We start from the raw sequence: 55143 nt of genomic DNA, 5'->3' as shown, positions 1-55143 counted from the left end.
GCGCCGGTCCCCTGGCGGGCATGCCCCACCTGCACCTGAATTCGCGGCCGGACGCCTGGCGCCTGTGGTATGCGGAAAACCGCTTCCTGTTCGGTCCGCAAGCCGCCGGCGGCCCGCGCTATGAGCTGTTTTCCATGGTCCTGGCGGCGGCGCAGGCGGGCCTGGGGGTGGGCCTGGTGCCGCGTTTCCTGGCGCAGGAAGCGCTGGACGCCGGCGCGGTCGTCATGCCGACCCCGGCGGTGTTGCCCGTTCCCCAGGGCTACTACTTCAGCTACCCGGACCGTGGCCACCGGGCGGATGCGCCACGCGTATTCCAGGCATGGTTGCAGGGCGTGGCCGGGGACTGAGGCGGACGCTTCGTCCGGAACAGCGGTGCGAAAGCCGCCGCCCGGGACAACCGTTGCCGGCACAAACGGCGCGCACGTTAAGCTGTGTGGCCTCTTTTGATTTTCGTCAGAGGGGTAATACCGATTGTTTCTGAGGAGATTTCTGAAACAATACCCGGCTAGTCTCGGACCGCATTACCCGTGCGGTTCGAGTGTTTCTCCTGACCATGGGAATATCTTCATGAAAAAAACGCTGCTTTTTGCTGCTGTCGCTGCTGCCACCACGCTCACGTCCCTTTCCGCCCAGGCCGGCCGTCTGGACGACATCAAGTCCTCGGGCACGATCAAGGTGGGGTTCCGCGACGCTTCGCTGCCGTTTTCCTATCTGGACGATAACCAGAAGCCGATCGGCTATTCCATGGACATCTGCCACGGCATTGTCGACGCCGTGGGCAAAAGCGTCGGCAAGAAGTTGAACGTGCAACTGGTACCCGTCACCTCGTCCACGCGTATCCCGCTGATCGCCAACGGTACCGTCGATATCGAATGCGGTTCGACCACCAACAACCTGGAGCGCCAGAAGCAGGTCAGCTTCGCCCCCACGACGTTCGTGACGGCCAACCGCTTCGTCGCCAAGAAGTCCTCCAACTTCAAGACGCTGGAAGACCTGAAGGGCAAGACCGTGATTTCCACCGCGGGCACCAGCAACATCAAGTGGCTGACCGAAGCCAATGGCGGCCAGGCCTCCTACCTGGACGGCAAGAAAGTGTCCCCGCTCGGCATGAACATCATTCCCGCGAAGGATCACGCCGAAGCCTTCCTGACCGTCGAAAACGGCCGCGCCGCGGCGTTCTTCATGGATGACGTGCTGCTGGCCGGCCTGGTCGCCACCTCGCGCAATCCCAAGGAGTGGATGATCAGCCAGCAGGCCTATTCGGTCGAGCCGTATGCCGTGATGGAGCCCAAGGACGATCCGGCCTTCAAGAAAGTCGTCGACGATGCGGTCGTTGCGATGATCAAGAATGGCACGGTCGACAAGCTGTACAAGAAGTGGTTCCTGTCGCCCATCCCGCCCAAGAACGTCAACCTGGATCTGCCGATGAGCCCGGCCCTGAAGAAGGTGCTGGCCAATCCGACGGATTCGGGCGATCCGGCGGTGTACAAGCAATAATCATCGTGCACTTTCGATGAGCGGCGTGGGCGGCAAGGTGCCGCCCACCCTGATTTCCCTGCGCCGGCGCATCAGCGCCGGCGTGGTTTTTCCGCAGGATCACACATGCATTACAACTGGAACTGGTCCATCTTCTTCGAGATGTCGCCCGATGGCTCCGGTACCTATCTGGACGCGCTGCTGCGTGGACTGGGCTGGACAGTCTCGACTGCGCTGCTGGCATGGATACTGGCCTTCTCCCTGGGTTCCGTGATCGGCGTGATGCGCACCACGGAAAGCAAGCTCGCACAGCGCATCGGCACATGTTATGTGGAGCTCTTCCGCAACATACCGCTGCTCGTCCAGATGTTCATCTGGTATTTCGTGATACCCGAGCTCGTGCCGACATCGCTGGGCGATGCCATCAAGCAAATGCCGCCCCCCTGGGGCATGTTCTGGCCGGCCGTGCTGTGCCTGGGATTCTTCACGTCCTCGCGGGTAGCCGAACAGGTCCGCTCCGGCATAGGGTCGCTGCCGCGCGGCCAGCGCATGGCGGGGACGGCCATGGGCCTGCGTCCGGCGCAGGTGTACCGTTATGTGCTGTTGCCGATGGCCTATCGCATCATCCTGCCGCCCATGACGTCCGAATTTCTCAATCTGATCAAGAACACGTCGATCGCTTTCACCATCGGGCTGCTGGAACTGACGGGCGCGGCGCGCTCCATGCAGGAATTCAGCTTCCAGGTGTTCGAGGCCTTCGCCGGCGCGACGCTGCTGTATTTCGCGCTGAACATGGTCGTGCAGCTGGGCGCGCGCGCCCTGGAACGCCGCGTCTCGGTGCCGGGCTTCGTCGGCTCCAAGTCCAGCGGCACCGGCGGCCATTGAGGGGAACGCGATGAATAATGGATTCGATTTCGACGTCATCATGCGTTCGCTGCCGTACCTGTTTCGCGACGGGATGGTCTTCACGCTGAAGCTCACCCTCCTCTCGGCGATCGGCGGCCTGGTCCTCGGCACCCTCCTGGCGATGATGCGGTTGTCCAGTAACCGCTTTTTCAATTGGATCGGCACGATATACGTCAACGGCCTGCGCGCCTTGCCGCTGCTGCTGGTGATCTTCTGGTTCTACTTCCTGGTGCCTTACATCGGCGCCTGGCTGACCGGGTCCGACAGGCCGCTGGCGGTGGGGGGCTTTACCTCCGCGCTGATTACCTTCACGCTCTTCGAGGCAGCCTACTACTGCGAGATCATGCGGGCGGGCATCCAGTCCATCCCGCGCGGGCAGATCGCGGCCGGACAGGCGCTGGGGCTGCGGTACTTCCAGGTCATGGGGCACATCATCCTGCCGCAGGCCTTCCGCAATATGATGCCCGTACTTCTGACCCAGACCATCGTGCTGTTCCAGGACACGTCGCTGGTCTATGTGCTGTCCCTGACGGACTTCATGGGCGCCGCCTCCAAGATCGCGCAGCGCGACGGCCGCCTGGTGGAAATGTATTTGTTCGCGGCCGCCGTGTACTTCGTCATCTGCTTCACGCTGTCGCGCGTGGTCAAGCGGATGCAGACACGCATGGCAATTGTGCGCTGACGCGCGGCCACTTCCGGGGTTTATGAATGGCAATGATAGAAATCAAGAATGTCAGCAAGTGGTACGGCGATTTCCAGGTGCTGACGGATTGCACGACCACGGTCGCCAAGGGCGAAGTCGTGGTGGTATGCGGGCCGTCCGGCTCCGGAAAATCCACGCTGATCAAGACGGTCAACGGCCTGGAGCCCTTCCAGAAGGGCGAAATCATCGTGGACGGTACGTCGGTGGGATCGCCGAAGACGGATCTGCCGAAGCTGCGATCGCGCGTGGGCATGGTGTTCCAGCACTTCGAGCTGTTCCCGCATTTGTCCGTGACGCAGAACCTCGCGCTGGCCCAGGTCAAGGTGCTGGGCCGCAGCAAGGACGAAGCCGTGGCGCGCGGTTTGAAGCTGCTGGACCGCGTCGGCCTGAGCGCGCACAAGGACAAATTCCCGGGGCAGTTGTCGGGGGGCCAGCAGCAGCGCGTGGCGATCGCCCGCGCACTGTCGATGGACCCCATTGCGATGCTGTTCGACGAGCCGACGTCCGCGCTGGACCCGGAAATGGTCAACGAAGTGCTGGACGTCATGGTGGACCTGGCGCGCGAGGGCATGACCATGATGGTGGTCACCCATGAAATGGGCTTTGCCCGCAAGGTGGCCAACCGCGTCGTCTTCATGGATGTCGGCGGACTTATCGTCGAGGATTGCGACAAGGAAGAGTTCTTCGGCAACCTGGAGGCCCGCCCGGCGCGCGCCCAGCAGTTCCTGTCGAAGATCCTGTCGCACTGATCCGCCGCGGCTCCCGCATACGGCGCGGCGGCAAGCCGGCGCGCCGTCATTTGGCGACTCCGCAGGCCCCGCCGTCAGCGGAAAACCACCGTCCGGCTGCCGTTCAGCAGGATGCGGTGTTCCACGTGGCCGCGCACCGCGCGCGCCAGCACCAGCGATTCCACATCGCTGCCGACCTGGGTGAGATCCTGCGCGGACATCGTGTGGTCCACGCGTTCGATGTCCTGTTCGATGATCGGGCCCTCGTCCAGGTCGGGCGTGACGTAATGCGCGGTGGCGCCGATGATTTTCACGCCGCGCTGGTGCGCCTGGTGGTAGGGTCGGGCGCCCTTGAAGCTGGGCAGGAAGCTGTGGTGGATATTGATGGCGCGGCCCGCCAGCGCGCGGCACATATCGCCGGACAGGATCTGCATATAGCGGGCCAGGACCACCAGGTCGATATGCAGCTCGTCCACCAGCCGCAGGACCTGGCTTTCCTGTTCGGCCTTGGTCTCCGGCGTTACCGGCAGGTGATGGAAGGGGATGTCGTAGGACGCCGCCAGGCCGGCGTAGTCGGTGTGATTCGACACGATGGCGGCGACTTCGGCATGCAGGTGGCCGCTGCGCACGCGGAACAACAGGTCGTTCAGGCAGTGCCCCTGGCGGCTGACCATGATCAGCAGGCGTGCCTTGCGGCGCGCGTCGTGGATCTGCCAGTCCATCGCGTGCTCGCCGGCAAGAGGGGCGAAGCGCGCGCGCAGCGCGTCGGGCGCCACGGCGGGCGGAACGTCGAAGTGCACGCGCAGGAAAAAGCGTCCGGTTTCGTCGTCGCCGAATTGCTGCGAATCCAGGATGTTGCATCCCAGTTCGAACAGCAGGCCGCTGACGCGATAGACGATGCCTGTGCGGTCGGGGCAGGAAAGCGTCAGGATGTAGTCGTTGTGCTGCATGATCGGTAGATGCCTCGAAAGGGCGGTCCGGTTATTGTGAAAATCGGTGCGCTCAGCCCTGGAGCGCGGCCAGCACGTGTTCGGCGATCGCCAGGCTGGACGTCAGGCCCGGCGATTCGATGCCGAACAGATTGACGAGCCCGCGCACGCCATGCCGGCCGGGTCCGGCGATGACGAAGTCGGCCGCGGGTTCATGCGGCCCGGAGATCTTCGGACGGATGCCCGTGTAGCCCGGCGCCAGCGCTCCGTCGGGCAGGGCCGGCCAATAGCTGCGCACCGCCTCGTAGAATACGTCCGCGCGCCGTGGATCGAGTGTGTAGTCCTCGTCGTTTATCCATTCCGTGTCGGGACCGAACTTCGCCTGGCCGCCCATATCCAGCGTCAGGTGCACTCCAAGCCCCGCGTGCTGCGGTACCGGGTAGATCAGCCGGGAAAACGGTGCGCGCCCCGCCAGCGTGAAATAACTGCCCTTGCACAGGTATTCGGCCGGAATACTGGCCGCCGGCACGCCTTCCACGCGCCGCGCGAGCGTGGGTGCGTGCAGCCCGGCCGCATTGATCAGCGTCGCGCACGACAGCGTCATGGCGTCCTGGCCACCGAAACGCAGGTCGAAGCCGCCTTCCGGGCGTACGGCACCGGACAGTAGCGGCGTATGGAATACGCATTGCGCGCCGGCGTTTTCCGCGTCACCCTGCAGCGCCAGCATCAGCGCGTGGCTGTCGACGATGCCGGTCGACGGCGACAGCAGGGCGGCGGTGCATTGCAGGGCGGGCTCCATGGCGATCGCCTGCGTCCCGGACAGGCGCTCCAGGTCGTCCACGCCATTGGCCCGGGCGCGCCGCGCGATGTCGTCCAGCATGGCGCTTTGCGCGGCGTCGGTGGCGACGATCAGCTTGCCCAACCGGCGGTGCGGAATGCCGCGCTCCGCGCAATAGGCATACAGCATCCGTTTGCCGCGCACGCACAGTTCGGCCTTCAGGCTGCCGGCCGGATAGTAGATGCCGGCGTGGATCACTTCCGAGTTGCGAGAACTGGTCCCGGTGCCTATGCCTTCCGCGGCTTCCGCGACCAGCACTTCGCGCCCCGACAGGGCGAGGGCGCGCGCGATCGCCAGGCCCACCACTCCCGCGCCCACGACGACGCAATCGATATCGGTCGCCATGCCAACCTATTCCCGTTCCGCCGCCGCGGGGTCCGGCGTCAGGTCGAAGCCGCCGGCATGGTAGACCAGCGGCAGGGCGCCGCTGTGGCCGCAGTGTTCGACCTGGCCCACCATGATGATGTGGTCGCCTTCCTCATAGCGGCTGCGGTTGTAGCACTCGAACCAGGCGGCGCAGTGATCGCCCAGCATGCGCGTCCCGCCCGGCGCGTAAGTCTCCCGCATGCCCGCGTAGCGCTCCAGCACGCTGCCGCGCGCGAAGCGCTCCGCCAGGTGCAGCTGGTCCGCTCCCAGTACGTTCACCACATAGCGTTCGCAACCCATGAAGGCGTCCCGCGACCGCGAACTTGCCGACAGGCTCCACAGCACCAGGGGCGGCTCCAGCGAGACGGAGTTGAAGGAGCTGACGGTCAGCCCCAGCGGCTTGCCGTCGGGCCCGGTGGCGGTAACCACCGTGACGCCGGTCGCGAAGCGGCCCAGCGCGGTGCGGAAGTAGGCGGCGTCGAAGTCAGGTGAAGATGCGGACATGCGCGGTACGTCGTGGAGGCTGGGCGGCGGGGCGTGTAGGGGAACGGGACCCGCGGTCCGGGCGGTTGCTGGTGAGGCCGCAACGGCGGCCGCGGTCAGGGGGACAGGCGGACGATGCGCCAGGATGGGCCGTCGCCGGCGCCGCTGGGCTCGTATACCAGCCTGTCGTGCAGTCGCGACGGCCGGCCCTGCCAGAACTCGAAGCGGTCCGGCACCAGGCGGTAGCCGCCCCAGTGCGGTGGGCGCGGCGGCGCGTCGCCGTAGCGCTGCTCGCAGTCGCGCAGCGAAGCTTCCAGCGCCTCCCGGCTGACAGGCTGGCTTTGGTGGGAAGCCCAGGCGCCCAGGCGCGAGCCCAGTGGCCGGCTGAGGAAATAGGCATCCGATTCTTCCGCCGAGGTTTTTTCGATGGAGCCTTCGATGCGGACCTGCCGTTCCAGCGGTTGCCAGAAGAACAGCAGGCTGGCGTGCGAATTGGCGGCGAGTTCGCGCCCTTTGCGGGATTCGTAATTGGTATAGAAAACGAAGCCGCGCGGGTCGGCGCCCTTGACCAGCACGATGCGTGCCGCCGGCCGGCCGCGGTCATCCACCGTCGCCAGCGTCATGGCGTTGGGTTCGGGGACCTGGGCGGCCAGGGCCTCGTCGAACCAGGCGGTGAACTGGTCGAAGGGCGAAGCGGCGGCGTCGGTTTCGAGCAAGACTTTCTTTTCGTAGCTTTGGCGCAGATCGGCGAGAGACATGGCGGGGGCTCGGGAGATGGTCATCCGTCGTCGCGCGCTTGCAGGGGCGAGCGTCGCGGGCGGCCTGGCGTAATGCGGAGTAGCAGGCAGTTTACCGCCCTTGCCCGGCGGCCGGCCGGGATCCCCCTGGCGCGGCAGGGCATCATCCTTCCGGCAGCGTATGGCGCCGCGCCGCCAGCAGGCGCGCGACGCGGGCCAGGCGCCGGTCGTGGATGCCGGCCTCGGTCAGCGCCTGCGCCGTTTGCATGACATAGTCGATGCAGGGGCCATAGCGGCCGCTGGCGCGGCGCACGATGGCCAGGAGTTCTTCCTCGGGCAGGGCGGGGATATAGGCGGGGCTGGCGCGGTCCATGACGAACACCAGCGCGCGCACAGTGCCTTCGTCCGTCGTGCAGGACAGCCAGCGCGGCAGGTAGGCGCCGGTGGACATCTCGCGCGCCCAGAGCAGCGGAAAGAATTTCGGTACCAGCGCCCCATGCAGGCGGTACACCACGCCCCGGCAGGACCCGCCCCGATCCAGGGCGAATACCAGGCCGGGGGATTCCGGGGTGCCGCGGTTGACGCGCGACCACAGGCAGAGCGCGCGGTGATAGCCGTGCAGGGTCGCCAGCCGGCGTTCCAGGTAATCGAATTCCGGCCGCCAGATCAGCGAGCCGTAGCCGTAGATCCACACATCTTCATCGGCACGCCAGTGTGTCAGCGCTTCTTCCATGGAAGCATGCCGCTCTTCCGGCGTCCACAGGCGGAACGGCACGGCGGGTCCTGACGCGGCGACGGCTTCGGGCGTCCCGGGCAGCGGCAGGGCGGGAATGGACTTGGAATCAGCCATTTCTATCGGACCCGGCTGGAGGCGCGCGGTTCAACCAGCCGGCGGCGGCCAGCATGACGGCGTAGGCCCAGAACAGCGGCGCGATCCCGATGACCGCGCCCAATGCGCCGAACGTCAGGGGCAGGGAGACCTGCGATCCATTGATCAGCGCCATGCGCAGGCCCACCGCCTCGGCGGCGCGCCCCGGCGGCGAATGCTGGTGCAGCAGCGCCAGGATGCTGGGCTGGCTGGAGCCCAGCGCGAGTCCCAGCGTGAAAGACAGGCTGATCAGGATCGCAACATCGGTGAAAAACGGATAAATCAGGAAGTCTGCCGCCGCCGTCCCCATGGCGACGCGAATCAGCGTCCAGGAGCGCACGCGGCGCTGGATCAGCGGCAATGCCAGCCGGATGACGAAAGTAGCCGCCGAGAAGGAAGCAAGAATGATCCCGATGGTGGTGGCGGACAAGCCGATGGCCACGCCGAACAGGGGCACGATGAACAGGTGGCTGTCCCATGCGCCGGACAGGATGGTGTTGACCAGCAGAATGCGGCGCAGCGGCGGCACCGCCAGCAGCTCGGTCACGCGGCGGCCGCCGGTACCGGTATCCGCGCCCGCGCGAGGACGTTTGCGTGGCAGATGCCGGCGCAGACGGTAGAGGCCGGTCGCGGCCCCCAGGGGGCCGGCCGCGAGCAGGGCGAAGGCCGCGTCGCTGCCCATATGGTCGATGGCGAGTCCCCCGACCAGGGGACCGCAGAATCCGGAGGCCGCCAACGCTACCGACATCCACGAGAAATTGCGCAGCCGGTCCTTGGCGCGCACCTCGCCCAGTACGTTTTGCGAGGCGACCTGGTGCAACATGAACCCGATCCCGATGCAACATGACGCCAACAGCAGCGAAATGCGCGTCGAAGCGACCGCTGGCACCAGGGTTCCCACGGCCAGCAGCCCCGTGCCGATGAACATAGGGCGCCGTATTCCTACCCTATCCACCCATCTCCCGGCTTTTACCGAGAAAATCATGGGAAGTACTGCGAAAACCGCGATAAGCGCGCCGACTGTCAGGGTCGAGAGGCCGATGTGGAGTGCGCTGAGGGAAACTGTTACACGTCCGCCCGTCAATGCCACGTGATTCAGCATATTGATCAGGCACAGCGATATCGCTCCGGAGGCGGAGGCGGCTATCGGCGCAATGGAGGGGGATGATTCGGACTGGGACACGGTGAATGTGTCCTATTCTGTCCCTATCTCCGTGCAATGTCGAGCTGCCTGAGGTAGCAGAGCGGCGCTGGAGGGCTGCAGTAACATTTAAGCAACAATGTGCAAACGCGACGCGCCGGCGGTGTGGCAAGGCGTAAACATTGTGGAACAGTGGGGCAAGGCAGGCCATTTACCCGCCGCTGTGGGTAACATTCGCCGGAATTCCCTGTCTATCAGGGGGGCGGCTTTTCTAGCCCATGCACCGTGCGCCATGAGATTAGGCATCACCTTCAAACTTTTTCTCGCCATCCTCGCCACCAGCCTGGCGGTGACGTTGGCCATGGGCAGCGCGGTGCGCTGGAACTTCGAACGCCATTTCCTTTCGTATGTAAAGGAACGTGAACTACGGCGAGTCGATCGCATGCGGCAATCCCTGGCCGACCTGTACCGCGAGCGCGGCAGCTGGGAGGCGCTACGGGGCAATCCCTCGCTGTGGACCCATATCCTGACGGTGCCTCCCGGCGACCCGGCCGGCCGCCGGCATCCCCCGCCCCACGGCGTGCTGGAGTGGCTGTCCGAGGTGGATCCCAACCTTGCGCCCCCGCCGCCGCCGGACTTCGTCGAGCCGGACTGGGCGCGGGGCCGCGATTTCCTGGCTCTGCCGTTTACCCTGCTGGACAACCAGATGCGCGTGGTCGCGGGCTATTCGGCGCCGCCGCCCGGGGCGCCCCGGCGCCCCGTGGATGTGGACGGCATGACGGTCGGGTGGCTGGTGACGCCGTTCCCCAACCGGCTGCCCAGCGAGGCCGACCAGCGTTTCCAGCGCGAGCAGTCGGAAGCCACCTGGGTCATCGGCCTGCTGGCGGCGCTCTTGGCGGCCGCGGTCAGTATTTTCCTGGCGCGGATTTTCCTGGCGCCGGTGCGCCGTCTGGCCGGGGCGACGCACCGGCTATCGGCGGGCGACTACACGACCCGGGTGAACGTGACGTCCGCCGACGAACTGGGCCGCCTGGGCCAGGACTTCAACCGGCTGGCCCACACGCTGGAACGCAACGAGGCCCTGCGGCGCGAGATGGTCGCGGATATCTCGCACGAACTGCGCACGCCGCTGGCGGTCCTGCGCGGCGAGATGGAAGCATTGCAGGACGGCGTGCGGCCTTTTTCGCCCGATGCGCTGGCGTCGTTGCAGTCGGAGGTCTCGTTGTTGAGCAAGCTGATCGACGATCTGTACGAGCTTTCGCTGGCCGACGTGGGGGCGCTGTCGTACCGCATGCTGCCCGTGGACATGGCCGCCATTGCCGAACAATCGGTCGAGACTTATCGTGAACGTCTGGGCGCGCGGCGCCTGCGGGTGGAAGCCGACATCGGTCCGCAGGCGTGCGTGATCGAAGGGGATGCGCAGCGGCTGACCCAGCTGATGAGCAATCTGCTGGAGAACACCCTGCGCTATACCGACCCGGATGGCGTGGTGCGGGTGTCGGTCCGGACGGAGAGCGGCACGGTGGCGGTGGAGTGCCAGGATTCCGCGCCCGGCGTGCCCGCGCAGTTCCTGCCGCGCCTGTTCGACCGCCTGTTCCGGGTCGACCCGTCACGCTCGCGCGAGAGCGGCGGCGCCGGCCTGGGCCTGGCGATCTGCCAGCGTATCGTCGAATCGCATCGCGGCACCATCCACGCGATGCCGTCCGAACTGGGCGGCTTGCGTGTCCGTATTGTTTTTCCCGCGGCCCACGGAGCCGCGTCCTGAGAGCCACCATGATCCTGATCGTAGAAGACGAACCCAAGCTGGCCGCGCTGTTGACCGATTACCTGCGCGCCGCCCGCTACGAAACCGAATCGCTGGCCGATGGCCGCGAAGCGCTGACGGCGATCCGCCAGATGAAACCCGAGCTGGTGCTCCTGGACCTGATGCTTCCCGGCCGCGACGGGCTGGAAGTCTGCCGCGAACTGCGCACCTTCAGCGACGTGCCGGTGATCATGGTGACCGCGCGGGTGGAGGAAATCGACCGGCTCATCGGCCTGGAGATGGGCGCCGACGATTACATCTGCAAGCCGTTCAGCCCGCGCGAGGTCGTGGCGCGCGTCAAGGCCATCCTGCGCCGTGCGCGCGGCAACGGCCACGGCGGACACCCACAGTCGCTGCTGGAAATCCGCCCTGAACATCATGTCGCCACGCTGGACGGCAGGCCCCTGGCCCTGACGCCGGTGGAGTTCCGCCTGCTGCAGGCACTGGCCGCCGCCGAAGGCAAGATCCTGTCGCGCGACGCGCTGCTGAATCATCTATACGCCGATCACCGCGTCGTCACCGACCGCACGGTGGACAGCCATATCAAGAATCTGCGCCGCAAGTTCGAAGCGGTCCTGCCCGGCCATGACCTGATCCGCTCCATCTACGGGGTGGGATACAAGCTGGAGATGCACTAGCCTCGCCCCCCGAGGGGCGCAGGCCGGCGGCATGAGAAAATGCCGTCCATCATGACTGCACCTACCGACTCCCTGGCTTGCGATATCGACGCGGAGCGCCGTTTCGGCGGCCTGGCGCGGCTTTATGGCCCCGGCGCACCCGATCGCCTGCGCGCCGCCCGCATTGCCGTGGTCGGCCTGGGCGGCGTCGGCTCGTGGACGGCCGAGGCGTTGGCCCGCAGCGGTGTCGGCGCCCTCGTCCTGGTGGATCTGGACCATATCGCCGAGTCCAACGTCAATCGCCAGATCCACGCCCTGACCGATACGCTGGGGCAGGCCAAGGTGGCGGCGATGGCGGCACGGGTATCGGGCATCAATCCGGAATGCGCCGTCACGCAGATCGACGATTTCGTGACGCCGGACAATGTCGGGGAGCTGCTGGCGGACAACTATGACGCGGTGGTGGACTGCACCGACCAGGCGGCCGCCAAGATCGCCATGATCCTGCACGCTCGGCGGCGCGGCCTGTCCTTGCTGGTGTGCGGCGGCGCCGGCGGCAAGACCGATCCCCTGGCGCTGCGCGCGGGCGATCTATCGCAGGCTTGCAATGACGCCTTGCTGGCCAAGCTGCGCAACAAACTGCGCCGCGAACACGGCTACCCCAAAGCGTCGCCCAAGGCGGGCAAGGCGCCCGCGCGTACACCGAAGATGCACGTGCGGGCCTTGTGGTTCGACCAGCCGGCGATTCTTCCCGCCGCGTGGACGGCCGGCGGGGAGGCCGAAGACGATGTCGGCGCCATGGTGCAGCCCCTGGCCCCCCAAGGGCTGTCCTGCGCCGGTTATGGCTCGTCGGTCACGATTACCGCCACGATGGGGATGGCGGCGGCGGACCAGGCGCTGCGGCAGGTGCTGGCACGGCGCTAACAGCGGCATCGGGCGCCGCGGGGCCCCGACGGCCTTGCGCCTATGCCTTCGCCCCCAGGCGGAATTCCACATCCATCCACCCGCGCAGCGCGTTGGACAGGCGGATGCGGCTTGCGCGCGGCACATCGTCTTCGTAAAGAACGCGTTCCTGTACCCGGCCGGCATCCAGCAGCGCGGCACGCTGCACGCCCGGCAGGCAGCCGCTGGCAATGGGGGGCGTGAACCAGATCCCGCCCATTTGCAGATAGACATTGGTGCGGCTGCCTTCGCACAGTTCGCCGCGCTCGTTGCAGAACAGGGCATCGAAGATGTCCGGATGCCGCGCCAGCCATTCCGTGATGGCGTCGTACCAGGGGCGGTGCGTGGTCTTGTGCCGCAGCAGCGACTCGCGCGAGGATAGGCGCGTCGTCCACAGGCACACCCCCTGTGGCGCGGGCAGGTCGGGCAGGGGGGCGGTACGAAGGGTGAGCGTGCCGTCGGCGTGGTGCAGCAGGCGCAAGCGGTGGGGGCCGGGACCCTCGGCGGCGTGCGCGGCGGCCAGCAGGCTGTCGCGGACATGGCTGGCATCCCAGGCATGTCCAAGGGCCGCGCAGGATGTCCGCAGCCGCTCAAGGTGCCGGTCGAGCAGCACCATATGGCCGTTCTCGTCGACGCGTATCGTTTCGATCAGATCGGGGCGTGGCGTGGGAGACATGGCTTTAACGGGTGTCATGGCTGGACGCGCTCCGGCTCGAGTATGCGGGCCTTCCACAGGCATTCCTGCCATTCCGAGTCCGGATCGGAATCATGCACGATGCCGCCGCCGACACCATAGACTCCCCGGCCTTCCGCGTCCACGACCAGCGTGCGAATCGCTACGTTCAGGGAAAAATCGCCATCCGGAGCCAGCCAGCCTATGCTGCCGCAATACAGCCCGCGCGGCCCGATCTCGGCCCGGCGCAGGTGGGCCAGGGCGGCGATCTTCGGCGCGCCGGTGACCGAGCCGCAGGGGAATAGCGCACGCAGGACATCGCCCAGGCCCGCCCGCGGCGCCCGCGCGGTGACGGTGGAGGTCATGGTCCATACGGTGGGGTAGCGTTCCAGCGTGAACAGGGCTTCCACCCGTACGCTGCCGGGCTGCGCGATGCGGCCCAGGTCGTTGCGCAACAGGTCCACGATCATCAGGTTTTCGGCGCGGTTCTTTTCGCTGGAGAGCAAGGCCTGGCCGAGGGCCTGGTCGCGCACGGGGTCGGGATCGCGCGGCGCCGTTCCCTTCATGGGACGGGCGGTCAGCAGGTCGCCGCGCCGCGCCACGAAAAGTTCGGGGGAGAACGACAGGACGGTCCGGTCGCCGTCCTCGATGTAGGCGGCGTGCGCGACCGGATTGCGCCGCGCGATGCGCGCATAGAGCGCGCGCCTGTCGCCGTGCACGCGCATGTCCAGCGGCATCGTGTAGTTGACCTGATAGAAGGCCCCCTCCGCGATGCCCTGACGGATGGCCTGGATGCGCGTCAGATAGCTCGCGCGGTCCAGGCGCGGGTTGACGCCATCGATGCCGCCGGGCGCATCCGCGCCGGCCTGCCAGGGTGCCTCATGGCGCGCGGCATCGAACACCAGCGCGCGCAGCAGCGGTTGCGCCGGTGCGCGCGGAACGGCCGGGTCCGGCAGCGTGCCCGCGGGCGACGGCAGCAGCCATTCTCCCAGCTCGAAATCCAGCATCAGCGCGATCCACCGGCCTTGTCCCCGCGCGCGTTCGATGGCGTCCAGCGCCGGCTGCAGCTGCTCCGGCGCGCGCGCCTCGATGCGGTCGCGCGCGCCGTCCAGCTGCAATGCCCGTCCCGCGAGACGGTCTTCGAAACGGCAAAACATCGTCGACCTCTACTGGTGCTCCAGGAACTCGGCCAGCACCCGGCCGGTGTGGGAACGGTCGCGCAGGGACATGACGTGCTCCGGCGATCCTTGCGCCACCAGCTGGCCGCCGCCGGTGCCGCCCTCGGGGCCGAGATCCAGCAACCAGTCGGCTTCGGCGATGACGTCCAGGTTGTGCTCGATCACCACCACCGTGTTGCCGGCCTCCACCAGGCGGTGCAGCACGTGGATGAGCTTTTCCACATCCGCCATGGAGAGACCCACGGTGGGTTCATCCAGCACATACAGTGTATGCGGCGCGCGCGACGCGCGGCCCGTGGTAATGACGCCTTCGGTCAGGCGCGCCTTGGACAGTTCCGTGACCAGCTTGATGCGTTGCGCCTCGCCGCCCGACAGTGTCGGCGAAGGCTGGCCCAGCGTCAGGTAGCCCAGCCCGACGTCCTGCATGAGTTGCAGCGGGCGCCGCACCTTGGGGTGCGCCTCGAAATAGGCGAGCGCGTCGTCCACTTCCATGGACAGGACTTCGCCGGCATGCTTGCCGCGCAACTGCACGGAGAGCGTATCGGCATTGAAGCGCGCGCCGTTGCAGGCGTCGCAGGGCACCTTCACATCGGGCAGGAAGTTCATTTCGATGGTGCGCATGCCCTGGCCTTCGCAGATCGGGCAGCGGCCGTCGCCGGTGTTGAAGGAAAAGCGGGCCGGAGTCCACCCGCGCATGCGGGCTTCCCGCGTGTCGGCGAACTGCTTGCGTACTTCGTCCCAGAAGCCGATGTAGGTGCTGGGGCAGGAGCGCGGCGTTTTGCCGATGGGGGTCTGGTCCACTTCCAGCACCCGGTCCAGTACCTCCCACCCGACGATGCCGGTGCAGCCCTTCCAGGCCGGCGCCTTGCCTTGCGATACCGCGTGCAGCAGGTTGTCGAGCAGGACTTCGCGCGCCAGCGTGGACTTGCCCGAACCGGACACGCCGGTCACCACGCTGAGCCGGCCGATCGGCAGCCGCGCATTGACGTTGTGCAGATTATGCAGGTGCGCGTTGCGGATTTCGATGAAGGGCGTGTCCTTCTCGACGGCCCGCCGGCCTTGCAGGGGGTGGCGCAGGGGCTGCGCCAGATAGCGTCCGGTCACCGATTCGGGCGCCGTCATCAGGTCCTGCGCGGTGCCCTGCGCGACCACACGGCCGCCACGCACGCCGGCGCCGGGGCCGATGTCGATGATGTGGGCCGCGCGGCGGATGGTGTCGTCGTCGTGTTCGACCACCACCAGCGTATTGCCGTTGCCTTCCAGCTTGCCCAGCGCATCGAGCAGGATGCGGTTGTCGCGCGGATGCAGGCCGATCGTGGGTTCGTCCAGCACATAGCAGACGCCCTGCATGTTGGAGCCGAGCTGCGCGGCCAGGCGGATGCGCTGCGCTTCGCCGCCGGACAGCGTCGGCGCGGACCGGTCCAGCGCCAGGTAATCCAGCCCGACTTCCTTCATGAAGTTCAGTCGGCTGCGGATTTCCTGCAGGATGTCGCGCGCGATTTCCGCTTCGCGGCCGCGCAGCACCAGGCCCTCGAAAAATGTATGCGCTTCGCTGACCGCCATGCCGGCCAGCTGCGCGATGGAGCGGTCGCGCCAGCGCACCGCCAGGGCAACGCGGTTCAGGCGCTGGCCATGGCAGGTCGGGCAGACCTGGGCCTCGCCGGCGCCGTCGGTCCAGTAGCTTTCCTCGCCGGTCTGCTCTTCGTCGAACTCGGGAATGACCACGCCGGCGCCATAGCAGGTGGGACACCAGCCGTGCTTGGAGTTGTACGAGAACATGCGCGGATCCAGCTCCGGGAAGCTGACGCCGCTGATGGGGCAGGTTCGCTTGGTCGAGAAATGCGCCTGCTCCAGCGGGGTATTGGGGTTGTCGCGCAGGTTGTCCAGCGGCCACAGCACGCTGAGCGCGCCTTGGCCGTACTCCAGTGCCCGCTTGACGGCGTCGCGCAGGGCGGCTTCGTTGGCGGGATCGACCTGTACGTCCGCGACCGGCAGTTCGATGGTGTGTTCGCGGTAGCGATCCAGGCGCGGCCAGGGACTGACCGGCGTGAATTCGCCATCGACGCGCAGGTGCGTGTGGCCCTTGCCACCCGCCCATTTCGCCAGGTCGGTGTAGTAGCCCTTGCGCGCGGTGACCAGCGGCGCCAGGATGCCGATGTGCTGGCCCGCACGGTCGCGCATGATGCGCGCGACGATCTGCTCGGGCGTCTGCGGTTCCACCGGCACGTTGTAGTCGGGCGAATACTGCACCCCCAGCTTCACATAGAGCAGGCGCAGAAAGTGGTGGATTTCCGTCATCGTGGCGACGGTGGACTTCAGGCCGCCGCGGCTGGTGCGCTGGGCGATGGCCACCGTCGGCGGTATGCCGAAAATCGCGTCGACGTCCGGCTTGCCCGCGGGCTGCACGATGGCGCGGGCATAGGCGTTCAGCGATTCCAGATAGCGGCGCTGTCCTTCGTTGAACAGGATGTCGAAGGCCAGCGTCGATTTGCCCGAGCCCGACACACCGGTGATCACCGTGAATTTGTCGCGCGGGATCTCCACGTTGACGTTCTTCAGGTTGTGCTCGCGCGCATTGCGGATCTCGATGGCTTGCGCGGCGCGTCGGCGTACGGCCGTCTGCAGCGGCGTACCGCCGTCGCGGTTGGCGTAGACGGGCGCGGGTTCGGCCACTGCCGTGCCTGCGGAGCCGGGCCGTGCCGCCGGCACGATGGCCGTTTCATAGTCGCGCAGCGCCGCGCCGGTGTGCGAGGCGGGGTTCTTCATCAGGTCGGCCGGTGTGCCGACGCCCACCAGCAGGCCGCCGGCGTCGCCGCCCTCCGGCCCCAGGTCCAGCAGCCAGTCGGCCGCACGGATCACATCCAGGTTGTGCTCGATGACCAGCAGGGTGTGGCCGGCGGCCAGCAACTGGCGGAAGGCGCGCATCAGTCGCGCCACGTCATCGAAATGCAGGCCGGTCGTCGGTTCGTCGAACAGGAACAGGCTGCCTTTCTTGGCGACCTTGGCCGTCGAGATCCCGCTGCGGGCGGCCTCGGCCAGGTGGCCCGCCAGTTTCAGGCGCTGCGCTTCGCCGCCGGACAGGGTCGGCACGGGCTGGCCCAGGCGCACGTATTCCAGGCCCACGTCGGCCAGCGGCGCCAGGCCGGTCTGTACGTCGCGCAAGCCCTTGAAGAAGTCCAGTGCCTCGCTGACCGTCATGTCCAGCACCTGGTCGATCGAGGCGCTCTTGCCCAGGTGCTCGACGCGGACCTGCAGCACCTCGGCACGGAACCGTTTGCCATCGCAGTCCGGGCAGCGCAGGTAAACGTCGGAGAGGAACTGCATTTCGACGTGCTCGAAGCCGGTGCCGCCGCAGGTCGGGCAACGCCCTTCGCCGCTGTTGAAGCTGAACATTCCGGCCGTATAGGCGCGCTCCTTGGACAGCGGCGCCTGCGCGAACAGTTTGCGGATTGCGTCGAAGGCGCCGACGTAGCTGGCCGGGTTGGAGCGTGCCGTCTTGCCGATGGGCGCCTGGTCGACCAGCACCACATCGGCGATCTGCTCCGAGCCCAGCAGGCGCGCATGGGCGCCGGGCGCCTCCGAAGGCCTGCCCTTGAGTTTCAGCAGGGCGGGATACAGGACGTCCTGTACCAGCGTGGACTTGCCCGATCCCGAGACGCCGGTGACGCAGACCAGCCGGCCCAGCGGGATTTCGACGGAAACGTTTTTCAGGTTGTGCGCGTTGACGCCTTCGAGCAGCAGGCGCGGCGTGTTGGCCGCCACCGGCATGGGACGCGGCGCCTCCACGCGCTGGCGGCCGCCCAGGTAGTCGCCGGTCAGCGTACGCGCCTCGCGCAACTGCGCCGGCGTACCGTCGAATACGATATGGCCGCCGCGTTCGCCCGGTCCCGGGCCGATATCGATGACGCGGTCGGCGGCCACCATGACCTGCGGGTCGTGTTCCACCACCACCAGCGTATTGCCGGCATCGCGCAGCCGGTGCATGACCTCCACCACGCGATGCATGTCGCGCGGATGCAGGCCGATCGACGGCTCGTCGAGCACGAACAAGGTGTTCACCAGCGAGGTGCCCAGCGCGGTGGTCAGGTTGATGCGCTGTACCTCGCCGCCCGACAGGGTGCGGCTCTGCCGGTCCAGCGTCAGGTAGCCCAGCCCGACGTCGCAGAGGAACTTCAGGCGCGCGCGCACTTCCGTCAGCAGAAGATCGGTCGCGGCATCCAGCACGCCGGCGAAGGTCAGGCGGTCGAAGAAGATGCGTACCCGTTCGATGGGCAGCAGCATCAGGTCATGGATGGATAGCCCGTCCAGCAGGTTCAGCAAATCGTCCGACCAGTTCGCCTGCACGGGCTTGAAGCGCCGGTAGCGGCCCTCGGTGGGCGGGAGCACGGCATCGGCCTCTGCCTTGCTGCCCACGCGCCACAGGAGGGCGTCGGGTTTCAACCGCGATCCATGGCAAACCGGACACGGCGTGTAGCTGCGGTACTTCGACAGCAGCACGCGCACATGCATCTTGTAGGCCTTGGTTTCGAGCCAGGCGAAGAAGCGCTGCACGCCATACCACTGCGTTTTCCATGCCTGGCCGCCGCCCTTGAAATCCGGGTCGCCGTGCAGGATCCAGTCGCGCTGCGCGGGTGTCAGGCTTTTCCAGGGAACCGACAGGGGCACGCCCGCCTTGGGCGCGTATTTCTGCAGATCGTCCTGGCATTCCTTGTAGCTGGCGGTCTGCCAGGGCTTGATGGCGCCTTCCAGCAGCGTCTTGTTCTCGTCGGGCACCACCAGGCCGAAGTCGATGCCGATCACGCGGCCGAAGCCGCGGCAGGTCTCGCAGGCCCCCAGCGGCGAGTTGAAAGAAAAAGAGCTGGGCAGCGGATCCGTGTATTCGATATCGCAATCGGCGCAGTGCAGGCGATCGCTGTATTTCCAGACCTGCGCGTCGTTGCCGTCGTCGTCCAGCACATGCACGGACAGGTGGCCGGCGCCCATGCGCAGGGCGGTGTCCAGCGCTTCCATCGCGCGGTCGCGTTCCACCGATCCGAAGCGGAAGCGGTCCTGCACCACGTGCAGCACGCGCTGCGGCACGCCGGTATCGCCCGCCTTGGCCTTGCCCGCCTTGGTTTTCGTTTTCTTCGCGCCGTCGCCGACCGTCGCCGGCAATGCGGGCTCGCCCTGCTGGGCGTGGACGCGGGTGTAGCCCTGCTGTTCCAGGAAGCCGCGGACCTCTTCCTCGGTGAAGTTGGCCGGCACCTTGATGGGGAAGGTGACCACCAGGCGGCGGTCGTCCGCGCCGGCCGTGCGTTCCTGCAGCGAGCGGAAGATCGAATCGGCCGTGTCGCGCCGCACCGGCAGGCCGCAGCCGCGGCAATACAGCCGCGCGCCGCGCGCGAACAGCAGTTTCAGGTGGTCGTTCAACTCCGTCATCGTGCCGACCGTGCTGCGCGAGCTGCGCACCGGGTTGGTCTGGTCGATGGCGATCGCGGGCAGGATGCCTTCGATGCGGTCGACCTGCGGCTTGTCCATGCGGTCGAGGAACTGACGGGCGTAAGGGGAGAACGTCTCGACGTAGCGGCGTTGCCCTTCTGCATAGAGCGTATCGAAGGCCAGGGAGCTCTTCCCCGAGCCGGATACACCGGTTACGACGACGAATTCGCCGGTGGCGAACGATACGTCCAGGTTTTTCAGGTTGTTCTGGCGAGCGCCAACGATGCGGATTTCGGATGTCATTTTCGTATCGTAGCCTGGGTGTCAATAGGGGCCCGCCTATGCCTTGCGGCGGGTGGGGATTAGGCGCCCGGCGATAGCCGGACACTTGGCCGGCCGGGCTTCGCTGTGGAATAATCCGTCTATATTGTGGAATATGTGACCACATTGTGGACAATTCATCCCAGGTGGCGGGGACCGCCGCCTTCTCCAAATTCATGGCGGTATTGCAGTCCGTGGCCGACGCCCCGGGCCCCGTCGGCATGGCGGACCTGGTGCGCGCTTGCGGCTACCCGCGCGGTACGGTCTACCGCATCGTGGCGGCGCTGGCACAGCAAGGCCTGATCGCGGAAGCCCAGGGTAGCGGTCCCGGCGGCACTGCGCGCTACGGTCTCGGTCCGCGCCTGCTGCAACTGGCCAGCCGGGCCTGGTCGGAATTGGACCTGCGCGCCGCGCTGGCCGACGATTTGCGGACGCTGCGCGACGAAACAGGCGAAACCGTGCACCTTGCCGTGCCGGCCGGCACGGAAATGATCTATATCGATAAGCTGGAAAGCCAGGGTCCCGTGCGCATGGCCTCGCGCGTGGGCGGCCGCCTGGCGCTGCATTGCACGGCCGCCGGCAAGGCCTACCTGGCCGCGTTGCCGGAAGGCGAGGCAGGCTCGCTGGTGGCGGCGCTGGAACTCGCCGCCCGCATGCCCAATACCCTTACCGATCGCGATGCGCTACACCGGGAACTGGCGGTCATCCGGCAGCGCGGCTATGCCGTCGATGACGAGGAGAACGAGCGCGGCATCGTTTGCTACAGCGTGGCCGTCACCGGCAAGGGGGGCAGGCCTTTGGCCTGCGTCAGCGTCAGTACGCTGCAATTTCGCCAGCAAGGCGCGGCATCGTCGCGCTATATCGCACCGCTTATGCGTTTGCGCGATGCCGCGCACGCCAGATTCAGCGCCTGGCCGGCCATTGCCGGCGGCGCCTTTTTCCGAGAGGACCCATGAACGCGACGACTCCCTCCCAAGATGCCCGCGCCGCCAAGCGCCAGGCCCTGCTGGCCGCCCGCGTGGTGCCCGTGCTGCGCTACGGGGATGCCGGCACCGCTGCCTATGCCGCCGAAGTCGCCATCGCGGCGGGCTGCACCACGCTGGAATTGACGTGGACCATTCCGGGCGTCATCGACCTGGTCAAGGCCCTGCGCGACAAGCACGGCGATCGCCTGCTGATCGGGCTGGGTACGGTCCTGACCGAAACCCAGGCGCGCGACGCCCTGGTCGCCGGTGTCGATTTCCTGGTGTCCCCCGGACTGGTGCCCGAAATGGTGCCGCTGGCGCATGCCGCGTCGGCCTTGTGCCTGCCGGGGGCTTTTACCCCTTCCGAGGTCATCCAGGCGCGTCGCGCCGGGGCCGACCTGGTCAAGATCTTTCCCGCGGAGACCGGCGGCCCCCGCCATCTGGCATCGCTGAAGTCGGTGTTTCCGGACACGGACTTCTGCCCCACCGGCGGCGTGACGGAAGAAAACATGGGCGACTACTTCAAGGCCGGCGCCTCGCTGGTCGGCATCGGCAGCAACCTGTACGACAAGGCGGCATTCGCCGCCCGCGACACCGCCGCCCTGGTTGCCCAGATCCTGCGTATCCGCGAGGCTGCCCATGCCTGATTTCGACATCGTCGGCCTGGGCGAACCCCTGATCGAATTCAACCAGACGCGCCCGGGCCAGCCCGAATTCCTGCAGGGGTTCGGCGGCGACACCTCCAACGCCATCATCGCGGCGGCGCGCCAGGGCGCCCGCTGCGCCTACCTGACCCGGGTCGGCGCGGACACGTTCGGCGAACAGCTTCTGCAACTTTGGCGCGACGAGCAGGTCGATACCAGCGGTGTGATGATCGATCCGCAGGCGCACACCGGCCTGTACTTCGTGCAGCATGGCCCGGAAGGCCATGTGTTCAGCTATATGCGGCACGGCTCGGCCGCCAGCCGCATGCATCCGGAGGACCTGCGGCACGACATGGTGGAACGCGCGGCCTTCCTGCACGTGTCCGGCATCAGCATGGCCATCAGCGCCAATGCCTGCGATACGGTATTCGCCGCCATCGAGCGGGCGCGGGCGTCCGGCGGCCAGGTCTGCCTGGATTCCAACCTGCGCCTGCGCCTGTGGCCGGTCGACCGGGCGCGCGCCATCCTGCGCGAAGCAATGCGCATGGCCGATATCTTCCTGCCCAGCATGGACGACATGCGGCATTTGACCGGGCACACCGATCCGGCTGCCACGCTGGACTGGATCCGCGATGCCGGCGCGAGCGGGATTGTCATCCTGAAGATGGGTCGCGACGGCGCGGTGCTGGATGACGGACGAAACCGCCATCTCGTCGCCGGCGTGGCCGTGGAGGCGGTCGACGCCACCGGGGCCGGGGACTGCTTCGCCGGTACCTTGCTTGCCCGTCGCGCCCGGGGTGACGACTGGGCCGCGGCGGTCCGGTATGCCAATGCCGCCGCCGCGCTGTCCACCCGGGGGTACGGGGCGGTGCAACCGCTGCCGACGCCGGCACAGGTCGAGGCCTTCCTGCCAGGCGGTGCCGGCACCCGCTGACGTTGGGCGGATAGGGACAAAAACGGGTAGAATGCCGGGTTCCCCTAATTCGGCGCCACCGGAATCCCCGCTGGGCGCAAATTGCAACCCGGACTGTAGATTGGAGATTCGTCATGGCTGAACGCAAACGCGTGCGTCGCAACACCCTGGAACGTCGTTGCCTGGGCAAGGCTTTCAAGCGCCTGTTCGTGAACTCGCCCAAGGGCGTGTTCAAGATGCTGGAAAAGATCAAGCGCGCCTGATCCGCATCGCCGGCGGGCCGCCTCGCGGCGCCTTCGGTACCAAAAAAGCCGCCGGTTTATCGACCGGCGGCTTTTTTCGTCGTCTCCAGTGGCGGGCGGCCATCGGGCCGCGTCCGCATGCTTATGCGCCATCCCCATTGGCCGGCGTCAGCCGCGGAATGATGAAGTCCATGAAGGCCCGCGTTTTCGCCGGCAGGATGCGCGAGGGGAATACCGCGTAGACGGGCAGCGGGGCGGCCGACCATTCCGGGAGCACGCGGTGCAGCGTGTGCTCCCGCGAAATCCGCCCGTGCGTCGCCGCATAGACCGGCAGTGGCGCGATGCCCAGTCCCATGCTGGCGAAATCGCTCAGCAGCCCCATGTTGTTCGCCATCAGGCGGCCGTACACCGGGACGCGTTCGACCACGCCGTCGCGGCTCAATATCCAGGTGGAGCTGAACTCGCTGGAGCCGCTGCGCAGGCATTCGAAACGCGCCAGGTCGGCCGGGGTTTCGGGCTCGCCGTACCTGGCGACGTAGTCATCCGAGGCGTACAGATGCCGCTTCAGTGCCATCAGTTCGCGGACTTCCATGCCGTCGGCCGGCGGCGGCTCGCCGAAGCGCAGCATGATATCGAAGGGGGCCGCGTGCGGGTCGGCCGAACGCAGGCTCAAATCGAGCTCGCATTCGATTTCGGGGTATTCGTCGGTGAACGCGTGCAGCGATTCGGGCATCAGCAGCATCGCCAGGCTGTTGGGCAGGCAGACGGTCAGTTTGCCTTCCGGGCGCGACGAGCGCGAAAACAGTTGTTCATGGGCGAAGCGGGCTTCGTCCACCAGCCCCTGGCAGCGTTCGAAATACTGCGTCCCGGCCTCCGTCAGGTCCAGCCGCCGCGTGTTGCGGTTCAGCAGCCGCATGCCGACCGCGCGCTCCAGCTCGCTGATGCGGCGCGATAGGGTGGACGTCGGGATGTTCAGTGCGCGCGCCGCCAGGCTGAAGCTCTTGCGGCGCGCCACTTCTACGAAAAGCGCGATGTCGTTCAGTTGAACCGTGGCAGCGTCCATACGTCTCGGTGCGGGTCGGCGCGGCGCGCCGGGGGATGGGCCGGATTTTACTTCGGCGCGCGTGCCGCAAACCGCGCCGCGGCGGCCCGCGCTGTGTTCCGGTCGCCAGCCGGCGCCGCTTTCAGTCCACGGCGCCCAAATAGGCTTCCATGACTGCGGGATGGCGCTGGATCTCCGCGGGCGTGCCCTCGGCAATTTTTTGTCCGAAGTCCATCACGATGACCCGATCGGCCAGCGACATGACGAAATCCATGTCGTGTTCGACCAGCAAAATGGCCATCCCGCCCGCGCGCAGCTTGGCCAGCAGGGCCGCCAGCTCGCGCTTTTCATGGTGCCGCAGGCCGGCGGCCGGCTCGTCCAGCAGCAGCAGGCAGGGGTCCGCCGCCAGCGCGCGCGCCACTTCCAGAATGCGCTGGCGGCCCAGCGGCAGCGCGCCGGCTTCATCATGCATGTGCGCGCCCAGCCCCACGCGTTCGAGTTGCCTTGCCGCTTCGGCCAGCAGCCTCGCTTCTTCGCGCCGATCGGCGCGCCAGGACGATGCCCAGATGCCGTGCGTCCCGCGCAGGTGCGCCCCCAATGCCACGTTGTCCAGCACGCTCATGCGCGGCAGCAGCCGCACGTGCTGGAAGGTGCGGCTCATGCCCTGCGCGGCGATATGGCGCGCGTCGCGTCCCGCGATGGGCTCGCCCTGGAACAGTATGGATCCGGACGTCGGCGTATCGATGCCCGACAGCAGGTTGAACAGGGTGCTCTTGCCCGCGCCGTTGGGTCCGATCACGGCAAGGATCTGCCCGGCTTCCACCGCGAGCCCGATGCCATCGTTGGCCACCAGCCCGCCGAAGCGCCGTGTCAGGCCGGCAGCCTCCAGTACCACGTCGCCGCGCGGCGGCAGCGGCCGGCGCGGCAGCGGCTCGGCGGACATATTGATGCACCGCGCTTCGCGGGCCACAGGCACCCGTCGGGCGATGGCCGGCCACAGGCCGCCGCGTGCGCGATGCAGCACCAGCACCATGCCGAAGCCGAATACGATGATTTCGAAATTGCCGTTCTGCCCGAGCAGGCGTGGCAGCCAGTCCTCCAGCCACTGCCTGGCCAGTGCGAAGACGCCCGCGCCGGCCAGGGCGCCCCATACGTGCGCTGCGCCGCCGACCACCGTCATGAAGAGATACTCGATGCCCATTGGCAGGCCGAAGGGCGTCGGGTTGACGAAGCGCTGCATATGCGCGTACAGCCACCCGGATGCGCAGGCCTGCAGCGCCGCGATGATGAAAACGGCGGCGCGCGTGCGCGTCGTATCCACGCCCATGGCTTCGGCCATCACGCGGCCGCCGCGCAGCGCCCGGATGGCGCGGCCCTGGCGCGAATCCATCAGGTTGAGGGTGGTCCAGACGGCAAGCATCAGGAACAGCCAGATCATGTAGTACATGCCGCGGTCGCCCAGTGCCAGTCCGGCGATGCGCAAGGGCGGGATGCCGCCGATGCCGCTGAATCCGCCCAGTCCCGGTATGGCGGCGAAGGCGAGATACAGGCTCAGGCCCCAGGCGATCGTGCCCAATGGCAGGAAATGGCCTGACAGGCGCAGCGTGATCGCACCCAGCAGGCAGGCCAGTACGAAGGCCAGCGCGAGCCCCGCGGCCAGCGCCAGCCAGGGCGAGGCGCCCAGCCACGCCAGCCATGCGGGCAGCGATGCCGCGCGCGTGGCCAGCAGCGCGGCGGTATAGGCGCCGACGCCGACGAAAGCGGCCTGTCCGAAGCTGGTCAGCCCGGCAACGCCCGTCAGCAGCACCAAACCCAGCACCACCAGCGCGTGCAGGCCGATGGTCTCGAGCAGGCTGACGTAGAAGGGCGGCAGCAGCCAGGGTGCGACGGCCAGTATCGCCAGGAATGCGGCCACCAGCCGCCGGGGCGTCAGGGCATCGCGCATCGGGCCTTCCCCAGGGCGGTCATTCCGTTTCGTCCTCGATGGCGCCGTGGCGCAGCGAACGCCACAGCAGGAACGGGATGATCAGCGTAAAGACGATGATTTCCTTGTAGGCGCTGGCCCAGAACGCAGAGAAGGACTCGACCAGTCCCACCGCCAGCGCGCCGATGACGGCCAGCGGATAGCTGGTCAGGCCGCCCACGATGGCGGCGACGAACCCCTTCAGGCTGATCAGGAAGCCCGAGTCGTAGTACAGGGTCGTGGCCGGGCCGACCAGGATGCCCGAGCAGGCGCCCAGCGTCGCGGCCAGCAAAAAGACCGCCCGTCCCGCGAACTCCGGCGAGATACCGACCAGGCGCGCGCCCGCGCGATTATCGGCGGCGGCCCGCAAGGCGCGGCCGGGCAGCGTGCGGCCGAAGAAGCGGTACAGGGCCAGCATCCACAGCAGCGATACCGCCACGATCCATAAAGTCTGGCTGGCGACGCTCGCCGGTCCCAGTGCATAGCGCGCGTCGCTGAACGGCGCCGCGCGGGCGCCCTCCGGCCCGAACGCCAGCAGGCCCAGGCCGACCAGGGCCAGGTGTACCGCGATCGAGACGATCAACAGGATCAGCGTCGACGCATCCGCGATGGGCTGGTAGAAAAGCCGATAGAGTTGCGGCCCCATGGGCGCGACGATGGCCAGCGTCAGCACGGCCTGCAGCCAGACCGGCAGCGACGCCAGCGGCAGCAGCCACAGCGAGCCGGCCAACAGGAAGGGATAGGCCGTCCGGCCGGCCAGGCGGACCGGCCGGATCGTCGCGCTGCCCCGCGCGCCGGCCCGCGCATCCGCGATGGCCTCGGCCACGGCGAAGGCGCACAGAAGCCAGACCAGCGCGGGCATGCGGCCGTTCTGCATCGCCGCCATGCACAGCGCGCCGTAGACCACGAACTCGCCCTGCGGGATCAACAGCACGCGCGTGACGGAAAAGACCAGCAGAATGCACAAGGCCAGCAGCGCATAGACCGCGCCGTTGGCCACGCCGTCCTGGCCCAGGATCAGGGCGATCTGCGCGTTCATGGGCGGCTACTTCAGCAATGCCCAGTCGCCGTTCTTGACCGTAATCAGGACGCGGCCGCGTTCGTCGAATCCGCTGTGGTCCTGCTGCGTCATGTTGTACACGCCCTGCGTGCCGACCAGGTCGCGGGTCTGTTCCAGCGCATCGCGCAGGGCGGAGCGGAAGGCCGGCGTGCCCGGTTTGCCGGCCTGCTCGGCCACCGGCACGGCGTGCTGCAGCAACAGCCCGGCATCGTAGACGTTGGCGCCGAAGGTGGCGGGCGTCGTGCCGTAGCGCTGGCGATAGGCATCGATATAGGCGGTGGCGACCTTCTTGGATGGGTTGTCGTCCGGGATCTCCGGCAGGACCAGCATGAGGCCGGCCGCCAGGATGGTGCCTTCCACCTTCTTGCCGCCCAGCTTCAGGAAATCGGGCAGGGCTGCGCCGTGCGTCTGGTAGAACTTGCCGTGATAGCCCAGGTCCACCAGCGTGGTTTCAGGCAGCACGCTGGCGCCGCCCGGCGCGGCCACCAGCACCGCGTCGGGCTTGGCTGCCAGCAGTTTCAGCGCCTGCCCGGTAACAGAACTGTCCGTGCGCACATAGCGTTCGTTGGCGACGATCGCGATATGGTGACGCGCGGCCAGATCGGAGAAAACCTTGTACCAGTTCTCGCCGTAGGGATCGTTCAAACCGATGAACCCGACGGTTCTTATCCCCGAGCCGGCCATGTGCTGCACCAGGGCCTTCGCGATGATGTCGTCGTTCTGCGTGGTCTTGAATACCCACCTCTTCTGGGCGTCCATCGGCAGTACGGCGGCGGCGGAGCCTACCGGCGCCAGCAGCGGCACGCCGGCTTCGGCGACGAATGGCAGGATGGCCAGGGTGTTGGGCGAGCCGGGCGGGCCGATGATCGCATCGACGCGGTCTTCGTTGATCAGCTTGCGGACGGCCGTGACGGATTGCGACGTATCGCTGGCGTCGTCCAGTACGATGTACTCCACCGTCAGGTCGCCGATGCGTGTCGGCAGCAACGGCACGGTGTTCTTCTGCGGGATGCCGACCAGCGCCGTGGGGCCGGTCGACGATGTCACGACACCGATTTTCATTTGCGCGTAGCCTGGCAGGGCAAGGCAGGCGGCCAGCAGCGCCAGGGTGGCGCGCAGGACTTTGGACGGCATGGCGGGCTCCAGCGTGGGGACGGGGGAAGACGATGCCCGCTATTGAACCATGCCGGCAGCGCGGAGTGGGCCCGCGGCATGGCCGGGCGTCCGTGCGGCGGCGGGATCGGCGCGCATGCCGCGCGGCACCGGCGCGGCGCCCGCTATGCCGTGCGGCCGGCGCGGGACGCTTTTCCTGATCGACCGGGTCTAGTGGCGCGGCGCGCCGTTGCCGGGCGCGGGCTCGTCGTCATCGTCGTCCTCGTCCTCGTCATCGTCATCGTCATCGTCATCGTCATCGTCTTCGAGCGCGGCGAGGTCCTCGTCGGACAGCGCAAACGGCAGCACATCGGCCAGCGTATCGGACCAGGCGGATTCTTCGCCGTCCTGGTCCAGTTTGACGAAGCGTTCGCCTTCTGTCAGGGTGATCTGGATGGCCCACAGGTACAGGCAGTCGTAGGCCTGTTCGTCGGTACCCGTAAGGCCGCCGCGGCTGCCCAGCAGCCTGGCATCCGGGCCGCCCATCTGGACGCGCACGGGCTCGTGCTCGCCGCTTTCCAATGCATCCTCTTCGAGCGGTATGCCGAAAGTGACCCATTCGAGGCCGTCGGTCGCCGTACCGACTTCCGCCAGCACGGGTTTGCCCAGATAGGCGCTGAGCGCATCCGCCGTCTTGGCCAGCATATCGAGCTCGGCGGCCTGGAAGCGGGAAATGGAATCGGGAGGGGTGGCTGAAGCTGACATAAGCGTTCCTGCTGCTGCGTGGTCGCGTCTTGCGAAACGCGTGTCCGGAGTTGTAAGAATATCGAAAGACCGGCAAAAGGAGAATCGGCCGGCGTGCCGTCCCTGCTTTTTCTTTCTTTCCGTTGATTGCAATGCGTCGCTGGCGGTACGCGCCGAAGACCCCGTGGGCCGACACGGCCTACAATTCCGTTTCGATCGGACAATTATCAAACACCCTCCATGGCTCAATACGTCTACACCATGAATCGCGTCGGCAAAATCGTGCCGCCCAAACGGCAGATCCTGCGCGATATATCGCTGTCCTTTTTTCCGGGCGCCAAGATCGGCGTGCTGGGCCTGAACGGCTCCGGCAAGTCGACGCTGCTGAAAATCATGGCCGGCGTCGACAAGGATATCGAGGGCGAAGCGATTCCCATGCCGGGCTTGAACATCGGCTATCTGCCGCAAGAGCCGCAGCTGAATCCCGCGCATACCGTGCGGCAGTCCGTCGAAGAAGGGCTGGGTGCCGTCGTCGCCGCGCGCAAGCGGCTGGACGAGGTCTATGCCGCCTACGCGGAACCGGATGCCGATTTCGACAAGCTGGCGGCGGAACAGGCCGAACTGGAAGCCATCATCTCCGCGGCGGCCAGCAGCGGCGCGGACGATATCGAGCACCAGATGGAGATCGCCGCCGACGCCTTGCGCCTGCCGCCGTGGGACGCCTCGGTGGAGCATCTCTCCGGCGGTGAAAAGCGCCGCGTGGCCCTGTGCCGCCTGCTGTTGTCCAAGCCGGACATGCTGCTGCTGGACGAACCCACCAACCACCTGGATGCCGAAAGCGTCGAATGGCTGGAGCAGTTCCTGCAGAAGTTCCCCGGCACCGTGGTCGGCGTCACCCACGACCGCTATTTCCTGGACAACGCGGCGGAATGGATCCTCGAACTGGATCGCGGCCACGGCATCCCCTGGAAAGGCAACTACAGCTCCTGGCTGGAACAGAAAGACGCCCGCCTGAAGCAGGAAGAGGCCAGCGAATCCGCCCGCCAGAAGACCATCAAGAAAGAACTGGAGTGGGTGCGGCAGAATCCCAAGGGCCGCCAGGCCAAGGCCAAGGCCCGCATGGCGCGGTTCGAGGAGCTGTCCTCCTACGAATACCAGAAGCGCAACGAAACGCAGGAAATCTTCATTCCCGTCGGCGAGCGCCTGGGTAATGAAGTGGTGGAATTCAACGGCGTCAGCAAGGCGTATGGCGACCGACTGCTGATCGACAACCTCAGCTTCAAGGTGCCTCCCGGCGCCATCGTCGGCATCATCGGCCCCAACGGCGCGGGCAAGTCCACGCTGTTCCGCATGCTTGCCGGCCGCGAGCAGCCGGATTCGGGTACGGTCACGCTGGGGCAGACGGTCAGGGTCGCCTACGTCGACCAGTCCCGCGATTCGCTCGCCGACGGCAAATCGGTATTCGATGCCGTCGCGGATGGCGCCGATGTGCTGACCGTCGGCAAGTTCGAAATGTCCTCGCGCGCCTATCTGGGCCGCTTCAACTTCAAGGGTGGTGACCAGAACAAGATCGTCGGGCAGCTGTCCGGCGGCGAGCGCGGCCGGCTGCACCTGGCCAAGACGCTGATCGCCGGCGGCAACCTGCTGCTGCTGGATGAACCCTCCAACGACCTGGACGTCGAAACCCTGCGCGCCCTGGAAGATGCCTTGCTCGAATTCCCGGGCAGCGTGATGGTGATCAGCCACGACCGCTGGTTCCTGGACCGCATCGCCACGCACATCCTGGCGTTCGAAGGCGACTCGCAGGTCGTCTTCTTCGATGGCAATTACCAGGAATACGAAGCGGACAAGCGGCGGCGCCTGGGCGAGGAAGGCGCCAAGCCCAAGCGCCTGCGATACAAGCCGTTGAAGTAAGTGCAGGGCCGTGGGCGGGCATCACGCCGCCCGCGTAGCCCCCCATAGAGGGCCAGGGGCATCAAACCCGGCGGGAGACTGCGATGCCGATACACGATGCAGCGGATTGCACGGTCTTGATCGTGGATATGCAGGCGAGGCTGATGCCCGTGATCCACGATGGCGCGGCCGTCCTTGCCGCCGCCACGCGGCTTGCGGCCGGCGCGGTGATGCTGGACGTGCCTGTGGTGGCGACAGAACATCACCGCGCCGCGCTGGGCGCGACACTGGACGACGTCGGCCAGTACGCACGGGCGGTCTTCCGGAAAATGCATTTTTCCGCGGTGGACGAGCCGGGTTTCGGCAGCTGGCTGCCGAACGCCCGCGGGACGATCTTCGTGGCGGGCTGCGAAGCCCATATCTGTGTGCTCCAGACCGCGCTGGGCTTGCGCCGCGGCGGCCATCGCGTGCGCATGGTGGCCGACGCCTGCGGTTCCCGGCAGCCGTCCGACCGCGATTTTGCGCTGCAGCGCGCCCGCGCGCACGGCATCGACGTCATGACCACGGAGATGGCTTTGTTCGAGTGGTTGGGCACGTGCGAGCATCCGCGCTTTCGCGACGTGTTACGTCTGGTCAAATAAGCGGCTCGCCCGCAACATGGCCGGGCGTAACCGGCGGCCAACCGAACGTATTGACACAACTGCTGGGCAAGTCTCACACCCCTTGGGCCCGCCATTTGCAATGCTGGCTATGTCGTCCATGACATTGCGTCATCCATGACGGCATCGCCGAAAGCATCAGACGGCATCATGGCCAGCCGCGGCGCTTTCGCTGTCCGGAGAAAAAACATGACAATCCAACACCTATCCAAACTTTGCGCGGTTTCATTGCTGGCGTTGTCAGCGACGGGCTGTTCCACCTGGGACAGTATGAATCATCGGCAAAAGGCCACCGTAACGGGCGCCGGTATCGGCGGCGTGGCCGGCGCGGTGATCACCAACGGTGGTGTGCTTGGCACCGTGGGCGGTGCGGCTGTCGGCGGCGTGATCGGCAATCAGGTCGGCAAGTAGGCCGGCAAGCGGGCGCGGTCCGGGCCGCGCCCGTCGCTTGACCCGCATTGAGCCCAGCAACGTTCCCTGCAATTGAAAACGCGCCGCGGATAGCAGGCCTGAAGGCCCGCCACCCGCGGCGCGCGGCATTTCGGCGCGGGCGAACCCGCGCGCAGGCCGCCTCAGGCCTGAGGCATTTCGATCTTCACTTCAAGGATTTCCAGGGTGTCCTGGCGCTCCACATGGACCTTGATGTCGTCCGGATCGATTTTCACGTACTTGGAGATGACGGCGATCAATTCTTGCTGCAACTGCGGCAGGTAATCGGGCGAGCCGTCACGTCCCGAGCGTTCATGAGCCAGGATGATCTGCAGGCGTTCCTTGGCGACGCTGGCCGATGACTTTTTCTGGCCGAGCAGGAAGGACAGAAGGGACATCGATTACTTGCCTCCGAATATGCGTTTCAGAAAACCGGGCTTCGCATAGTCGGTGAAACGCAGCGAACGCTCCTCGCCCAGATAGCGGGCGACCACATCCTTGTACGCTTCCGCGACGTCGGTATCCTTCAGGTGGATCGCCGGCAGGCCCTGGTTCGAGGCTTGCAGGACGGACTCGGATTCGGGGATGACGCCGATCAGCTTGATGCGCAGGATGTCTTCGATATCCGACAGCGAGAGCATCTCGCCTTCCGACACGCGCTTGGGGTTGTACCGCGTCAGCAGCAGGAACTCCTTGACGGGTTCGTCGCCTTCCACGGCGCGCTTGGACTTGGCGGCCAGGATCCCCAGGATGCGGTCCGAGTCGCGCACGGACGAGACTTCGGGGTTGGTGACGACCAGCGCATCGTCGGCGTAGTAGGCGGCCAGCAGCGCGCCGGTTTCGATGCCGGCGGGCGAATCGCAGACGATGTAGTCGAAACCCATCTCTTTCAGATCATCGATGACCTTGCCCACGCCTTCCTGCGTCAGCGCGTCCTTGTCGCGCGTTTGCGAGGCCGGCAGCACGAACAGGTTCTCCAGCTGCTTGTCCTTGATCAGCGCCTGCTTCAGCGAAGCTTCGCCCTGGATGACGTTGACGAAGTCGTACACCACCCGACGTTCGCATCCCATGATCAGATCCAGGTTGCGCAGGCCCACGTCGAAATCGATCACCGCGGTCTTGTGTCCGCGCATTGCGAGGCCGGAAGAAAAACTGGCGCTGGTAGTCGTCTTGCCCACCCCGCCCTTGCCGGAAGTGACCACAACAGTACGCGTCATGTCGATAGAACCCTTATGTCCTGAGCAAATAAATCGCAGTATCGTAAAGCAAAACTGCGGGTTTAGCGTTTCTTCAACGCCCGCGGCAACTGTTGGTCACCAAGTCCCCCGTGAGGGCTCCGTCACGCTTTCAGCGCTTCGATACGTAAAGTGTCGCCATCCAGGCGGACCAGCGCGGGTTGGCCGTGCAGGTTGGCATCCAGCTTGTCCTCCACCACGCGATAAACCCCGGCCACGGCCAAAAGCTCCGCGTCCAGATGCGTGGTGAAAATCCGCGCCGACGTATCGCCGCGCGCACCCGCCATCGCCTTGCCGCGCAACGGGCCGTAGACATGGACGTTGCCGTCGGCGATCACCTCCGCCCCGGGACTGACCATGCCGATGACCACCAGGTCCGTGTGACGGGCGTAGACGCGCTGGCCGGAACGCAGCGGGCGGCTGATGACCAGTGCCGATGACGACTGCGGATCGGCGGGCGTCGGGCTGGGTGACGATGTGGTTTCGCGCGCGGCGCGGGTGGGCAGCGGCTCGCGCGTGCGCGTGCCGGCCGCTGCTGGCGAGCCGGGCTTCGCTTGCTCGGTGGCCTGCCCGTCCCGGCCCGCGGGGGCGGCATCGCCCTTGCGACCGGTATTCTCTTGGGGATCGGTGGATGCGCTCGGGCTTCCCGTCCCGGCCAGGGGGCCGTTCGCCTCGGCCTTTGCGCCGGCCATGCCGGATTCGGCGGTCCCGGCCGCGGACTTGCTGTCGTCCGCGGTCGCGTTTTGATGGGCGCCGCCGGCCTCGTCGGGGGGCGGCGTGGCGCCGCTGTCGACTTGCGGGGCCGGCGCGGCGGTCAGGGCGGCGGCGGGTTGGGTAGGCAGGGGCGGAGGCGTATTGCCGGCGTCCGTGGGCGCGACCCGCGCCGGCGGCGTCGAGAGTTCGACGGGCGCGAGCCCCGCATCCTTGGCGGCTTGCAGATTGTCGCCCTCGGCGACCACGCCGATGGGGGGCAGGTTGTGGCCGCGCAGCGCATCCAGCAGCGCCGGCCAGTCCACCAGTCCTTCGACCCGGCTTGCGTCTATGACGACGGGTTCGTTTTCGAAGAAGCTGCCGGCGTCGGCCATGCGCTTGTCCAGGGCGGCGGCCAGCCTCCCGATATCGGCGCTATGCAGTACGACGCGCACGGCATAGAGCGTGGCGCTTTTGAAGTCCAGGGCAAGGGGATCAGAGCTCATCTTGGCAGCGGAAAGACCGGGGAGACCCCCGGTTAACGGAACGTCGGGCATGATAACCGAGCGGGCCTCCGCGGGGATGGGCGCCATGGACATCGCCGCGCACCTGGTGGCGGGCTCGCCACGGGCACATGCCTTGCGCGATGCCGTTCCCGTGCCGTACCGGCCGACAAGGAGAACGTCCATGACGAACCGCCACGCACCCCGGCGTCCTGCCGGCCTTAGCGGACAGGAAGAGGAAGCGCTGCGCACCCTGGAAAAAGGCTATGACCCCGACGGCGGCGCGCTGCCGGATCCGGAGCTGCCGGTTCACGACCATCGTGACCGCAAGCCGGGCGACGGCGCGGTGGATGCCCCGGACGATGAGGCCCGCAAGTCGAGGCAATCTGGTGCGGTGCGTCCGGCCGGGTCTGCCGGCGGACGCCGCGAGGAATCGGCATCGCGCGGCGCGCTGAGCGATGCCGAGAAAAAAGGGCTGTTGCCTTCCGGCTCGGTGGCGGCGCCGCCGATGGACCGACCCGAGGACACCTCCGCCGGGCCAGCCAACCTGGACCCGGACACCGCGCGGCGCCGGCCGTAACCGCTATATCGCCAAGCAATGTCCCGGCCGGCGCGGCGGCCGGGTTCGGGGGCCTTCAAATGCGGGGAGGCTGGTTCAGCCGTGCCCCCAGGAGTCCTTCAAGGTTACAACGCGGTTCAGGATGGGCGCGTCGGGCGTCGACGTCACGCTGTCCAGCGTGAAATAACCCAGCCGTTCGAACTGCCACGTCACGCCGGGCTCCAGCTGCGTGCCCGGTTCCAGCCAAGCCTGGACGGTCTTGCGGGAGTCCGGATTCAGCGCCGCGATGAAGTCCTTGTCGCCGGCGTCGGGATGCGGGTCCGCGAACAGGCGGTCGTACAGGTGTATGGTTGCGCCGACGGCGTGGGCGGCGCTGACCCAGGTAATCGTGCCTTTGACCTTCACGCTGTCCGCGCCTGGCGTGCCGCTGCGAGTCTCCGGCAGGTATTCGGCCTGCACTTCGACCACGTTGCCCTGCTCGTCCTTCACGAACCCGGTACAGCGCACCACATAGCCGTACTTCAAGCGCACCATATTGCCGGGGTACAGGCGGAAGTATTTTTTCGGCGGTTCTTCGCGGAAGTCGTCCTGCTCGATCCACAGCGTGCGGGAGAACGGGAATTCGCGCTGGCCCTGCGCGGGATCGTGCGGATTGCGCGGCGCGCTGCACGTTTCGACACGGTCTTCGGGATAGTTGGTGATGACCAGCTTCAGGGGCTGGAGCACGGCCACGGAACGCGGCGCCACCGGGTCCAGTTCGTCACGCACGGCCGCTTCGAGCAGGCTGTAGTCGATGCGCGACTCCGACTTGGAGATGCTGGTCCGATCGCAGAACAAACGGATCGCGGAAGCCGGATAGCCGCGGCGGCGCATGCCGAACAGGGTCGGCATGCGCGGGTCGTCCCAGCCGTCCACATGGCCGTCGCGAACCAGCTGCAGCAGCTTGCGCTTGCTCGTCACGACGTAAGTCAGGTTCAGCCGCGCGAATTCGTATTGATGCGGCAGGGGACGCGCCAGCAGGCCGAGCTCGGCCAGCCGGTCCAGAGTCCAGTCGTAGAACGGCCGCTGGTCTTCGAACTCCAGCGTGCAAATGCTGTGCGTGATGCCTTCCAGCGCGTCTTCGATGGGGTGCGCCCAGGTGTACATCGGGTAGATGCACCACTTGTCGCCCGTGCGGTGATGCGTGGCGTGGCGCACGCGGTAAATGACCGGATCGCGCAGGTTGATATTGGGCGAGGCCATGTCGATGCGGGCGCGCAATACCATGCTGCCGTCCGGATGCTTGCCATCGCGCATTTCCTCCAGCAGGTCCAGCGATTCCTGCGCCGGACGGTTGCGCCAGGGCGAATCCTTGCCGGCTTCGGTCAGCGTGCCGCGATTGGCGCGGATTTGCTCCGGCGACTGCTGGTCCACGTAGGCGTAGCCGGCGCGGATCAGCGCCTGCGCGAATGCATACATGGTGTCGAAGTAATCGCTGGCGAAATACAGCTGTTCCCGCCCGCCCGGGTCTTTCCAGTCGAAGCCCAGCCAGCGCACCGCTTCGATAATGGCATCGACGTACTCCTGGTCTTCCTTTTCGGGATTGGTGTCGTCGAAGCGCAGATGGCAGGCGCCGCCATAGTCCCGCGCCAGCCCGAAGTTCACGCAGATGCTCTTGGCGTGGCCGATGTGCAGGTAGCCGTTGGGCTCCGGCGGGAAGCGCGTGCGGATGCGGGCAGGATCCAGGCCGCCCTGGGCCTGCACCGAGGCCGGACCGGGAACGCCGGCCCAATGCTTGTCTTTGAAGCGTTCGGCCTTGAGATCGGCTTCGATGATGTGCCGCAGGAAGCTGGCGGCGGCAGGGGGCGGGGAAGCAGTGGTCATGCTGTGCGGGAAAAGGCGGCGGCAAAGGGACAATTTTGCCACGTTCGGGGCCCGCCGCCTTGCGGAAGGTCAGGGTTGCCCATTCCGGAGGCGCGATTGGCGCAAACTACGTCTAAACTAGCGCCCACCATGAGCATCCCCCCTTTATTCCTGGGACGTCTGCAGTTCATCGGCAGCCTGGCATTCGTGGCGCTTTTCATGGCCCTGGCCCTGGCGCTGTCCTGGCTGCTGTTGTATTTCAAGCTGCGCGCCCGCACCAGCGGCGATGCCGGCTGGACCTCCGCCTATCGTTTCTGGGTGCGCATCTTCGCCCTTGCCTTCATCCTGGCGCTGGCCTGCGGCGTGCCCGTACTGTTGCAGCTCGGCACCGTGTGGTCCGGGCTGATGGACAAGATAGGCAATGTGGCAGGGCCGTTGGTGGGTTTCGCCGTCCTGTCGGTGTTCGCGTTGAAGTCCTGTTTCCTGGGCGTCATGCTGTTCGGCCAGCGTCGCGTGTCGGAAATCGTCCATACCCTCTCGGTACTGATGGTCGCGCTGGGGCATCTGGCCACCGTTTTCTGGGTACTGGCGCTGGTGTCGTGGGCACAGACCCCGGACGGCGCAGTCGCCGTGGACGGCCGCTTCCAGATCTACGATTGGGCCAGAGTGGTATTCAACCCCGCGCTGGGATGGATGCTGGGCTCTATCGTCCTGGGTGCGTTGCTGACGGCGGCTTTCCTGATCATGGGCATTACCGCCTGGCAGGCCTTGCGCCGGCCGCTGGACGACGGCGAACGCCTGGGCTTCCGCGCCGCACTGGGCCTGGCCTGCATCGCGGCGGTGCTGCTGGCGCCGGTAGGGGCGGGGATGGGCAAGCTTATCGCGCACTACCAGCCGGCCAAGGCGGCCGCCGCCGCCCTTTATTGGCATGAAGGCGATCCGCCCGACCTGGTCGTGCTGGGCTGGCCGGACGCCGACAGCGCCACCAGCCACGGCATCTGGACGCTGAAAGACGCGGCGGCGCGCTGGCTGGGGAGCAACGTCAATGGCCATTTCCTTGCCCTGGAAAACTACGCCAACATGCAACCGCCGGTGGCGCTGACATTCTGGTCCCTGCGGGGCGTGGCGATACTCGCGATCCTGATGACCTGCGCCGCCTGGGCCACCTTGTTCAAGCTGCGCAAGCGTGGCTTCGATCCCTCCTTCCTGTCGCGGCGCTGGTTGCGCGCGCTCGCGCTGATGACGTTTTCCGGCGCGGCCTTCGTGGCTTTCGGCTGGATCTTTACGGCGGTGGGCATCCAGCCCTATGCGGTGAACGGTGCCGTCACGCAGTCGGAGATCCTCGGAACGGCCTCGCCGCGCGCGCTGTTGTACGGGACGCTGGGCTATGCGGTGCTGTATGGGGTGCTGGGCACGGCCTTCGTGCGCATGCTTTTCCATGCCGCGCGCTATGGCGTCGTGCCGGTGCGCAGGATGGCGGGAGCCGCATCATGATCGCCACGCTCGCCGCATCGCTGGGCCTTGCCCCGGACGACCCCTCTTTCTGGATGCCTTTGGTGTTCATGGGGATGCTGTTCGTGCTGGTGGTGGCCGGTACGGTGCTGGATGGCTTCGACCTGGGGGTCGGCATCCTGCTCCAGTTGGCGCCCGCCGAGGACCGCGGCCGCATGATGGCACTGCTCAGCCCCTGGCGCGATGCCAACGAGTTCTGGCTGTTGCTCGGTATCGGCTTGTTCGCCGCGGCGTTCCCATTTGCCTGGGGGACCGTGTTGGGGCAGCTCTACGCGCCCTTGACACTGATGGTGCTGGGTGTCGTCTTGCGCAGCGTATCCTATGAGTTCCGGCTGCGCGCGCGCACCGAATCCAAGCCGCGCTGGGTAACGGCATTCTGGATCGGTTCGCTGATGACGGCCTTCGGCCAGGGCATGGCCCTGGGCCGTATCGCGACCGGGTATCAGAATACCGCCGGCTACCACGGCTTTTCCCTCTTCGTCGGTTTATGCGCGGTGGCGGCCTACGTGCTGCTCGGTGCCTCGTGGTTGACGATGCGGGTGGATGGCGATCTGCAACGCCGCGCGGTACAGTGGGCGCGGCACGCGATCCGCTGGACCGCGGCCGGGATGGTGGCCATCGCCGTCACGCTGGGCCTGGCCAACGCCGGCATTTTCTACAAGTGGAGCAACCTGTCCCATCTTGGTCTCGCCGCCGCGGTGTGGGTGGCCATGCTGCTGGGTTTCGTCGGTACGGAAATGGTCCTGATGCGCTTGCCGCGGCACGCCGAGCGTTTCAGCTGGGTGCCGTTCGTCGCCTGCGTGGGCCTGTTCCTGCTGATGCTGACCGGGCTGGCATACAGCATGTTCCCGTTCCTGATCCTGGACGACATGACGCTGTGGGACGGCGCGGCTTCGCTCGGATCGATGCGGCTGGTGCTGTCCGGGGCCATCGTGGCCATTCCGCTGATCCTGGTATTCAACATACTGGCCTACCGGTCGCTGTTCGGCAAGGCGCGGCGTCCCGCGAACGCCATCGCCGGCATGCCCGGACGGCAGTGAGCCGCCGCGGTTCGTTGCGCCTCAATTGCGCAGGGGCAGGGCGATTTCCACGCGCAGCCCGCCGCTCGCCGCGGTGCCCAGGGTAAGCGTGCCGCCATGGGCGCGCGTGATGGCTTCGACCAGCGCCAGGCCCAGCCCGACATTGCCTGTCCGCGTGCGCGCATCGTCCAGCCGGGCGAACGGCCGCAGCGCCTCGGACCGGCGGTCCGCCGGGATCCCTTTGCCATGGTCGGCGACGCACAGCACGGCCATGCCGTCGCGTTCGGCCAGCGATACCTCCACCGGCGGCGCGCCATGGTGCAGGGCATTGCCGATCAGGTTGTCCAGGAGGCGGGCCAGCGCGACCGCATCGCCCTGCACCGTCATCGGTTGATCGCTGTCGATGCGCAGCTCCACCGGCGATCCTGCGCCCTTCCAGCCCTGCACGCGTTCGGTCAGCCACTCGGCAAGCGGGACGGGCGCATATCGGTAACCCGCCGGATCGGTGCCGCGCACGAAGCCGATGAACTGGTCGACCATGTATTGCATGTCCTGGAGGTCTTTGCGCAGGCCCTCCGTCAACACGGCATCGTCGGACATTTCGATGCGCAGCCACATGCGCGAAAGAGGTGCCTTCAGGTCGTGCGGCAGGCCGGCCAGCAGCGTGCGGCGGACGGACTCCGATTCCTGCAGCGCGTTCAGCATGGCATTGAAGCGTTCGCCCAGAACACGGGTCTCGTGCGGACCGGACGGCACGACGCGCTGCGGTTGCCCCGCGGCAAGTTTGTCTGCGGCTTCGGCCAGGCGGGTGATGGGACGCGTGATGTGCCAGGAAAAACCGCCCGCCAGGATCAGTACCACGCCGAAGGTGGCCAGCCATGTGATGACGATCGGCGTCGCCAGCGGCGGGTCCAGCCGGTCCAGCGGAATGACGAGCCATTCGCGCAGTTGCGGCGCGTCCTCGCTGCTGGGATTGGGCGCCAGGGAAATGAAGACTTCCGGCCGCGGCCCGCGCGACAGCGCGACGCGCGTGCCGTCGTTCAGGCGATTGTTCAGTTGGTGCACCAGGCCGCGCAGGTCGCGGCGGATGTCGTTATCCTCGCCATCGGGACGATTCCTGCGGTATTCGCGGATTTCGGCCATCCGGGCTTCGCGGTCGGCGGCCGACACGTCATCGCGCGGGGGAGGCGGCGGCAATCCGCCGCCATGAAAGCGCGCCAGTTGCGCCTCGGCGGGAAGCGTGCGGGCCCACAGATGCCACTGTCCGCCGGACGCATCGCGCACGAAGCCGGCGCGGTCTTCCGCCGGCACTTCCGATACGGCGGCGCGCAGCGTGCGTATCGTCGTGACGATGTAGTCCATCACCACGTCGTCGATGAACCGTTGCCGGTAGTGCGAGCCCACGGCAAGCGTGCCCGCCTGGGCCAGCAGCATGCAACCGAGCACGAGCAGTATCAGGCGGGTGCGCAGGGAATGCGGCAGCAGGGAGCGCGGCGAAAACCTGGTCACGGCGAGAAGCGGTAGCCTATGCCCCATACCGTCTGGATCCAGCGCGGTTGCTTGGGGTCGTCCTCGATGGCACGGCGCAGGCGCAGGATGGCGATATCGATGGCACGGTCGTTCCGTTCGCCGGCGTCGTCGTCGCGGGCCAGGGCCAGCAGGCGTTCGCGCGACAGCGGCTTGCCGGCGTTGCGGACCAGGGCTTCCAGCAGATTGATTTCCCCGCCGGTCAGCTTGACGGCCACGCCGTCGCGCAGCAATTGGCGCGTGGCGGGGTCGAAAACGAAGGGGCCGAAATTCACGGGGGCGTCGCGCGTCAGCGCCGACGGGCCCTTTTTGCGGCGCAGGACGGCTTCGATGCGCGCCAGCAGTTCGCGGGGATCGAAAGGCTTGCCCAGGTAATCGTCGGCACCGGCCTCCAGGCCGATGATGCGATCCACGGCTTCATCGCGGGCCGTCAACAGGATCACCGGAATGTCCTCGCCCTGTTCGCGCAGCCGCCGGCAGGCGTCGGCGCCGTCGCCGCCGGGCAGCATCCTGTCCAGGACCAGCAGGTCGGGGGCGTAGCGGGCAATGCGCGCCGGCAGGTCGGCCGCGTCGGGCGCCAGCAGGGTGTCGTAGCCATGCCGGTTCAGATAGTCGGCCAGCAGTTGCCGCAGCGCGGGGTCGTCGTCGACGACCAGCAATTTTGTATGAGGTGTTTCCATGTCCGCATATTGCGAGGCCGGGGCCCCGCGGGCAAGGGGAGGAAATGGACTGAAATCGGAAATCGCCCCGAACTATAAAGCACGGCCCCATTCGGCTCCGATTAAAATACGCCGTTCCAGGGGAGGTGGAGTTTTGTAACGGCCAGGATGACGGCTTTCAGTTGCAATCCCGATAGATAAACGTCGATCCCGGCACCGGAACTTTGGCCTTATGCATGTTTTTGTCCCGCGGCGCGCCTGCCGCGCCGCGCTTGCCGTCGCATTGGCCTGCTGCGTCCACGGGGGCGCCGTAGCCGGGGAGGCTCTCGCATATCCCGCACCGTCGATGTCGGGCGCCAGCGCGCGCGCTCCGGTCCTGCTTGCCCAGGCGGGCCGCGGCCTGGGCGTGCTGGCGCCGGCCTTGCCCCTGCCGGTCAGGCCGCCGGGCCAGGGGCAGATCACCGCCGAGCTGCTACCCTGCCAGCCCGTGCCACCGTTGCAGGCTGAAGCGCCGGCGGGAAACGCCGGCATGGATGCCGCCGGGCCTGCCGCCCAGGCGGACGGGGAGGCGGAGCCATTGGACTGCATCGCCGTGCCGACCGCGGCGGCGGAAGCCGCGGATTCCACCGCCGGCGGCCTGGACCTGGACTACGTCCCGCCGCCTCCGGGGGCCACGCCAGTCAAGTGGGGGCGGCCCCTGGGCACGCCCAAGCCCTGGTTTGCCGGGATATCGCCACAGGGCGGCATGCAATTGGGCGAGCGCAACCTGACGTATCGCAACGTGGAGGGCCCCTCGGTGTCCCTGGGCACCCTGACACCTTTTTCCCCCGCCTGGAGCAGCGCCGCGACGATAGGGGGCGTGCAGGTGTCCAACCTCACCACCAGCAGCGATGCCACGGTCCCTGAAGGCAAGCTGGGCTATTCCTCCGTATGGGGACGCATAGACAACACCGATCCCGGCCTGTCGGCGGGCGGCGTCCAATATGGCCCGACCGCCGGCAGCAACAGCCTGCGCTACGGGGTCACGCCCGACATCACCCTGGAGGGGCAGGTCCAGAGCGCCCACGCCCTGACCGCTACCGGCCTGGGCACCACCTACTCGATGGGCGAGTGGGGCACGCTGCAGGGCGGCGCGACGCAAAGCCGTTTCGATACGTCGGAGGGCTGGCGCTACAGCCTGGGCTACAACGTCAAGGTGTTCGATACGCTGAAACTGGGCTACGGCAACGAGCTGACCAGCAGCGGCTACGGCGACCTCTCCACTTACCAGGACGGCGCCACCGCGACCGCCCAATGGCGCAATACCTTTTCGGCCGCCCTGCCGATCAGCGGCTGGGGCGAATTCAGCGGCACGTATTCCGGGCTGCGCGACACCACCGGCGAAATGCTGGAGCGGCGCTACGGCATTTCCCAAAGCATGATGCTGTCGCCCAATGTCCGCCTGGCCGTGGGCGCCGATCACGACGTGGTCAGCGGCGACTACGGCGTCAATATGCAACTGACCATGCCCATCGGCGGGCGATAGTGCCGCTCCCGGCACAGCGTGCGCGTGCAGGTTTGCCCGCTCCTATAAAATGCCGCGCATGATGCAATCGGCTTTCCTTCATGTCTGAGCCGCGCGCCCTGGAAGTCCTGCGGCGCGTCTTCGGCTACGAATCCTTCCGCGGCGAGCAGCAGGCCATCGTGGATCACGTCATCCAGGGCGGTGACGCGCTGGTCCTGATGCCCACCGGCGGCGGCAAGTCGCTCTGCTACCAGGTGCCTGCGCTGGTCCGCGAAGGCACCGGGGTAGTGGTATCGCCGCTGATCGCCTTGATGCAGGACCAGGTCGATGCGCTCACCGAACTCGGCGTGCGCGCGGCCTATTTGAATTCCACCCAGGACTGGCGCGTGGCGCGGGATGTCGAACGCGCATTCCTGGACGGCGAACTCGATCTGCTTTACGTGGCGCCCGAACGCCTGCTGACCGATCGCTGCCTGGAATTGCTCGAACGCGGCCGTATCGCGCTGTTCGCCATCGACGAGGCGCACTGCGTGTCGCAATGGGGGCACGACTTTCGTCCGGAATACATGGGCCTGTCGCTGCTGCACGAACGCTGGCCGCAGGTGCCGCGCATCGCGCTGACGGCAACCGCGACGGCGGTGACGCGCACGGAAATCGCCCAACGGCTGGCGCTGGACGAGGCGCGCCATTTCGTCGCCAGTTTCGACCGCCCCAACATCCGCTACCGCATCGTCGAAAAGAACGAGGTGCGCAAGCAACTGCTGGACCTGATCCGCAGCGAGCACGCCGGCGATTCGGGCGTGGTCTATTGCCTGTCGCGCGCGCGGGTGGAGGAAACCGCCGAATTCCTCTCCAACAACGGGGTGCTGGCCTTGCCCTACCATGCCGGGCTGGGCGCGGCGGTGCGCGCAGCGAACCAATCGCGCTTCCTGCGCGAGGACGGCATCGTCATGGTTGCCACGATCGCCTTCGGCATGGGCATCGACAAGCCGGACGTGCGCTTCGTCGCGCATATCGACCTGCCGAAGTCGGTGGAAGGCTACTACCAGGAAACCGGGCGCGCGGGTCGCGATGGATTGCCGGCCACGGCATGGCTGGCCTACGGTCTGCAGGACGTGGTGCAGCAACGCCGCATGATCGACGAATCCCCGGGCGACGAGTCGTTCCGGCGCCGCCTGGGCCAGCAGCTGGACGCCATGCTGGGGCTGTGCGAAACCGTCGAATGCCGGCGTGTGCGCCTGCTTGCCTATTTCGGGCAGCACATCACCGCCTGCGGCAATTGCGACGTCTGCCTGGATCCGCCGCAGGCATGGGACGGGACCGTGGCGGCGCAGAAGGTGCTGTCGGCCGTGTACCGGCTGTGGAAGGAGCGCGGGCAGCGCTATGGCGCCGGCCACATCATCGATATCCTGCGCGGCAAGACCACCGATCGGGTGAACCAGTACGGACACCATACGCTGTCGGTCTTCGGCGTCGGGGCGGACTTATCGGATTCCGCCTGGCGGGGCGTCCTGCGCCAGTTGCTGGCGCAGGGACTGCTGACCGTCGATACCGAAGGCTACGGGACGCTGGCATTGACGGAGGCCAGCCGGGACGTCCTTAAAGGCGAGCGCCAGTTGATGCTGCGCCGGGAGTCTCCCAAGGCGGCCCGGGCGGGCAAGAGCGCCGGGACGCGCTCGCGGGCCCCCGTGGCGGAACTTCCCGCCGAGGCGCAACCGGTGTTCGAGGCCTTGCGTGCATGGCGGGCCGGGGTCGCCCGTAACCATGGCGTGCCGGCCTATGTCATCTTCCATGACGCCACTTTGCGCGAAATCGCCCTGGCCCGGCCGGGAACCGCCGACGAACTGGGCGGCATCAGCGGGGTGGGCGCGCGCAAACTGGAAGCCTACGGCGACGAAATCCTGGAATGCGTGGCCGGCGTCGCCTGAACTTCAGCCGCCGAACAGGTCTCCGCTGCCGCCGGTCGCGCCGGCGGGAGGCGCCAGGCCCAAGTGGCGCCAGGTGGTCTGCGTGGCCATGCGGCCGCGCGGGGTGCGCTGCAGGTAGCCGTGCTGGATCAGGTAGGGCTCGATGACGTCCTCGATGGTGTCGCGTTCTTCACCGATGGCCGCGGCGAGGCTATCGACCCCGACCGGTCCACCGTCGAACTTGTGGACGATGGCTTCCAGCAGCTTGCGGTCCATCAGGTCCAGGCCCTGGGGGTCGACCTCCAGCATGGACAGCGCCGCGCCCGCGACTTCCGCGTCGATGTGACCCTGCGCCTTGACCTCGGCGTAATCGCGCACGCGCCGCAGCAGCCGGTTGGCGATGCGGGGCGTACCGCGCGAACGGCGCGCGACTTCGTCGGCGCCTTCCGGCGTGATACTGGCCTGCAGCAGGGCGGCACTGCGGGTAACGATGTGGGCCAGATCGGTGGCGTTGTAGAACTCCAGGCGCGAGACAATGCCGAAACGGTCGCGCAGGGGGTTGGTCAGCATGCCGGCGCGGGTGGTGGCGCCGACCAGGGTAAAGGGTTGCAGATCCAGCTTGACGCTGCGCGCCGCGGGGCCTTCGCCGATCAGAATGTCGATCTGAAAGTCTTCCAGCGCGGGGTAGAGGATTTCCTCGACGACCGGCGACAGGCGATGGATTTCATCGATGAACAGGACGTCGTTCTTTTCCAGGTTGGTCAGGAGCGCGGCCAGGTCGCCCGGGCGTTCGAGTACGGGACCGGAGGTCTGGCGCAGCTGCACGCCCATTTCGTGCGCGATGATGTGGGCCAGGGTGGTCTTGCCCAGGCCGGGGGGGCCGAACAGCAGGACATGGTCGAGCGCCTCGCCGCGCTTGCGTGCGGCCGCGATGAAGATTTCCAGCTGTTCGCGCGCGCGATCCTGGCCGACGTAGTCGCGCAGAATCTTCGGGCGCAGGGCGCGTTCGATGGACTCTTCGTTGGGCGATACGGGCTGCGGCGCGACCAGGCGGCCGGCGTCGGGGCGGGACGAAAGAGAATCGGACTGGATGGCCATGACGGGAGGGGCAAGGATAGCCCGCCTATCGTACACCACCGGCTCGTCCGGCCATGGCGGCGCGTGCCGCGCTGGTCTATGATCCCCCGGTTTTTCCATTCTTCCTGCCGAGGAAATTCCATGTCGCGCCAATTGCCTGCCTACACCGATGTTGTCGCCGCCAGCGAAAGATTGCAGGGCGCTGCGCATCGCACGCCCGTCCTGACCTCCGGCACCGCCGACGCGCGTGCCGGTGCGCGGGTTTTCTTCAAATGCGAAAACTACCAGCGCATGGGCGCCTTCAAGTTTCGCGGGGGCTATAACGCGATCGCCCGGCTGACGCCCGAACAGCGGCGCGCCGGGGTGCTGACCTTTTCCTCCGGCAATCATGCCCAGGCGATCGCGCTGGCGGCGCGCCTGCAAGGCGTATCGGCCACCATCATCATGCCGCTGGATGCGCCGGCGGCGAAGCGCGCGGCGACGGAAGGCTACGGCGGCAAGGTCGTAACCTACGATCGCTACAAGGAAGACCGCGAGGCCGTCGCCACGCGATTGCAGGCGGAAACGGGCGCGACGCTGATTCCGCCTTACGACCATTTCGACGTCATCGCGGGACAAGGCACGGCGGCCAAGGAATTGTTCGAGGAGGTGGGGGAACTGGACTACCTGTTCGTCTGCCTGGGCGGCGGCGGGCTGCTGTCCGGCTCCCTGCTGAGCGCGGCGGCGCTCAGCCCGTCGTGCAAGGTGTACGGCGTCGAGCCCGAGGCCGGCAACGATGGCCAGCAGTCGCTGCGCGCCGGCCACGTCATCCCCATCGCCACTCCCAAGTCGATCGCGGACGGCGCACTGACGACGCATCTCGGCGAGCTGACCTTCCCCATCATCCAGAAGCATGTCACCGACATCGTCACGGTCGCCGACCCGCAACTGGTGGACACGATGAAGTTCTTCGCCGAACGCATGAAGATGGTGGTGGAGCCCACCGGCTGCCTGGGCGCCGCGGCAGTGCTGGAACGGGTTGTTCCGTTGCGCGACGCGCGCGTCGGCGTCATTATCAGTGGCGGCAATGTGGATCTGAAGGCATACGCGGGCTTCCTCGCGTCCTGATCCATGCCCGGCCGATCGCCGGCCCGTGCTTGCGTCAACCCGGGCCGCCGGCGCAGAATCGACCCTGTTTGCCATATCGACCCCGGGGTGACGGATGCGTATCCTTATCATAGGCGGCACCGGCTTCATCGGCCGGCACCTGGTGGCGCGGCTGGGCGTGGCGCAGCACCAGGTGCACGTCCCGACGCGGCTGTATGCGCGCGGACGGGATCTCCAGGTCGTGCCTACCGTGACCCTGTCGCAAACCGACGTGTACGATGACGCCGCGCTGGACGCGGTGCTGGCCGATTGCGATGTGGCGATCAACCTGGTCGGCATCCTCCATGACGGGCGCGGCCGTCCCTACGGCCAGGGCTATGCGCGGGCCCATGTCGAGTTGCCGCGCCGTATCGCCCAGGGCTGCGTGCGGCATGGCGTGCGGCGGTTGATACACGTGAGTGCCCTGGGCGCGGATTCCAACGGTCCCAGCATGTATCTGCGTTCGAAAGGCGATGGCGAGGCCGCGCTGCGCGACGCCTACGCCGCGGCCCGGGACGGTGCGTGGACCATCGTGCGCCCGTCGGTGGTCTTCGGCCATGACGATCGCTTCACCAATCTGTTCGCCGGCCTGGCGCGCTGGTTGCCCGTGCTGCCGCTGGCCGGCGCCCGGGCCCGCATGCAGCCGGTCTATGTGGAAGACGTGGCGGCCGCCATCGACGCGATGCTGTCCAACCCGCACACGTATGGCAAGGTCTACGAGCTGGCAGGGCCGCAGGTGCATACCCTGGGCGAGATCGCCGGCATGTGCGCGAAATGGAGCGGGCATCCGCGCAGCGTCATCAACGTCCCGATGGGATTGGGCCGGCTGCAGGCCGGTGTCCTGGCCTGCCTGCCCGGCACGCCGCTGATGACGCCCGACAACCTGGACAGCCTGACCGTGGACAACGTGGCGCGCGAGCCCATGGCGCCGGAGCTCGGTGTGGTGCCCACGGCGATGGAAGCCGTCGTGCCGGGCTATCTGGCGCGCCCGCGGGCACGCGGCATGTAGGCCCGGCGTCAGCCACGCGGCGCCGGCGTCCAGGCGTGGGCGCGTTCAGCGCACCAGCGCCTTCAACGCCTGCCGTATGCCATCGGATACGCTGACGCCCTCGGGCAGGCCTTTGAGCGCCGCCAGCGATTCCTTGTCCGAATAGCCCAGCGCAAGCAGGGCGTTGAGGATATCCGACTGGCTATCCGGCACGGCGTGCGGCGTCGCGCCGATGTCCGCGCCCAGCTTGCCGCGCATTTCCAGCAGCAGCCGTTCCGCGGTTTTCTTGCCGATGCCGGGCACGCGCGTCAGCCGGCCGGACTCCTGCAGCGTGATGGCCTGGGCCAGGTCGGCCACCGATAACCCCGACAGGACGGACAGCGCGGTGCGCGCGCCGATACCGCTGACCTTGACCAGTTCGCGGAAGGCACTGCGTTCGGCGACAGTCGCGAACCCGTAGAGCAGGTGCGCATCCTCGCGCACGGTCAGGTGCGTGTAGAGCGAAATGCGGGCCCCGTTTTCGGGCAGGGCGTACAGGGTGCTCATGGGCACGTCCACGTCGTAGCCGACGCCGTTCACGTCCACGCAGACGGTGGGAGGCGATTTCTCGATAAGGATGCCGGTCAGTCGTCCGATCATTTGGTCTATGGCTTGGTGGGTTAGCCCGATAGGCGTCCGCCGCGCAGGCGCATGCCGGCGCGCCGCAGCGGCAGGGGCTGCTTCAAGGCCGCCAGCCGGTCCGCCAGCGGGCCGACGTGCGCGTGGCAGATGGCGCAGGCCAGCGCATCGGCCGAGTCGGGCGCGGGCAGGCCGTCCAGCGCCAGCAGGCGCCGTACCATTTCCTGTACCTGTTCCTTGGCGGCCCGTCCGGTGCCGACGACCGACTTCTTGATCTGCAGCGCGGTGTATTCGTGCACCGCCAGGCCGGTGTCGGCCATCGCGCACAGCGCGGCGCCGCGCGCCTGGCCGAGCAGCAGCGTGGAGGCGGGATTCGTGTTGAGGAAGACGATTTCAAGCGCGGCGACGTCGGGCCGCGTATCGCGAATAATGTCGCGCAGGTTGTCCAGGATGACTTTCAGGCGGTCGGACAGCGCGTTCGCCGGCGGCACCACGACGGTGCCGCTGGCGACGTAGCGCAGGCGTGGGCCTTCGGCGTCGATGATGCCGAAGCCGGTGCGGCGCAAGCCGGGATCGACGCCGAGGATGCGCATCAGTGCCGGAAATGACGGGTGCCGGTCAGCACCATGGCGATGCCATGCTCGTCGGCGGCCGCGATCACCTCGTCATCGCGCATGCTGCCGCCCGGCTGGATCACGCAATCCGCGCCGGCCGCGACCACCACGTCCAGGCCGTCGCGGAAGGGGAAGAACGCATCCGACGCGACAGCGGAGCCGCGTAGCGTCAGGCCGGCGTTTTCCGCCTTGATGGACGCGATGCGTGCCGAGTCCACGCGGCTCATCTGGCCCGCGCCCACGCCCAGGGTCATGCCGTCCGCGCAGAACACGATGGCGTTGGATTTGACGTACTTGGCGACCTTCCAGGCGAACATCATGTCCAGCATTTGCTGTTCGGAGGGCTGCTTGCGCGTCACTACCTTAAGCGCATCGGGCGCCACGGTGGACGCATCCGGTGTCTGTACCAGCCAGCCGCCCCCCACGCGCTTGACGTCGAATGGGTTGTGGCCGGCGCCGGTCGGCACTTCCAGCACGCGCACGTTCTTCTTCTTGGCCAACAGCGCCAGCGCCGCCCCATCGTAGGCGGGAGCCAGCAGGACCTCCAGGAATTGCTCGCTGACCGCTTCGGCCAAGGCCGCGTCGACCGGACGGTTGAAGGCGATGATGCCGCCGAAGGCCGAGGTCGGGTCCGTCTTGAATGCCTTGCGGTAGGCCTCCAGTGCATGCTCGCCCACCGCGACGCCGCAGGGATTGGCATGCTTGACGATCACGCAGGCCGAGCTGTCGAAGGTGCGCACGCATTCCCACGCGGCATCGGCATCGGCGATGTTGTTGTACGAAAGCTCCTTGCCTTGCAACTGCCGGTAATTGCCCAGCACGCCGGCCGGACGTTGCGTATCGACATAGAAGGCGGCGGATTGGTGCGGATTTTCGCCGTAGCGCAGGGCCTGCTGCTGGTGCATCTGGATGGTCAGCGTCTCGGGCCAGGGATGGCGTGCCGGCGCGGCTTCCTGGGCCGGCGCGGGCTCGGCCAGGCTGCTCAGATAGGCGGCGATGGCCCCGTCATAGGCCGCGGTGTGCGCGTACACCTTGGTGGCCAGTGCCAGCCGCAGTGCATAGGAGGTCGTTCCGCCGGCATCGATTTCCGCCAGGACGCGGGTGTAGTCGGCAGGATCGATCACGACGGTGACACCGCCCGCTTCCGTGCCGTGGTTCTTGGCCGCGGCACGCAGCATCGCCGGCCCGCCGATATCGATGTTTTCCACCGCGTCCGCGAAGGTGCAGCCCTCGCGTGCGACGGTTTCGCGGAAGGGGTACAGGTTGACGACCAGCATGTCGATGCGGTCGATACCCTGGGCCTGCAGCGTGGCCATGTGTTCCTTGCTGTCGCGGCGGGCGAGCAGGCCGCCGTGGATCTTCGGATGCAGCGTCTTGACGCGTCCGTCGAGGATTTCCGGCGACCCGGTATGCGCGGCGACTTCGGTGACCTGCAGGCCGGATTCCGCCAGCAGCCTGGCGGTGCCGCCGGTCGAGAGCAGGCGCACGCCGCGCGCCGCCAGCGAACGGGCGAATTCAACGATGCCGGTCTTGTCGGAGACCGAGATAAGGGCGGTTTCGATTTTCATGATGGAGTCGGGAAGGCGCGATGCGGCGGCTGTGTGATCAAACGTGGATGTTGTGCGCGAGCAGTTTCTTGCGCAGGGTATTGCGCGTAATGCCCAGCATTTCGGAAGCGCGCGACTGGTTGCCGCCGGCCCGTTCCATCGCCATTTCGAGGACCGGCCGTTCGACGCAGCGCATCACCATTTCCCACATGTCGCGGGGTTCGGCGTCGCCGAGGTCTTCGAAATAGCGCTCCAGGCTGGCGCGCACGCATTCTTCCAGGACATCTTTTTTACTCATATAGGGGCACAACTATTTTTGTTTGTGTGACTGGCGTCAGGCCGCCAGCAGGGTTTGCGCGCGGTCGGCCTGCCCAGGGCGGCCGTCGCGCGGAAATTGGTCGAACCAGGCACCGACGGCACGCGCCTGTGCGGCGGTATCGTCGATGCGGTTCATGGCGGCAAGGAATTCGTCGGCGCCGGAAAGGCCTTCGACGTACCAGCCGATGTGCTTGCGCGCCGTCCGGACACCTGTATGTTCGCCGTAGAAGCGGTAGTGGTCGTCCAGGTGCTCGAGCAACAGATCGCGCATTTCGCCGTAGGTCGGCGGGTCCAGCGTGGCGCCGGTACGCAGGTAGTGATCGATTTCCCGGAAGATCCACGGCCGGCCCTGGGCGGCCCGGCCTATCATCACGGCATCCGCGCCAGTGTAGTCCAGGACGCGGCGCGCTTTCTCGGGACTGTCGATATCGCCGTTGGCGACCACCGGGATCCGGACCGCGGCCTTGACGGCGCGGATGGTGTCATATTCGGCCTGGCCGGTGTAGAGATCGGCGCGCGTGCGGCCGTGCAGGGTCAGTGCGGCAATGCCGGCCTGTTCCGCCAGGCGCGCGATGCGCATGGCATTGCGGTGTTCGCGGTCCCAGCCGGTGCGGGTCTTGAGCGTCACGGGCACGCCCAGGGGCGCGCAGGCGTCGACCACGGCCCCGAGGATGCGCGCCACCAGGTCCTCGTGGCGCAGCAGGGCCGATCCGGACGCGACATTGCATACTTTCTTGACCGGGCACCCCATGTTGATGTCGATGATGCGGGCGCCCTTGCCGGCATTGAACACGGCGGCCTCGGCCATCATGGCGGGGTCGGCGCCGGCGATCTGCACCGCGACCGGCGCGATCTCTCCGTCATGGTTCAGGCGCCGCGACGTCTTCACGCTGTCCCACAGCCGCGGGTTGCTCGCGGCCATTTCCGACACGGCGTAGCCCGCGCCCAGCCGCTTGCACAGCTGGCGGAACGGGCGGTCCGTCACGCCCGCCATGGGCGCGACCAGCACGTTGTTCGGAAGGGTCCAGGGGCCGATTTGCATCCGCGGATTTTACCCGGGCCGGATGCGGCCCGGATTACGCCCTGTTGCGGCCCCCCGGGACAGTCCCGCCCGGCCGTGTCGCCGTGCATCCCTTGCATGGCGGCGGGCCATGGGCATGCGGCGTCGCGCGGGCGCGACCGCCGGGCATTGCGACGCCCGCTATCAGGCCCGCCAGCCTTGCAGCAGATGCCGGGCCAGGGGAGCGCGCAGCGGCGCGGCCAGGTCCAGGGCGAGCAGCGCCAGTCCGCAGGCGTGTTCCACGGGCGCCAGGCCGGTGGTGAAGACGCGCGGCAGCAGATCGGTCAGGGCGGTGGTGATCCAGCGGTCGCCTCGGCGGGCGCCGGCGAACCGGCGCAGCGAGGCGGCGGGATCGCGGGTGGGGTCGCGCAGCCAGGGCGTCAGGGATTGCGCCAGGGCGGCAGCATCGCGCAGGCCCAGGTTCAGGCCCTGGCCGGCGACCGGATGCAGGGTTTGCGCCGCGTTGCCGATCGCGACCACGCGCCCGTCGACCTGCGCGCGGCGCATGCTCATGAAGAGGGACGAAACGTGGCGATCGGCGATACAGGTCAGGGCGCCCAGGCGGTCGCCGAAGGCGGCGCCGATCGCATGCGAGAAAGCCGGCGCATCCAGTGTCGCCAGTGTGGCCGCGTGCGCCGGCGCGCAGCACCACACGACGCCGTAGCAATCTTCGCCGGCGGGGTGGGGCAGCAGGGCGAGCGGACCTTCGCGGGTGAATCGCTCGAAGGCCCAGCCGGCGCGGGGCCGCGTGGCGCGGACGGTGGTCAGGACGGCGTCCTGGCCGTATTCGCGGCGCAACTGTCCCGCCGCCGCGCCGTCGGATACGACCGCCACGGCGCAGCGGGTCTCCTGTCCGTCCGCCGCCCGCACGATCACCCCGTCGCCATCGCGGCCGGCGACGCGCGAGCCGTGCGCATGCAGCACGGTGACGCCGGATTCGGCCACCGCGCCCGCCAGCGCATCGCGTACGGCGGGATAGGGCGCGACGGCGCCCAGCTCGGGCACGCGGAAGTCCGTATGGCGGATCACGGTATGGCCCAGGCGCCCGCGCTGGGAAACATGGATGGTATGGATGGGCGCGGCGCCCCGCGGCCGCGCGCCCAGCGTCTCGAGCAGCATCAGGCTGCCGTGGTTCAGGGCGAGGACACGGGCCCCGGCGGCCGCGCCGGTCGCGGCGGCCGGCGCGGCCGGGACATGAGGCGCGCCCTGGATCAGGGCAATACGCGAGGCATCGTCGGTCACGCGTGCCAGCATCAGCGCCAGCGCCTGCCCCACCGGGCCGGCGCCCAGGATCGCGATAGGAAATGCCGAATCTTTCATGCCGGAATTCTAGCTACAATTCGCGACGCAGCCTGTCTGCGATGGAATATATATGGCCGAAGCGTCCTCCGTTCTGCAGTCGTCGCCCCGCGTGCCCCGTACCAAGGTGCGCGCCGGCCTGCTTGCTTTGTTCCTCGGCTGGATGGGCGCGCACTGGTGGTATCTCGGACGCCGGGGCGCCATCTGGGTGACGCTCTACGCGGTCGCATGCCTGGCCGCCACGCGGTGGTTTCCGGTGTGGTACGACAATCCGGCCTTCTTCCTGCTGTTCATTCCCATGACCGAAGGCTTCATCGAAAGCGCCGTGCTCAGCCTGCGCGCCGATGAAAAATTCGATCGCGCGTACAACCCCGGCCTGGCCGGGACGTCGCGCACGGGGTGGGGGCCGGTGCTGGTCGCGCTGGGCGCGGTGCTGATCGGGTCCATCTGCACCATGTTCGCCATCGCCATGGTGGTGGTCTACGTATGGCAGGCCATGGGGTGGCTGGAGGGCTACGTCCTCTGACGCCGGTGGCGCATCGCCCGTGGCCCAAGGCCGGCGCCGGCATCGGGACCGGCGGCTATGCGACGGCGCGGCCGGATCCGCCCAGGTCTATTCGCGCATCAGCGCTTCGATCTCTCGCGCATCCACCGGCACGCCGCGCGTGATCAGTTCGCAGCCTTCGTCCGTGACCAGGGCATCGTCCTCGGTGCGGATGCCGATGTTCCAGAACGCTTCCGGCACGTCGTCCGCGGGGCGTACGTAGATTCCGGGTTCTATCGTCAGCAGCATGCCCTTTTCCAGGACGCGCCAGGGCCGGTCCGGCCCCGCGGGCGCATCCGGCATGCGGTAGTCGCCCACGTCGTGCACGTCCAGGCCCAGCCAGTGGCCCGTACGGTGCATATAGAACCGGTTGTAGGCTTTCGATTCGAGCACGCCATCCAGCGAGCCTTGCAGCAGGCCGGTGTCGATCATGCCCTGGGCCAGCACGCGCAGCGCGGCCTCGTGTCCGTCATTCCATGTCAGGCCGGGACGGGTCGCTGCACTGGCCGCATCCTGCGCCGCCACGGTCAGGTCGTACAGCAGGCGTTGCGGGCCGCTGTAGCGGCCATTCGCCGGAAACGTGCGGGTGATGTCGGCGGCATAGCCGTCCACTTCGCAGCCGGCGTCCACCAGGACCAGATGGCCGTCTTCCAGCACCGCCTCTCCCGCCGGATAGTGCAGGATGCAGGCGTTCGGCCCCGTCGCCACGATCGTGTTGTAGGCAACCGATTGCGCGCCATGGCGGCGAAACTCGTAGAGGAGTTCGGCTTCGATCTCGTATTCCCGCATGCCGGGCCGCGCATGGCGCATGGCGCGCGCATGGGCGCCGGCGGAAATCCGCGCGGCGCGGCGCATGGTGGCGATCTCAGCCGGGTCCTTCACCAGCCGCATCTCGGCGATGAGGGGCAGGGGATCCTGCTGGCGGATGGGCGGACGCTGCCCCGTGCGGGATTGCGCGCGCGCCGCGTCGACGGCCCGCCGCACGCGTTCGTCGACGCGCTCATCGCGCAATAAGCTCGCGAACAGGATGGGCTGGTCCAGCAGCATGCCGGGCAGTATGTCGTCCAGGCGGTCGACCGGATAGGCCTCGTCGAAGCCGAAGCGCGCGACGGCGGCATCCGGGCCGAAGCTGCGTCCTTCCCATAGTTCCCGCTCTTCGTTCTTGTCGCGGCAGAACAGCACGGAGCGGTCCGTGTCCCCGGCGATCAGCACCAGCCAGGCG

Annotated in this window: 51 protein-coding genes (2 of these 51 only partly in view); 23 read left to right on the top strand and 28 right to left on the bottom strand. The window is 67.3% G+C overall.

Annotated elements, in window-relative coordinates:
- From ACO1P8_RS22795 to ACO1P8_RS22775, 5 genes are all read left to right on the top strand, one after another.
- A protein-coding gene (locus tag ACO1P8_RS22795; RefSeq protein ID WP_486298118.1) for a LysR substrate-binding domain-containing protein crosses the window boundary here: on the top strand, nt 1–347 show its final stretch. 547 nt of this gene lie to the left of the window's left edge; only the last 347 of its 894 coding nucleotides appear in the window; the start codon falls outside the window, past its left edge; its stop codon occupies nt 345–347.
- A 220-nt stretch (nt 348–567) separates the two neighbouring features.
- Nucleotides 568–1497: an amino acid ABC transporter substrate-binding protein gene (locus ACO1P8_RS22790; protein WP_486298117.1), complete on the top strand. Its 930-nt coding sequence runs from the start codon at nt 568–570 to the stop codon at nt 1495–1497.
- A 105-nt stretch (nt 1498–1602) separates the two neighbouring features.
- On the top strand, nt 1603–2361 hold the full coding sequence (locus ACO1P8_RS22785; RefSeq protein ID WP_486298116.1) for an amino acid ABC transporter permease: 759 nt from the start codon (nt 1603–1605) through the stop codon (nt 2359–2361).
- Between the two features lie 10 nt (nt 2362–2371).
- Entirely contained in the window at nt 2372–3064 is a 693-nt protein-coding gene (locus tag ACO1P8_RS22780) for an amino acid ABC transporter permease (RefSeq protein WP_486298115.1), read from the top strand.
- Nucleotides 3065–3096: 32 nt separating this feature from the next.
- Nucleotides 3097–3834 (top strand): amino acid ABC transporter ATP-binding protein, encoded by a 738-nt coding sequence (locus ACO1P8_RS22775; RefSeq protein WP_486298114.1) that lies wholly within the window; start codon nt 3097–3099, stop codon nt 3832–3834.
- Between the two features lie 74 nt (nt 3835–3908).
- On the opposite strand, the gene purU is transcribed toward ACO1P8_RS22775, so the two are convergent.
- From purU to ACO1P8_RS22745, 6 genes are all read right to left on the bottom strand, one after another.
- On the bottom strand, nt 3909–4763 hold the full coding sequence (gene purU, locus ACO1P8_RS22770; RefSeq protein WP_486298113.1) for a formyltetrahydrofolate deformylase: 855 nt from the start codon (nt 4761–4763) through the stop codon (nt 3909–3911).
- A gap of 52 nt (nt 4764–4815) precedes the next feature.
- Nucleotides 4816–5925 (bottom strand): NAD(P)/FAD-dependent oxidoreductase, encoded by a 1110-nt coding sequence (locus ACO1P8_RS22765; RefSeq protein ID WP_486298112.1) that lies wholly within the window; start codon nt 5923–5925, stop codon nt 4816–4818.
- A 6-nt stretch (nt 5926–5931) separates the two neighbouring features.
- Nucleotides 5932–6450: a flavin reductase family protein gene (locus tag ACO1P8_RS22760; RefSeq protein WP_094840352.1), complete on the bottom strand. Its 519-nt coding sequence runs from the start codon at nt 6448–6450 to the stop codon at nt 5932–5934.
- A gap of 95 nt (nt 6451–6545) precedes the next feature.
- Nucleotides 6546–7187: a pyridoxamine 5'-phosphate oxidase gene (gene pdxH / locus ACO1P8_RS22755; protein ID WP_486298111.1), complete on the bottom strand. Its 642-nt coding sequence runs from the start codon at nt 7185–7187 to the stop codon at nt 6546–6548.
- 142 nt (nt 7188–7329) lie between these two features.
- Nucleotides 7330–7899 (bottom strand): gamma-glutamylcyclotransferase, encoded by a 570-nt coding sequence (locus tag ACO1P8_RS22750; protein WP_486298156.1) that lies wholly within the window; start codon nt 7897–7899, stop codon nt 7330–7332.
- A gap of 109 nt (nt 7900–8008) precedes the next feature.
- A complete protein-coding gene (locus tag ACO1P8_RS22745; RefSeq protein ID WP_486298110.1) occupies nt 8009–9217 on the bottom strand; it encodes an MFS transporter in 1209 nt (402 codons plus the stop codon).
- 250 nt (nt 9218–9467) lie between these two features.
- Between ACO1P8_RS22745 and ACO1P8_RS22740 the strand changes: the two genes are divergently transcribed.
- Genes ACO1P8_RS22740 through ACO1P8_RS22730 form a run of 3 tightly spaced genes read left to right on the top strand, consistent with a single transcriptional unit; the run spans nt 9468 to nt 12520 of the window.
- Nucleotides 9468–10940 carry an ATP-binding protein gene (locus tag ACO1P8_RS22740; RefSeq protein ID WP_486298109.1) on the top strand — a complete coding sequence of 491 codons (1473 nt, stop codon included), beginning with the start codon at nt 9468–9470 and terminating at the stop codon, nt 10938–10940.
- An 8-nt stretch (nt 10941–10948) separates the two neighbouring features.
- Nucleotides 10949–11617, top strand: a complete 669-nt coding sequence (locus ACO1P8_RS22735; RefSeq protein WP_486298108.1) for a response regulator — start codon at nt 10949–10951, stop codon at nt 11615–11617.
- A 51-nt stretch (nt 11618–11668) separates the two neighbouring features.
- Nucleotides 11669–12520, top strand: a complete 852-nt coding sequence (locus tag ACO1P8_RS22730) for a tRNA threonylcarbamoyladenosine dehydratase (protein WP_486298107.1) — start codon at nt 11669–11671, stop codon at nt 12518–12520.
- A 40-nt stretch (nt 12521–12560) separates the two neighbouring features.
- Here the strand turns inward: ACO1P8_RS22730 and ACO1P8_RS22725 are convergent, their stop codons facing one another.
- The 3 genes from ACO1P8_RS22725 to uvrA are packed head-to-tail and all read right to left on the bottom strand — an operon-like array spanning nt 12561 to nt 20110.
- Nucleotides 12561–13232 carry an aminotransferase class IV family protein gene (locus ACO1P8_RS22725; RefSeq protein ID WP_486298106.1) on the bottom strand — a complete coding sequence of 224 codons (672 nt, stop codon included), beginning with the start codon at nt 13230–13232 and terminating at the stop codon, nt 12561–12563.
- Nucleotides 13229–14368, bottom strand: a complete 1140-nt coding sequence (locus tag ACO1P8_RS22720; protein WP_486298105.1) for an aminodeoxychorismate synthase component I — start codon at nt 14366–14368, stop codon at nt 13229–13231. The genes ACO1P8_RS22725 and ACO1P8_RS22720 overlap by 4 nt, the downstream gene beginning before the upstream one ends.
- Before the next feature lie 9 nt (nt 14369–14377).
- Nucleotides 14378–20110, bottom strand: a complete 5733-nt coding sequence (uvrA, locus tag ACO1P8_RS22715; protein WP_486298104.1) for an excinuclease ABC subunit UvrA — start codon at nt 20108–20110, stop codon at nt 14378–14380.
- Between the two features lie 143 nt (nt 20111–20253).
- On the opposite strand from uvrA, the gene ACO1P8_RS22710 reads away from it, so the two are divergent.
- From ACO1P8_RS22710 to ACO1P8_RS22695, 4 genes are all read left to right on the top strand, one after another.
- Nucleotides 20254–21084, top strand: a complete 831-nt coding sequence (locus tag ACO1P8_RS22710) for an IclR family transcriptional regulator (RefSeq protein ID WP_486298155.1) — start codon at nt 20254–20256, stop codon at nt 21082–21084.
- Entirely contained in the window at nt 21081–21740 is a 660-nt protein-coding gene (locus ACO1P8_RS22705; protein ID WP_486298103.1) for a bifunctional 4-hydroxy-2-oxoglutarate aldolase/2-dehydro-3-deoxy-phosphogluconate aldolase, read from the top strand. Before ACO1P8_RS22710 ends, ACO1P8_RS22705 begins: the two co-directional genes overlap by 4 nt.
- The gene (locus tag ACO1P8_RS22700; protein ID WP_486298102.1) at nt 21733–22671 is read left to right on the top strand and encodes a sugar kinase; all 939 of its coding nucleotides are present in this window, start codon (nt 21733–21735) and stop codon (nt 22669–22671) included. The genes ACO1P8_RS22705 and ACO1P8_RS22700 overlap by 8 nt, the downstream gene beginning before the upstream one ends.
- A gap of 113 nt (nt 22672–22784) precedes the next feature.
- Nucleotides 22785–22913 (top strand): hypothetical protein, encoded by a 129-nt coding sequence (locus ACO1P8_RS22695; protein WP_254925996.1) that lies wholly within the window; start codon nt 22785–22787, stop codon nt 22911–22913.
- A 121-nt stretch (nt 22914–23034) separates the two neighbouring features.
- Here ACO1P8_RS22695 and ACO1P8_RS22690 read toward each other — a convergent pair whose 3' ends face one another.
- The 5 genes from ACO1P8_RS22690 to ACO1P8_RS22670 all read right to left on the bottom strand — a co-directional run bounded on the left by ACO1P8_RS22690 (nt 23035) and on the right by ACO1P8_RS22670 (nt 28814).
- Nucleotides 23035–23955 carry a LysR family transcriptional regulator gene (locus ACO1P8_RS22690; protein WP_486298101.1) on the bottom strand — a complete coding sequence of 307 codons (921 nt, stop codon included), beginning with the start codon at nt 23953–23955 and terminating at the stop codon, nt 23035–23037.
- A gap of 121 nt (nt 23956–24076) precedes the next feature.
- Nucleotides 24077–25879 (bottom strand): branched-chain amino acid ABC transporter ATP-binding protein/permease, encoded by a 1803-nt coding sequence (locus tag ACO1P8_RS22685; protein ID WP_486298100.1) that lies wholly within the window; start codon nt 25877–25879, stop codon nt 24077–24079.
- 19 nt (nt 25880–25898) lie between these two features.
- On the bottom strand, nt 25899–26936 hold the full coding sequence (locus ACO1P8_RS22680) for a branched-chain amino acid ABC transporter permease (RefSeq protein ID WP_486298099.1): 1038 nt from the start codon (nt 26934–26936) through the stop codon (nt 25899–25901).
- A 6-nt stretch (nt 26937–26942) separates the two neighbouring features.
- Nucleotides 26943–28091, bottom strand: a complete 1149-nt coding sequence (locus ACO1P8_RS22675) for an ABC transporter substrate-binding protein (RefSeq protein ID WP_486298098.1) — start codon at nt 28089–28091, stop codon at nt 26943–26945.
- Nucleotides 28092–28280: 189 nt separating this feature from the next.
- Nucleotides 28281–28814 carry a hypothetical protein gene (locus tag ACO1P8_RS22670; protein WP_486298097.1) on the bottom strand — a complete coding sequence of 178 codons (534 nt, stop codon included), beginning with the start codon at nt 28812–28814 and terminating at the stop codon, nt 28281–28283.
- A gap of 219 nt (nt 28815–29033) precedes the next feature.
- Between ACO1P8_RS22670 and ettA the strand changes: the two genes are divergently transcribed.
- The 3 genes from ettA to ACO1P8_RS22655 all read left to right on the top strand — a co-directional run bounded on the left by ettA (nt 29034) and on the right by ACO1P8_RS22655 (nt 31756).
- Nucleotides 29034–30707 carry an energy-dependent translational throttle protein EttA gene (gene ettA, locus ACO1P8_RS22665; protein WP_486298096.1) on the top strand — a complete coding sequence of 558 codons (1674 nt, stop codon included), beginning with the start codon at nt 29034–29036 and terminating at the stop codon, nt 30705–30707.
- Between the two features lie 83 nt (nt 30708–30790).
- Nucleotides 30791–31327, top strand: coding sequence for an isochorismatase family protein (locus ACO1P8_RS22660; RefSeq protein ID WP_486298095.1), 537 nt, complete (start codon nt 30791–30793; stop codon nt 31325–31327).
- 207 nt (nt 31328–31534) lie between these two features.
- Nucleotides 31535–31756 (top strand): glycine zipper 2TM domain-containing protein, encoded by a 222-nt coding sequence (locus ACO1P8_RS22655; RefSeq protein WP_486298154.1) that lies wholly within the window; start codon nt 31535–31537, stop codon nt 31754–31756.
- A gap of 161 nt (nt 31757–31917) precedes the next feature.
- On the opposite strand, the gene minE is transcribed toward ACO1P8_RS22655, so the two are convergent.
- The 3 genes from minE to minC all read right to left on the bottom strand — a co-directional run bounded on the left by minE (nt 31918) and on the right by minC (nt 34205).
- A complete protein-coding gene (minE, locus tag ACO1P8_RS22650) occupies nt 31918–32172 on the bottom strand; it encodes a cell division topological specificity factor MinE (RefSeq protein WP_094840370.1) in 255 nt (84 codons plus the stop codon).
- A 3-nt stretch (nt 32173–32175) separates the two neighbouring features.
- A complete protein-coding gene (gene minD / locus ACO1P8_RS22645) occupies nt 32176–32991 on the bottom strand; it encodes a septum site-determining protein MinD (protein WP_094840371.1) in 816 nt (271 codons plus the stop codon).
- Between the two features lie 122 nt (nt 32992–33113).
- Nucleotides 33114–34205 carry a septum site-determining protein MinC gene (gene minC, locus ACO1P8_RS22640; protein WP_486298094.1) on the bottom strand — a complete coding sequence of 364 codons (1092 nt, stop codon included), beginning with the start codon at nt 34203–34205 and terminating at the stop codon, nt 33114–33116.
- A gap of 181 nt (nt 34206–34386) precedes the next feature.
- Here minC and ACO1P8_RS22635 point away from each other — a divergent pair, with 181 nt between their 5' ends.
- Nucleotides 34387–34782 (top strand): hypothetical protein, encoded by a 396-nt coding sequence (locus ACO1P8_RS22635; protein WP_486298093.1) that lies wholly within the window; start codon nt 34387–34389, stop codon nt 34780–34782.
- 75 nt (nt 34783–34857) lie between these two features.
- Here the strand turns inward: ACO1P8_RS22635 and ACO1P8_RS22630 are convergent, their stop codons facing one another.
- Entirely contained in the window at nt 34858–36624 is a 1767-nt protein-coding gene (locus tag ACO1P8_RS22630; RefSeq protein ID WP_486298092.1) for a glutamine--tRNA ligase/YqeY domain fusion protein, read from the bottom strand.
- Between the two features lie 129 nt (nt 36625–36753).
- Here ACO1P8_RS22630 and ACO1P8_RS22625 point away from each other — a divergent pair, with 129 nt between their 5' ends.
- The gene (locus ACO1P8_RS22625) at nt 36754–38097 is read left to right on the top strand and encodes a cytochrome ubiquinol oxidase subunit I (protein ID WP_486298091.1); all 1344 of its coding nucleotides are present in this window, start codon (nt 36754–36756) and stop codon (nt 38095–38097) included.
- The gene (locus ACO1P8_RS22620) at nt 38094–39155 is read left to right on the top strand and encodes a cytochrome d ubiquinol oxidase subunit II (RefSeq protein WP_486298090.1); all 1062 of its coding nucleotides are present in this window, start codon (nt 38094–38096) and stop codon (nt 39153–39155) included. The genes ACO1P8_RS22625 and ACO1P8_RS22620 overlap by 4 nt, the downstream gene beginning before the upstream one ends.
- A 21-nt stretch (nt 39156–39176) precedes the next feature.
- Here ACO1P8_RS22620 and risK read toward each other — a convergent pair whose 3' ends face one another.
- Both risK and ACO1P8_RS22610 read right to left on the bottom strand, forming a co-directional pair.
- Nucleotides 39177–40643, bottom strand: a complete 1467-nt coding sequence (gene risK, locus ACO1P8_RS22615; protein ID WP_486298089.1) for a sensor histidine kinase RisK — start codon at nt 40641–40643, stop codon at nt 39177–39179.
- The gene (locus ACO1P8_RS22610) at nt 40640–41341 is read right to left on the bottom strand and encodes a response regulator (protein WP_094840378.1); all 702 of its coding nucleotides are present in this window, start codon (nt 41339–41341) and stop codon (nt 40640–40642) included. Before ACO1P8_RS22610 ends, risK begins: the two co-directional genes overlap by 4 nt.
- A gap of 325 nt (nt 41342–41666) precedes the next feature.
- On the opposite strand from ACO1P8_RS22610, the gene ACO1P8_RS22605 reads away from it, so the two are divergent.
- Both ACO1P8_RS22605 and recQ read left to right on the top strand, forming a co-directional pair.
- Nucleotides 41667–42845 carry a fimbrial protein gene (locus tag ACO1P8_RS22605; RefSeq protein WP_486298088.1) on the top strand — a complete coding sequence of 393 codons (1179 nt, stop codon included), beginning with the start codon at nt 41667–41669 and terminating at the stop codon, nt 42843–42845.
- An 80-nt stretch (nt 42846–42925) separates the two neighbouring features.
- Nucleotides 42926–44752, top strand: coding sequence for a DNA helicase RecQ (gene recQ, locus ACO1P8_RS22600; protein ID WP_486298087.1), 1827 nt, complete (start codon nt 42926–42928; stop codon nt 44750–44752).
- 3 nt (nt 44753–44755) lie between these two features.
- Here the strand turns inward: recQ and ruvB are convergent, their stop codons facing one another.
- A complete protein-coding gene (gene ruvB, locus ACO1P8_RS22595; protein ID WP_486298086.1) occupies nt 44756–45829 on the bottom strand; it encodes a Holliday junction branch migration DNA helicase RuvB in 1074 nt (357 codons plus the stop codon).
- A gap of 120 nt (nt 45830–45949) precedes the next feature.
- On the opposite strand from ruvB, the gene ACO1P8_RS22590 reads away from it, so the two are divergent.
- Together ACO1P8_RS22590 and ACO1P8_RS22585 are read left to right on the top strand one after the other, a co-directional pair.
- Entirely contained in the window at nt 45950–46915 is a 966-nt protein-coding gene (locus ACO1P8_RS22590; protein ID WP_486298085.1) for a threo-3-hydroxy-L-aspartate ammonia-lyase, read from the top strand.
- Nucleotides 46916–47009: 94 nt separating this feature from the next.
- Nucleotides 47010–47942: a complex I NDUFA9 subunit family protein gene (locus tag ACO1P8_RS22585; RefSeq protein ID WP_486298084.1), complete on the top strand. Its 933-nt coding sequence runs from the start codon at nt 47010–47012 to the stop codon at nt 47940–47942.
- A 45-nt stretch (nt 47943–47987) separates the two neighbouring features.
- On the opposite strand, the gene ruvA is transcribed toward ACO1P8_RS22585, so the two are convergent.
- The 6 genes from ruvA to ACO1P8_RS22555 form a co-directional block, all read right to left on the bottom strand.
- Nucleotides 47988–48560: a Holliday junction branch migration protein RuvA gene (gene ruvA / locus ACO1P8_RS22580; protein WP_486298083.1), complete on the bottom strand. Its 573-nt coding sequence runs from the start codon at nt 48558–48560 to the stop codon at nt 47988–47990.
- 20 nt (nt 48561–48580) lie between these two features.
- A complete protein-coding gene (gene ruvC, locus ACO1P8_RS22575; protein ID WP_486298082.1) occupies nt 48581–49132 on the bottom strand; it encodes a crossover junction endodeoxyribonuclease RuvC in 552 nt (183 codons plus the stop codon).
- Nucleotides 49132–50721, bottom strand: coding sequence for a bifunctional phosphoribosylaminoimidazolecarboxamide formyltransferase/IMP cyclohydrolase (gene purH / locus ACO1P8_RS22570; RefSeq protein ID WP_486298081.1), 1590 nt, complete (start codon nt 50719–50721; stop codon nt 49132–49134). The genes ruvC and purH overlap by 1 nt, the downstream gene beginning before the upstream one ends.
- Before the next feature lie 37 nt (nt 50722–50758).
- Nucleotides 50759–50998, bottom strand: coding sequence for a helix-turn-helix domain-containing protein (locus ACO1P8_RS22565; protein WP_486298080.1), 240 nt, complete (start codon nt 50996–50998; stop codon nt 50759–50761).
- 36 nt (nt 50999–51034) lie between these two features.
- Nucleotides 51035–52060, bottom strand: coding sequence for a tRNA dihydrouridine synthase DusB (gene dusB / locus ACO1P8_RS22560; protein ID WP_486298079.1), 1026 nt, complete (start codon nt 52058–52060; stop codon nt 51035–51037).
- A gap of 162 nt (nt 52061–52222) precedes the next feature.
- Nucleotides 52223–53398 carry an FAD-dependent monooxygenase gene (locus tag ACO1P8_RS22555; protein ID WP_486298078.1) on the bottom strand — a complete coding sequence of 392 codons (1176 nt, stop codon included), beginning with the start codon at nt 53396–53398 and terminating at the stop codon, nt 52223–52225.
- 52 nt (nt 53399–53450) lie between these two features.
- Here ACO1P8_RS22555 and ACO1P8_RS22550 point away from each other — a divergent pair, with 52 nt between their 5' ends.
- Nucleotides 53451–53903 carry an NINE protein gene (locus ACO1P8_RS22550; protein WP_486298077.1) on the top strand — a complete coding sequence of 151 codons (453 nt, stop codon included), beginning with the start codon at nt 53451–53453 and terminating at the stop codon, nt 53901–53903.
- Nucleotides 53904–53990: 87 nt separating this feature from the next.
- Here ACO1P8_RS22550 and ACO1P8_RS22545 read toward each other — a convergent pair whose 3' ends face one another.
- Nucleotides 53991–55143 carry the 3' portion of an aminopeptidase P N-terminal domain-containing protein gene (locus ACO1P8_RS22545; protein ID WP_486298076.1) on the bottom strand. 191 nt of this gene lie beyond the right edge of the window, so 1153 of the gene's 1344 nt are visible here — the last part of the coding sequence; its start codon lies beyond the right edge, outside the window — the gene reads right to left on this strand; it ends in the stop codon at nt 53991–53993.

This window comes from Bordetella sp. (assembly GCF_057362025.1).
This window is presented reverse-complemented; position numbering and strand designations above follow the sequence as displayed.

What these genes read in the sequence shown, in the direction of transcription:
- ACO1P8_RS22790 (WP_486298117.1), top strand. Translation starts at nt 568, where the DNA reads ATGAAAAAAACGCTGCTTTTTGCTGCTGTCGCTGCTGCCACCACGCTC.
- ACO1P8_RS22785 (WP_486298116.1), top strand. Translation starts at nt 1,603, where the DNA reads ATGCATTACAACTGGAACTGGTCCATCTTCTTCGAGATGTCGCCCGAT.
- ACO1P8_RS22780 (WP_486298115.1), top strand. Translation starts at nt 2,372, where the DNA reads ATGAATAATGGATTCGATTTCGACGTCATCATGCGTTCGCTGCCGTAC.
- ACO1P8_RS22775 (WP_486298114.1), top strand. Translation starts at nt 3,097, where the DNA reads ATGATAGAAATCAAGAATGTCAGCAAGTGGTACGGCGATTTCCAGGTG.
- purU (WP_486298113.1), bottom strand. Translation starts at nt 4,763, where the DNA reads ATGCAGCACAACGACTACATCCTGACGCTTTCCTGCCCCGACCGCACA.
- ACO1P8_RS22765 (WP_486298112.1), bottom strand. Translation starts at nt 5,925, where the DNA reads ATGGCGACCGATATCGATTGCGTCGTCGTGGGCGCGGGAGTGGTGGGC.
- ACO1P8_RS22760 (WP_094840352.1), bottom strand. Translation starts at nt 6,450, where the DNA reads ATGTCCGCATCTTCACCTGACTTCGACGCCGCCTACTTCCGCACCGCG.
- pdxH (WP_486298111.1), bottom strand. Translation starts at nt 7,187, where the DNA reads ATGTCTCTCGCCGATCTGCGCCAAAGCTACGAAAAGAAAGTCTTGCTC.
- ACO1P8_RS22750 (WP_486298156.1), bottom strand. Translation starts at nt 7,899, where the DNA reads ATGGAAGAAGCGCTGACACACTGGCGTGCCGATGAAGATGTGTGGATC.
- ACO1P8_RS22740 (WP_486298109.1), top strand. Translation starts at nt 9,468, where the DNA reads ATGAGATTAGGCATCACCTTCAAACTTTTTCTCGCCATCCTCGCCACC.
- ACO1P8_RS22735 (WP_486298108.1), top strand. Translation starts at nt 10,949, where the DNA reads ATGATCCTGATCGTAGAAGACGAACCCAAGCTGGCCGCGCTGTTGACC.
- ACO1P8_RS22730 (WP_486298107.1), top strand. Translation starts at nt 11,669, where the DNA reads ATGACTGCACCTACCGACTCCCTGGCTTGCGATATCGACGCGGAGCGC.
- ACO1P8_RS22725 (WP_486298106.1), bottom strand. Translation starts at nt 13,232, where the DNA reads ATGACACCCGTTAAAGCCATGTCTCCCACGCCACGCCCCGATCTGATC.
- ACO1P8_RS22720 (WP_486298105.1), bottom strand. Translation starts at nt 14,368, where the DNA reads ATGTTTTGCCGTTTCGAAGACCGTCTCGCGGGACGGGCATTGCAGCTG.
- uvrA (WP_486298104.1), bottom strand. Translation starts at nt 20,110, where the DNA reads ATGACATCCGAAATCCGCATCGTTGGCGCTCGCCAGAACAACCTGAAA.
- ACO1P8_RS22705 (WP_486298103.1), top strand. Translation starts at nt 21,081, where the DNA reads ATGAACGCGACGACTCCCTCCCAAGATGCCCGCGCCGCCAAGCGCCAG.
- ACO1P8_RS22700 (WP_486298102.1), top strand. Translation starts at nt 21,733, where the DNA reads ATGCCTGATTTCGACATCGTCGGCCTGGGCGAACCCCTGATCGAATTC.
- ACO1P8_RS22695 (WP_254925996.1), top strand. Translation starts at nt 22,785, where the DNA reads ATGGCTGAACGCAAACGCGTGCGTCGCAACACCCTGGAACGTCGTTGC.
- ACO1P8_RS22690 (WP_486298101.1), bottom strand. Translation starts at nt 23,955, where the DNA reads ATGGACGCTGCCACGGTTCAACTGAACGACATCGCGCTTTTCGTAGAA.
- ACO1P8_RS22685 (WP_486298100.1), bottom strand. Translation starts at nt 25,879, where the DNA reads ATGCGCGATGCCCTGACGCCCCGGCGGCTGGTGGCCGCATTCCTGGCG.
- ACO1P8_RS22680 (WP_486298099.1), bottom strand. Translation starts at nt 26,936, where the DNA reads ATGAACGCGCAGATCGCCCTGATCCTGGGCCAGGACGGCGTGGCCAAC.
- ACO1P8_RS22675 (WP_486298098.1), bottom strand. Translation starts at nt 28,091, where the DNA reads ATGCCGTCCAAAGTCCTGCGCGCCACCCTGGCGCTGCTGGCCGCCTGC.
- ACO1P8_RS22670 (WP_486298097.1), bottom strand. Translation starts at nt 28,814, where the DNA reads ATGTCAGCTTCAGCCACCCCTCCCGATTCCATTTCCCGCTTCCAGGCC.
- ettA (WP_486298096.1), top strand. Translation starts at nt 29,034, where the DNA reads ATGGCTCAATACGTCTACACCATGAATCGCGTCGGCAAAATCGTGCCG.
- ACO1P8_RS22660 (WP_486298095.1), top strand. Translation starts at nt 30,791, where the DNA reads ATGCCGATACACGATGCAGCGGATTGCACGGTCTTGATCGTGGATATG.
- ACO1P8_RS22655 (WP_486298154.1), top strand. Translation starts at nt 31,535, where the DNA reads ATGACAATCCAACACCTATCCAAACTTTGCGCGGTTTCATTGCTGGCG.
- minE (WP_094840370.1), bottom strand. Translation starts at nt 32,172, where the DNA reads ATGTCCCTTCTGTCCTTCCTGCTCGGCCAGAAAAAGTCATCGGCCAGC.
- minD (WP_094840371.1), bottom strand. Translation starts at nt 32,991, where the DNA reads ATGACGCGTACTGTTGTGGTCACTTCCGGCAAGGGCGGGGTGGGCAAG.
- minC (WP_486298094.1), bottom strand. Translation starts at nt 34,205, where the DNA reads ATGAGCTCTGATCCCCTTGCCCTGGACTTCAAAAGCGCCACGCTCTAT.
- ACO1P8_RS22635 (WP_486298093.1), top strand. Translation starts at nt 34,387, where the DNA reads ATGACGAACCGCCACGCACCCCGGCGTCCTGCCGGCCTTAGCGGACAG.
- ACO1P8_RS22630 (WP_486298092.1), bottom strand. Translation starts at nt 36,624, where the DNA reads ATGACCACTGCTTCCCCGCCCCCTGCCGCCGCCAGCTTCCTGCGGCAC.
- ACO1P8_RS22625 (WP_486298091.1), top strand. Translation starts at nt 36,754, where the DNA reads ATGAGCATCCCCCCTTTATTCCTGGGACGTCTGCAGTTCATCGGCAGC.
- ACO1P8_RS22620 (WP_486298090.1), top strand. Translation starts at nt 38,094, where the DNA reads ATGATCGCCACGCTCGCCGCATCGCTGGGCCTTGCCCCGGACGACCCC.
- ACO1P8_RS22610 (WP_094840378.1), bottom strand. Translation starts at nt 41,341, where the DNA reads ATGGAAACACCTCATACAAAATTGCTGGTCGTCGACGACGACCCCGCG.
- ACO1P8_RS22605 (WP_486298088.1), top strand. Translation starts at nt 41,667, where the DNA reads ATGTCGGGCGCCAGCGCGCGCGCTCCGGTCCTGCTTGCCCAGGCGGGC.
- recQ (WP_486298087.1), top strand. Translation starts at nt 42,926, where the DNA reads ATGTCTGAGCCGCGCGCCCTGGAAGTCCTGCGGCGCGTCTTCGGCTAC.
- ruvB (WP_486298086.1), bottom strand. Translation starts at nt 45,829, where the DNA reads ATGGCCATCCAGTCCGATTCTCTTTCGTCCCGCCCCGACGCCGGCCGC.
- ACO1P8_RS22590 (WP_486298085.1), top strand. Translation starts at nt 45,950, where the DNA reads ATGTCGCGCCAATTGCCTGCCTACACCGATGTTGTCGCCGCCAGCGAA.
- ACO1P8_RS22585 (WP_486298084.1), top strand. Translation starts at nt 47,010, where the DNA reads ATGCGTATCCTTATCATAGGCGGCACCGGCTTCATCGGCCGGCACCTG.
- ruvA (WP_486298083.1), bottom strand. Translation starts at nt 48,560, where the DNA reads ATGATCGGACGACTGACCGGCATCCTTATCGAGAAATCGCCTCCCACC.
- ruvC (WP_486298082.1), bottom strand. Translation starts at nt 49,132, where the DNA reads ATGCGCATCCTCGGCGTCGATCCCGGCTTGCGCCGCACCGGCTTCGGC.
- purH (WP_486298081.1), bottom strand. Translation starts at nt 50,721, where the DNA reads ATGAAAATCGAAACCGCCCTTATCTCGGTCTCCGACAAGACCGGCATC.
- ACO1P8_RS22565 (WP_486298080.1), bottom strand. Translation starts at nt 50,998, where the DNA reads ATGAGTAAAAAAGATGTCCTGGAAGAATGCGTGCGCGCCAGCCTGGAG.
- dusB (WP_486298079.1), bottom strand. Translation starts at nt 52,060, where the DNA reads ATGCAAATCGGCCCCTGGACCCTTCCGAACAACGTGCTGGTCGCGCCC.
- ACO1P8_RS22555 (WP_486298078.1), bottom strand. Translation starts at nt 53,398, where the DNA reads ATGAAAGATTCGGCATTTCCTATCGCGATCCTGGGCGCCGGCCCGGTG.
- ACO1P8_RS22550 (WP_486298077.1), top strand. Translation starts at nt 53,451, where the DNA reads ATGGCCGAAGCGTCCTCCGTTCTGCAGTCGTCGCCCCGCGTGCCCCGT.